This window comes from Serratia sp. 121840015-1 (assembly GCF_053627655.1).
In genome coordinates, this window is the sequence record NZ_JBSEYF010000001.1 from 1,517,786 (window position 1) to 1,573,552 (window position 55,767).

The 55,767-nt window shown below is 59.7% G+C and carries 55 protein-coding genes and 1 riboswitch (2 of these 56 only partly in view); of the genes, 30 read left to right on the top strand and 25 right to left on the bottom strand.

Features of this window, described 5'->3' with window-relative positions:
• Positions 1–147 carry the start of an MFS transporter gene (locus ACUXAC_RS07260; protein ID WP_236553317.1) on the bottom strand. 1,026 nt of this gene lie to the left of the window's left edge, so 147 of the gene's 1,173 nt are visible here — the first part of the coding sequence; it begins with the start codon at positions 145–147; the stop codon falls past the left edge of the window.
• 181 nt (positions 148–328) lie between these two features.
• Between ACUXAC_RS07260 and ACUXAC_RS07265 the strand changes: the two genes are divergently transcribed.
• Positions 329–1,198 (top strand): LysR substrate-binding domain-containing protein, encoded by an 870-nt coding sequence (locus ACUXAC_RS07265; protein ID WP_100395794.1) that lies wholly within the window; start codon positions 329–331, stop codon positions 1,196–1,198.
• A gap of 19 nt (positions 1,199–1,217) precedes the next feature.
• Here ACUXAC_RS07265 and ACUXAC_RS07270 read toward each other — a convergent pair whose 3' ends face one another.
• The 4 genes from ACUXAC_RS07270 to ACUXAC_RS07285 form a co-directional block, all read right to left on the bottom strand.
• Positions 1,218–1,901, bottom strand: coding sequence for a hypothetical protein (locus ACUXAC_RS07270; RefSeq protein ID WP_087762876.1), 684 nt, complete (start codon positions 1,899–1,901; stop codon positions 1,218–1,220).
• 239 nt (positions 1,902–2,140) lie between these two features.
• Positions 2,141–2,548 (bottom strand): DUF2000 domain-containing protein, encoded by a 408-nt coding sequence (locus tag ACUXAC_RS07275; RefSeq protein ID WP_019455349.1) that lies wholly within the window; start codon positions 2,546–2,548, stop codon positions 2,141–2,143.
• A gap of 52 nt (positions 2,549–2,600) precedes the next feature.
• On the bottom strand, positions 2,601–3,449 hold the full coding sequence (locus ACUXAC_RS07280) for an AraC family transcriptional regulator (RefSeq protein ID WP_060439948.1): 849 nt from the start codon (positions 3,447–3,449) through the stop codon (positions 2,601–2,603).
• Positions 3,450–3,519: 70 nt separating this feature from the next.
• On the bottom strand, positions 3,520–5,400 hold the full coding sequence (locus ACUXAC_RS07285; protein WP_084827804.1) for a diguanylate cyclase domain-containing protein: 1,881 nt from the start codon (positions 5,398–5,400) through the stop codon (positions 3,520–3,522).
• 181 nt (positions 5,401–5,581) lie between these two features.
• Positions 5,582–5,657, top strand: a riboswitch (Fluoride riboswitch).
• A 40-nt stretch (positions 5,658–5,697) separates the two neighbouring features.
• Here ACUXAC_RS07285 and ACUXAC_RS07290 point away from each other — a divergent pair.
• The 3 genes from ACUXAC_RS07290 to eno are packed head-to-tail and all read left to right on the top strand — an operon-like array spanning position 5,698 to position 8,395.
• A complete protein-coding gene (locus ACUXAC_RS07290; protein WP_197779318.1) occupies positions 5,698–6,663 on the top strand; it encodes a DHHA2 domain-containing protein in 966 nt (321 codons plus the stop codon).
• 3 nt (positions 6,664–6,666) lie between these two features.
• Positions 6,667–7,095 carry an adenine nucleotide alpha hydrolase family protein gene (locus ACUXAC_RS07295; protein WP_047730706.1) on the top strand — a complete coding sequence of 143 codons (429 nt, stop codon included), beginning with the start codon at positions 6,667–6,669 and terminating at the stop codon, positions 7,093–7,095.
• Between the two features lie 16 nt (positions 7,096–7,111).
• A complete protein-coding gene (eno, locus tag ACUXAC_RS07300; protein WP_421115040.1) occupies positions 7,112–8,395 on the top strand; it encodes a phosphopyruvate hydratase in 1,284 nt (427 codons plus the stop codon).
• On the opposite strand, the gene ACUXAC_RS07305 is transcribed toward eno, so the two are convergent.
• Positions 8,382–8,804 (bottom strand): MerR family transcriptional regulator, encoded by a 423-nt coding sequence (locus ACUXAC_RS07305; protein ID WP_060418915.1) that lies wholly within the window; start codon positions 8,802–8,804, stop codon positions 8,382–8,384. The two genes, eno and ACUXAC_RS07305, sit on opposite strands and share 14 nt — an antisense overlap.
• A 72-nt stretch (positions 8,805–8,876) precedes the next feature.
• Between ACUXAC_RS07305 and ACUXAC_RS07310 the strand changes: the two genes are divergently transcribed.
• From ACUXAC_RS07310 to ACUXAC_RS07320, 3 genes are all read left to right on the top strand, one after another.
• A complete protein-coding gene (locus ACUXAC_RS07310; protein ID WP_421115041.1) occupies positions 8,877–10,097 on the top strand; it encodes an NADH:flavin oxidoreductase/NADH oxidase family protein in 1,221 nt (406 codons plus the stop codon).
• A gap of 506 nt (positions 10,098–10,603) precedes the next feature.
• A complete protein-coding gene (locus tag ACUXAC_RS07315; RefSeq protein WP_141968876.1) occupies positions 10,604–11,986 on the top strand; it encodes a diaminobutyrate--2-oxoglutarate transaminase in 1,383 nt (460 codons plus the stop codon).
• Between the two features lie 18 nt (positions 11,987–12,004).
• Positions 12,005–13,474 carry a pyridoxal phosphate-dependent decarboxylase family protein gene (locus tag ACUXAC_RS07320; protein WP_047730945.1) on the top strand — a complete coding sequence of 490 codons (1,470 nt, stop codon included), beginning with the start codon at positions 12,005–12,007 and terminating at the stop codon, positions 13,472–13,474.
• Between the two features lie 78 nt (positions 13,475–13,552).
• On the opposite strand, the gene ACUXAC_RS07325 is transcribed toward ACUXAC_RS07320, so the two are convergent.
• A complete protein-coding gene (locus tag ACUXAC_RS07325) occupies positions 13,553–14,080 on the bottom strand; it encodes a carboxymuconolactone decarboxylase family protein (protein WP_225528793.1) in 528 nt (175 codons plus the stop codon).
• Positions 14,081–14,083: 3 nt separating this feature from the next.
• A complete protein-coding gene (locus ACUXAC_RS07330) occupies positions 14,084–15,121 on the bottom strand; it encodes a cyclase family protein (RefSeq protein WP_225528794.1) in 1,038 nt (345 codons plus the stop codon).
• Between ACUXAC_RS07330 and ACUXAC_RS07335 the strand changes: the two genes are divergently transcribed.
• Positions 15,111–15,806, top strand: coding sequence for a helix-turn-helix domain-containing protein (locus ACUXAC_RS07335; protein ID WP_225528795.1), 696 nt, complete (start codon positions 15,111–15,113; stop codon positions 15,804–15,806). The two genes, ACUXAC_RS07330 and ACUXAC_RS07335, sit on opposite strands and share 11 nt — an antisense overlap.
• 68 nt (positions 15,807–15,874) lie before the next feature.
• Positions 15,875–16,780, top strand: a complete 906-nt coding sequence (locus tag ACUXAC_RS07340; protein WP_225528796.1) for a LysR family transcriptional regulator — start codon at positions 15,875–15,877, stop codon at positions 16,778–16,780.
• A gap of 40 nt (positions 16,781–16,820) precedes the next feature.
• Here the strand turns inward: ACUXAC_RS07340 and ACUXAC_RS07345 are convergent, their stop codons facing one another.
• Positions 16,821–17,462, bottom strand: coding sequence for a TetR family transcriptional regulator (locus ACUXAC_RS07345; protein ID WP_225528797.1), 642 nt, complete (start codon positions 17,460–17,462; stop codon positions 16,821–16,823).
• 93 nt (positions 17,463–17,555) lie between these two features.
• Between ACUXAC_RS07345 and ACUXAC_RS07350 the strand changes: the two genes are divergently transcribed.
• From ACUXAC_RS07350 to pqqF, 8 genes are all read left to right on the top strand, one after another.
• Entirely contained in the window at positions 17,556–18,218 is a 663-nt protein-coding gene (locus ACUXAC_RS07350) for an O-methyltransferase (RefSeq protein ID WP_225528798.1), read from the top strand.
• A gap of 81 nt (positions 18,219–18,299) precedes the next feature.
• Positions 18,300–19,349, top strand: coding sequence for a dipeptidase (locus ACUXAC_RS07355; protein WP_087762829.1), 1,050 nt, complete (start codon positions 18,300–18,302; stop codon positions 19,347–19,349).
• Positions 19,350–19,466: 117 nt separating this feature from the next.
• Complete coding sequence (pqqA, locus tag ACUXAC_RS07360) at positions 19,467–19,544, top strand: pyrroloquinoline quinone precursor peptide PqqA (protein ID WP_004937827.1); 78 nt, start codon at positions 19,467–19,469, stop codon at positions 19,542–19,544.
• Positions 19,545–19,602: 58 nt separating this feature from the next.
• Positions 19,603–20,514, top strand: coding sequence for a pyrroloquinoline quinone biosynthesis protein PqqB (gene pqqB / locus ACUXAC_RS07365; protein WP_147839966.1), 912 nt, complete (start codon positions 19,603–19,605; stop codon positions 20,512–20,514).
• 9 nt (positions 20,515–20,523) lie between these two features.
• The gene (gene pqqC, locus ACUXAC_RS07370; RefSeq protein ID WP_060418926.1) at positions 20,524–21,279 is read left to right on the top strand and encodes a pyrroloquinoline-quinone synthase PqqC; all 756 of its coding nucleotides are present in this window, start codon (positions 20,524–20,526) and stop codon (positions 21,277–21,279) included.
• Positions 21,279–21,557 (top strand): pyrroloquinoline quinone biosynthesis peptide chaperone PqqD, encoded by a 279-nt coding sequence (gene pqqD, locus ACUXAC_RS07375; protein WP_016927749.1) that lies wholly within the window; start codon positions 21,279–21,281, stop codon positions 21,555–21,557. Before pqqC ends, pqqD begins: the two co-directional genes overlap by 1 nt.
• Positions 21,550–22,686: a pyrroloquinoline quinone biosynthesis protein PqqE gene (pqqE, locus tag ACUXAC_RS07380; RefSeq protein WP_060439955.1), complete on the top strand. Its 1,137-nt coding sequence runs from the start codon at positions 21,550–21,552 to the stop codon at positions 22,684–22,686. The genes pqqD and pqqE overlap by 8 nt, the downstream gene beginning before the upstream one ends.
• Before the next feature lie 2 nt (positions 22,687–22,688).
• Entirely contained in the window at positions 22,689–25,001 is a 2,313-nt protein-coding gene (gene pqqF / locus ACUXAC_RS07385; RefSeq protein WP_387441112.1) for a pyrroloquinoline quinone biosynthesis protein PqqF, read from the top strand.
• 406 nt (positions 25,002–25,407) lie between these two features.
• Here the strand turns inward: pqqF and ACUXAC_RS07390 are convergent, their stop codons facing one another.
• The 6 genes from ACUXAC_RS07390 to ACUXAC_RS07415 all read right to left on the bottom strand — a co-directional run bounded on the left by ACUXAC_RS07390 (position 25,408) and on the right by ACUXAC_RS07415 (position 31,808).
• On the bottom strand, positions 25,408–26,793 hold the full coding sequence (locus tag ACUXAC_RS07390) for a purine-cytosine permease family protein (protein WP_308344399.1): 1,386 nt from the start codon (positions 26,791–26,793) through the stop codon (positions 25,408–25,410).
• Positions 26,794–26,955: 162 nt separating this feature from the next.
• The gene (locus ACUXAC_RS07395; protein ID WP_049199554.1) at positions 26,956–28,422 is read right to left on the bottom strand and encodes an aldehyde dehydrogenase; all 1,467 of its coding nucleotides are present in this window, start codon (positions 28,420–28,422) and stop codon (positions 26,956–26,958) included.
• An 11-nt stretch (positions 28,423–28,433) separates the two neighbouring features.
• Complete coding sequence (locus ACUXAC_RS07400; protein WP_049199552.1) at positions 28,434–29,471, bottom strand: LLM class flavin-dependent oxidoreductase; 1,038 nt, start codon at positions 29,469–29,471, stop codon at positions 28,434–28,436.
• A gap of 19 nt (positions 29,472–29,490) precedes the next feature.
• Positions 29,491–30,420, bottom strand: a complete 930-nt coding sequence (locus tag ACUXAC_RS07405; RefSeq protein ID WP_060439958.1) for a flavin reductase family protein — start codon at positions 30,418–30,420, stop codon at positions 29,491–29,493.
• Positions 30,407–31,234 (bottom strand): alpha/beta fold hydrolase, encoded by an 828-nt coding sequence (locus tag ACUXAC_RS07410; RefSeq protein ID WP_421115042.1) that lies wholly within the window; start codon positions 31,232–31,234, stop codon positions 30,407–30,409. Before ACUXAC_RS07410 ends, ACUXAC_RS07405 begins: the two co-directional genes overlap by 14 nt.
• Entirely contained in the window at positions 31,206–31,808 is a 603-nt protein-coding gene (locus ACUXAC_RS07415; protein WP_033648297.1) for an amino acid synthesis family protein, read from the bottom strand. The genes ACUXAC_RS07410 and ACUXAC_RS07415 overlap by 29 nt, the downstream gene beginning before the upstream one ends.
• 338 nt (positions 31,809–32,146) lie before the next feature.
• Here ACUXAC_RS07415 and ACUXAC_RS07420 point away from each other — a divergent pair, with 338 nt between their 5' ends.
• Positions 32,147–32,941 (top strand): GntR family transcriptional regulator, encoded by a 795-nt coding sequence (locus ACUXAC_RS07420; RefSeq protein ID WP_204275777.1) that lies wholly within the window; start codon positions 32,147–32,149, stop codon positions 32,939–32,941.
• A 1-nt stretch (position 32,942) separates the two neighbouring features.
• Positions 32,943–33,239 carry a DUF1330 domain-containing protein gene (locus tag ACUXAC_RS07425; protein WP_060418938.1) on the top strand — a complete coding sequence of 99 codons (297 nt, stop codon included), beginning with the start codon at positions 32,943–32,945 and terminating at the stop codon, positions 33,237–33,239.
• A 74-nt stretch (positions 33,240–33,313) separates the two neighbouring features.
• On the opposite strand, the gene ACUXAC_RS07430 is transcribed toward ACUXAC_RS07425, so the two are convergent.
• Positions 33,314–33,628: an AprI/Inh family metalloprotease inhibitor gene (locus tag ACUXAC_RS07430; RefSeq protein ID WP_060418940.1), complete on the bottom strand. Its 315-nt coding sequence runs from the start codon at positions 33,626–33,628 to the stop codon at positions 33,314–33,316.
• 98 nt (positions 33,629–33,726) lie between these two features.
• Positions 33,727–35,112, bottom strand: a complete 1,386-nt coding sequence (locus ACUXAC_RS07435) for a serralysin family metalloprotease (RefSeq protein WP_454266706.1) — start codon at positions 35,110–35,112, stop codon at positions 33,727–33,729.
• Positions 35,113–36,098: 986 nt separating this feature from the next.
• On the opposite strand from ACUXAC_RS07435, the gene ACUXAC_RS07440 reads away from it, so the two are divergent.
• Positions 36,099–38,192, top strand: a complete 2,094-nt coding sequence (locus ACUXAC_RS07440) for a putative bifunctional diguanylate cyclase/phosphodiesterase (RefSeq protein ID WP_147839970.1) — start codon at positions 36,099–36,101, stop codon at positions 38,190–38,192.
• Here ACUXAC_RS07440 and ACUXAC_RS07445 read toward each other — a convergent pair.
• Positions 38,189–39,385, bottom strand: a complete 1,197-nt coding sequence (locus ACUXAC_RS07445) for an MFS transporter (RefSeq protein WP_387441109.1) — start codon at positions 39,383–39,385, stop codon at positions 38,189–38,191. The genes ACUXAC_RS07440 and ACUXAC_RS07445 overlap by 4 nt on opposite strands.
• Before the next feature lie 149 nt (positions 39,386–39,534).
• Between ACUXAC_RS07445 and ACUXAC_RS07450 the strand changes: the two genes are divergently transcribed.
• A complete protein-coding gene (locus tag ACUXAC_RS07450) occupies positions 39,535–40,452 on the top strand; it encodes an ABC transporter substrate-binding protein (RefSeq protein WP_102779662.1) in 918 nt (305 codons plus the stop codon).
• A 55-nt stretch (positions 40,453–40,507) separates the two neighbouring features.
• Here ACUXAC_RS07450 and ACUXAC_RS07455 read toward each other — a convergent pair whose 3' ends face one another.
• The gene (locus tag ACUXAC_RS07455) at positions 40,508–42,286 is read right to left on the bottom strand and encodes a sigma-54-dependent Fis family transcriptional regulator (RefSeq protein ID WP_387441107.1); all 1,779 of its coding nucleotides are present in this window, start codon (positions 42,284–42,286) and stop codon (positions 40,508–40,510) included.
• Positions 42,287–42,560: 274 nt separating this feature from the next.
• Here ACUXAC_RS07455 and exaC point away from each other — a divergent pair, with 274 nt between their 5' ends.
• The gene (exaC, locus tag ACUXAC_RS07460) at positions 42,561–44,081 is read left to right on the top strand and encodes an acetaldehyde dehydrogenase ExaC (RefSeq protein WP_102984708.1); all 1,521 of its coding nucleotides are present in this window, start codon (positions 42,561–42,563) and stop codon (positions 44,079–44,081) included.
• Positions 44,082–44,148: 67 nt separating this feature from the next.
• On the opposite strand, the gene adhP is transcribed toward exaC, so the two are convergent.
• The 3 genes from adhP to ACUXAC_RS07475 form a co-directional block, all read right to left on the bottom strand.
• Positions 44,149–45,165, bottom strand: a complete 1,017-nt coding sequence (adhP, locus tag ACUXAC_RS07465; RefSeq protein ID WP_387441105.1) for an alcohol dehydrogenase AdhP — start codon at positions 45,163–45,165, stop codon at positions 44,149–44,151.
• A gap of 196 nt (positions 45,166–45,361) precedes the next feature.
• Complete coding sequence (gene blh, locus ACUXAC_RS07470; RefSeq protein ID WP_060418973.1) at positions 45,362–46,651, bottom strand: bifunctional sulfur transferase/dioxygenase Blh; 1,290 nt, start codon at positions 46,649–46,651, stop codon at positions 45,362–45,364.
• Between the two features lie 17 nt (positions 46,652–46,668).
• Positions 46,669–47,454, bottom strand: a complete 786-nt coding sequence (locus ACUXAC_RS07475; protein ID WP_080440217.1) for a sulfite exporter TauE/SafE family protein — start codon at positions 47,452–47,454, stop codon at positions 46,669–46,671.
• Positions 47,455–47,645: 191 nt separating this feature from the next.
• On the opposite strand from ACUXAC_RS07475, the gene ACUXAC_RS07480 reads away from it, so the two are divergent.
• Positions 47,646–48,884 (top strand): NAD(P)/FAD-dependent oxidoreductase, encoded by a 1,239-nt coding sequence (locus tag ACUXAC_RS07480; protein ID WP_060439967.1) that lies wholly within the window; start codon positions 47,646–47,648, stop codon positions 48,882–48,884.
• Positions 48,885–49,011: 127 nt separating this feature from the next.
• Positions 49,012–49,305, top strand: coding sequence for a SelT/SelW/SelH family protein (locus tag ACUXAC_RS07485; protein WP_004928553.1), 294 nt, complete (start codon positions 49,012–49,014; stop codon positions 49,303–49,305).
• Positions 49,306–49,327: 22 nt separating this feature from the next.
• On the opposite strand, the gene ACUXAC_RS07490 is transcribed toward ACUXAC_RS07485, so the two are convergent.
• Positions 49,328–49,990 carry a CPBP family intramembrane glutamic endopeptidase gene (locus ACUXAC_RS07490; protein WP_048321554.1) on the bottom strand — a complete coding sequence of 221 codons (663 nt, stop codon included), beginning with the start codon at positions 49,988–49,990 and terminating at the stop codon, positions 49,328–49,330.
• A 215-nt stretch (positions 49,991–50,205) separates the two neighbouring features.
• Here ACUXAC_RS07490 and ACUXAC_RS07495 point away from each other — a divergent pair, with 215 nt between their 5' ends.
• The 6 genes from ACUXAC_RS07495 (at position 50,206) to ACUXAC_RS07520 (ending at position 53,523) form a co-directional block, all read left to right on the top strand.
• Positions 50,206–50,700 carry a TIGR00645 family protein gene (locus ACUXAC_RS07495; RefSeq protein WP_033648490.1) on the top strand — a complete coding sequence of 165 codons (495 nt, stop codon included), beginning with the start codon at positions 50,206–50,208 and terminating at the stop codon, positions 50,698–50,700.
• A 189-nt stretch (positions 50,701–50,889) separates the two neighbouring features.
• The gene (gene fabZ / locus ACUXAC_RS07500) at positions 50,890–51,345 is read left to right on the top strand and encodes a 3-hydroxyacyl-ACP dehydratase FabZ (RefSeq protein WP_038873003.1); all 456 of its coding nucleotides are present in this window, start codon (positions 50,890–50,892) and stop codon (positions 51,343–51,345) included.
• A 30-nt stretch (positions 51,346–51,375) separates the two neighbouring features.
• On the top strand, positions 51,376–52,164 hold the full coding sequence (locus ACUXAC_RS07505) for a spermidine synthase (RefSeq protein ID WP_048321552.1): 789 nt from the start codon (positions 51,376–51,378) through the stop codon (positions 52,162–52,164).
• 79 nt (positions 52,165–52,243) lie between these two features.
• The gene (locus tag ACUXAC_RS07510) at positions 52,244–52,438 is read left to right on the top strand and encodes a ribbon-helix-helix domain-containing protein (RefSeq protein ID WP_038872997.1); all 195 of its coding nucleotides are present in this window, start codon (positions 52,244–52,246) and stop codon (positions 52,436–52,438) included.
• Between the two features lie 144 nt (positions 52,439–52,582).
• Positions 52,583–52,984, top strand: a complete 402-nt coding sequence (locus ACUXAC_RS07515; protein ID WP_342121306.1) for a VOC family protein — start codon at positions 52,583–52,585, stop codon at positions 52,982–52,984.
• A complete protein-coding gene (locus ACUXAC_RS07520; protein WP_180548589.1) occupies positions 52,984–53,523 on the top strand; it encodes a dihydrofolate reductase family protein in 540 nt (179 codons plus the stop codon). The genes ACUXAC_RS07515 and ACUXAC_RS07520 overlap by 1 nt, the downstream gene beginning before the upstream one ends.
• Here the strand turns inward: ACUXAC_RS07520 and ACUXAC_RS07525 are convergent.
• Positions 53,508–54,902: an MFS transporter gene (locus ACUXAC_RS07525; protein WP_387441101.1), complete on the bottom strand. Its 1,395-nt coding sequence runs from the start codon at positions 54,900–54,902 to the stop codon at positions 53,508–53,510. The genes ACUXAC_RS07520 and ACUXAC_RS07525 overlap by 16 nt on opposite strands.
• A gap of 113 nt (positions 54,903–55,015) precedes the next feature.
• Positions 55,016–55,767, bottom strand: partial view of an oxidoreductase gene (locus ACUXAC_RS07530; protein ID WP_147839976.1) — the 3' portion only. The gene runs 316 nt beyond the window's last position; the window shows 752 of its 1,068 coding nt (coding positions 317–1,068); its start codon lies off the right edge, out of view — the gene reads right to left on this strand; its stop codon occupies positions 55,016–55,018.

The window sequence follows — 55,767 nt, forward strand, 5'->3', positions numbered from 1 at the left end:
GGTCAGGCTGAACACCGTCTGCACCGTACCGGCGGAGGCGGCGTCGAGCTGCCACTCGCTTCTGATGGTCGGCAGTGCACCGGCGAACATCATGGTGCCCAGGCAGAGGCCGGCCCGGCTCACGCAAAGCAGAAAGAAAGCTCGCATCTCAGCGCCGTCTCCCTGCCCATCGAAGGGTGAGGATAATTCGACTAACACGAACGACAGACGGGGAAAATCGCTGCATGACACACTCGGCAAACCGGGAAAGATGCGTGATAATAGTGAGAAAAATCAACGGCTGACAAACGATCTTTCCTCGCTCATTTGGTTGAGCTAGACTCAACCAATGAAAAAAATTCACTCCCTGCCGCACCTGTCCGCTTTCGAAGCCGCCGCCCGCCTTGGCAGCTTCAGCGCCGCTGCGGATGAGCTGTTTCTCACCACCGGCGCGGTCAGCCGCCACATTCGCAGCCTGGAAGAACAGCTGGGGATCACACTGTTTTATCGCGGACACAAGTCCGTGCGGCTGACGCAGGCCGGCGAGAATTTTTCCCGCACCGCGTCCCGGGTGATAAGCGAACTGTATGCCGCGGAAAGTGCACTGAAAGCGAGCGCCGGCCGGCAGCGGTTGGTGGTGCACAGCCTGCCGACGTTCACCATGCACTGGCTGATGCCGAAGCTGGCGGCGTTCAATGAGATTCATCCGGAGGTCGCGATTGATATCACCACCAGCACAGGGGCCGTCGATCGCAATACGCCGTTTGATCTGGCGATCCGGCGCGATCCTGCGCACTTCTCCGGGCTGAAAGCGATCCCTTTTCTGCAGGAAGAGAGCCTTTTGGTCTGCAGCCAGAGCTACTTGCGCGCCATGCCGGTCAGTGCGCCCGGCACGCTGGCCGGGCATACCGCCATCCGTATCCGCGCCCGTGAGGATTTATGGCACAGCTGGCTGAATACCTACCCGACGGCGTTGGACGCCTCGCCGGCGCCGCTCACGCTCGACCATACCTTCGCCGCCATTCAGGCGGCCGAGGACGGCCTGGGGCTGGCCGTCGTGCCTTACCTGTTCTGCGCCAAGCATCTGTCGTCCGGTCGACTGGTGTCGCCTTTCCCGGCGTTGACTATCCGAACCGGCGTTTATTCCCTGCTGCTGCGCGATCGGGACGATGAGGTCGTGAGAAAATTCGCCGCCTGGCTGCAGGCGTTTCAGGCGTAAGCGCCGGTTCGGGAACGCGTCAGCCCTCCCGGACATGCGCGAGCGTTTCGTGCGTCCACTCGGTAAACCAGGCAAAAACGTGGTCGACATGAGCGATGCAACGTCGCCTGATGCCATCCGTCAATGGGATCGCCGCCAGTTCCGCATGATCCTGCAGCTGGGCATGCCCGCTCTCCAGCGCCAGATGAAACTCGCCGCAGTAGCGCAGTTCGACGCCGGTCGCCTGATGAATGCGCGTGGCCAGCGGCGCCGTCAGCCCAAACAGCACGTTACCGGTAGCTTCGATGGCCTCGATCACCACGATCCGCTCCAGACCACCGAGACCGCTTACCCGCGCGCACAGCCGATAGGTCAATAACCGATTCGCCTGAGTGCTGTCGCTCCACAGCGTTTCCAGATGCGCCACCGTGTCGACGCAGCGGTTGTAACCGAGTTTGTCCAAATCCTCGAGATACCACGGCCAATGGTGATCATCTTCATGGGTATGCGCATTGACTTTCCGTTGGTAAATATCGGCCGCCGGCGTTTCATTGCGCAGCATCAGCTTATTCACATCGGCGAAAGCCATAATAAAAAACGCGATATGGGGCAGAAACGCCAGCCGCTCCTGAGGCGTGCGATTTTCATCACGCAGGAACTCAAACAGCGGAAGCTGGGCGTAACGTGCTTTATTGACCAAAATATGCTGCAGGACGGTTTTCATAAAAACCCCCTTGATATTGAAGTGATTTGATAGATTGCGTATCAGGCTGAACGGCTTGCGAGCCAAAAAGAAACGTTGGAGAAGTCTCCTGCAGTATAGCTGCTTTCGTTTTATTCACACTGAAGGATAAATAAGGCATTTAATATGAGTTAAATAATCATGCCGTTGATTATTTAACTCAGCTTCAAACTCCTTAACGCTTATTTCGAGGCAAAAAAAACATCGCGCTCACGGTATTCTCAGCCGTGAAGCGCCAGGCCTTTTATCGCCTTATCCACCGCTTTTTTCGGTCCGCGCAGCGCCAGACCGACCAAATCCAGATTGTCCGCGTCTTCAGCGAGAAAAACCTGCCGATTGGCTTCATCGTGCCCGGTCGAGAACATGGCGTGCACATAGGGGATCAACGTCAATTCCCGCTCCAACCCTTTGCGATGCACATTTTGCAGGCCCGGCAAATCTGCGGCGAAAATCAGCATCGGCTGCCCGGAAATACCGCCGTAGCGTCTGCCCTGCGCATCCACGTAACACTCGCCGATGATTTCCGGGGCGGCGGCGGCGATGCCCGTCGCCAGAAAGGCCACCACGTTCAGCCGCTGCCAGGTCTGCAGATCGTCGCGTACGATAAACGCTATCTTGGTATCAAACATCTTTCGCTCTACTCCGTAGTGCTGTTAAAAGCACATCATCGGAAATGGCAAATCAGCGGTATAGAACGTTTGTGCACTGGCGTTGATAGGCCGCCGGTGATAAACGGTAGGCACGCTGGAACCAGCGACCCAAATGGCTCTGATCGGCAAAGCCCACCTGCATGGCGACCTGCGCCGGTTCTTGCCCCTGCGCCAACAACAAGCGTGCGGCCCGCAGCCTCAACCGAACCAAATACGCATGCGGCGACTGGCCAAAAGCCCGAGTGAATTGGCGAGTCAGGCGGAAACGGTCCAGACCACACTGAAGCGCCAGGTCATCCAGACTGGGGTTATCCGCCATATGTGCATGCAGATAGTCCCGTAAGCGGTTCATCTCAACCAAAGCGTCGTCGTGTTGGGAATCCGGCCTGGCACGGATGTGCCGTGACAATAGCGTCAGCAGATGGTCCAGGCTTTGATCGCGCGCCAGTCGCCCCTCTCTATGATGCAACGAGAAAAAGGCCTGCTGTATCGCGGCCGCCAGCATAGGATCGTCGGTCAACGTGCTGTGGAAGGCACCTTCCAGCACGGAGGCGTCCCCCATTCCACGGCGGTGCATAGCGGCGGATACCCAATGCTGGGGCAAATAGAGCATCGCATAGGTAAATCCCTCGGCCTGCGGCGCATGGCCATCATGCACCGCCCCCGGTTCGATCAGCATGGCGCGTCCCGGCCGGCTGGTATGCAATGAGCGGTGGCAGTTGAAACGCTGTAAACCCTGCTGCGTGACACCCACCAGCATTTCATCATGATCGTGAGGATCGTAGGCATGCCCCTGAAAGTGGGCATTGACGCTCTCAATACCGGTTTCCTCATCGCGTCGCAGTTCAAGCCAATCTTTATGTTGATGATTTGACGCCATGCAATAAATCCGGAGTTCTGCTCATAGGAAAAGAAAAACAGCTTACCCTGAGACCGCCACCGTTGCACGCTCACAGCTCGCAGATGGCATAAGTGCCCTTTCCGGCCGATTTCGCCTGATACATCGCGCCGTCGGCGCGGGTCAGCAGCATCTCCTCCGTCACATCGCCGCGTGGGGAAATGGCCGCGCCGATGCTGGCGGAAAGCCGTACCTTCTGCGGCCCGATCTGCGTAATTTTGGCCAGATGCGCCAACACGTTTTCGCAAAACTCGCTGACTTCGCGCCGCGGATCCGTCAACGGCCACAGGATCACCGTGAACTCGTCACCGGCCAGACGCGAGACGCTGTGGCGCTCGCCGGCGCAGGTGCTGAGCAATGTGGCGAACGTCTTCAGGATCGCGTCGCCGAAGTCATGGCCATAGCTGTCGTTAAGGGTTTTGAACCCGTCGAGATCGATAAACAGCAGCGCCATCTGCCGCTGATGGCAACAGGCCTGCAGCGTGCCCGACAACCGGCGTAGAAACGCGCGGCGATTGGTCAATCCGGTCAACATGTCGTGGGTTGCGTCATATTCCAGCCGCTGCTGCAGCCGCTTCAGTTCGGTGATGTCCATGGCGAGAATGTAGAAGCCCTGCGCTTCGCACGGCACCAGCGTGGTGTGGATCATCAGCAGCCCTTGCCGGGTCTGCAGCTCATTCTCAAAACTCACCATTTCGCCCGCGAGGGCCCGCTCGATCATCGGTTTTGCTATTCGATAAACGCTTTCCCCCATGAAATCGCGCACCGTCATCCCCCTGAGGCTAGACTCCTCCAGACCGAACCAGGTTTTGTAGGCGCTGTTAGCGAACAGGTAGCGTTCATTACCGTCGATCTGGCTGATTAAGGCCGGCATATTGTCAGTAATGGCGCGCAGACGCTCCTTCTCCGCACTGAGCTGATATTCTGCGAGCACCCGGGTCTCAATCTCTTCGTTGAGCTTTTTAACCACCACGTTCAGCTCCTGCGTGCGGATTTCGACGCGTTGTTCCAGCTCGTGTTGCAGAGCGAACAGATCGGCCTCCGCCGCTTTGCGCTCGCTGATATCGACGATAACCGAGATGAAATGGTCCGGCTTGCCGTTCGGCAAACGATTGAGCGCCACCGTCAGCTGTACCCAAACGATCGAGCCGTCGGCGCGGAAATAGCGTTTTTCCATCGAATAGGTACTGATTTCATTTTTCAGCAGCTGCTGCAGCTTTTCCAGATCGGTGTTGAGATCGAGCGGATAGGTGATGTCCTGGAAGGTGCGATCCATCAGCTCACGCTCGGAATACTGAAGCATTTCGCAGATGCGCGGATTCACCCGCAGCCAATATCCTTGCAGCGAGACCAGCGCCATACCTACCGCCGCCTGGGAGAAGGTTTGTTCGAACAGCGCCTCCGTACGCTGCAGGTCGGATTTCAGGTTTTCGGTATAGACGAGGCGTTCAATGCTCTGCAGATATTCCTCCACCACGGCGGCGAAATCGTGCAGATCGGCCAGTTGAGCAGGAGAAAACGGCTGCGGGTGGCTGTCGATAATGCACAGCGTGCCTAGCGGCAAGCCATCGAGCGACAGCAGCGGCTGCCCGACGTAAAAACCGATCCTCGGCCCGCCGATCACCAGCGGATTATCGAAAAAGCGCGGATCCTTGGCGGTATCGGGCACCACCAGCGCTTCGCGTTGCAAGATGGCATGGCCGCAAAACGAGATATTGCGCGGCGTTTCTCGGGCATCCAGACCGTAGCGCGATAGAAACCATTGGCGATCCCGGTCGATCAGCGACACCAGCGCAATGGTCACGCCGAAGTATTTCGCCGCCAACCGCGTGATGCGATCCAGTTTTTCCACCGAGTTCGAATCCAGCACGTTCAGTGAGTTCAATACCGACAGGCGTTCGGCTTCGTTTTCGGGGAAGCAGGGTTCGAGCATGTTGTCTCCCATTGTGTCACCCACGGACCCGGCATAGCCGGCGTGAGTCCGTTCAGCCTATCCGTCGGTTAGCGGCAAATAATATCCTTGTCCATCATAGACTCACTCACAGTATCAATCCGATTATGTATTCTCGCCAACTTTGCCGGGCGTTGCGTTTCCCCCCGCGCTGCGCTACAGTCGTTCACAAGGTGATGGTGTTCCACCTTTCCCAACCGCCGCGTTCACTCGAACCGGATGATGACGCCTGATATACAACTTCGCTTTATTTTTTAGGCAGGTATGTCAGGAGTCGCTATGAATGAAATCTCAGGTTTTACCTCTTTTCCACTCCAGTCCGATGCCGTCGCGCGGGAAATGCCCCTGTGCGTTTTCGGCCATAAAAATCCCGACAGCGACAGCATCTGCAGCGCGCTGGTGGTTGCGGACTGGCTCAATCACCTCGGCAAACCGGCCGTCGCTTTCCGCCTAGGCGACCTCACGCCGGAAACCCGCTACATACTGGCTGCCGCCGGCATACAGGCGCCTGCGCTGCTGACAGACGATCTCCGTGACCGCAAAGTCTGGCTGGTCGACTTTACCGATATCGAACAAGGCCCGGCCTCATTGCCCGACAGCGACGTGGTCGGCGTTATCGACCATCACCGGCTGGGCACGTTAGTCACCCGCAACCCGCCCGATGTCTGGGTGCGCGCCGTCGGCTGTTGCGCCACCGTGATCCTGCAAATCCTGACGACAGAAAAGCCAATGCCACTTAACGCCGCGCAGGCCACGCTGCTGCTGGGCGCCATCTTGAGCGACACCGTCGCGCTCAGTGCGCCGACCACCACGGAACAGGATCGGCTGGCGGTCACCCGGTTGCGCGCAATCTCTCACGTCGACTATGACGCCTTCATCGCCGGGCTGCTGGCCGCCAAAACCGATCTCTCCGGGCAATCCGCCCCGCAGTTGCTGCAGCGCGACGCCAAGAATTACCGCATCCATACCGTTTCGCTGCTGCTGTCGCAGATAGAAGTGCGGGCCATGAGCGACATCGATCCGCTGTTGCCCGCGCTGCAACAGGCGCTCGAGCAGGCGAAGCAGGAAGCCGGGCTGGAGATGACCGCGCTGTTGGTTACCGATATCACCCACCGCCGTTCCACCCTGTATTTTTCGTCGAACCGGGTACTCGCCATTCAGCAGGTGTCGCTGCCCGGTATGACGAGCCGAAAAAAAGAGGTTTTACCGTGGTTAACCCTACAGATTGCTCACGCAGGGAGATAAGACATGCCGATCTACCAACACGCTTTACTGCTGGTACAGGATGAACGCGACGGCCGGCTGCTGTTGCGCCATGCCGAACGCCTCAATCAGCAGATGAATACGCGCATTACCGTGGCGCACATCAGCGCCGACTATGCCGAGCTGGACTACCTCAGCGATGCGCAAACCAAAGATCGCCAGTCCAGCGAGGTGATCGCCGCCAAAGCCATGCTCAGCCGCCTGGTGGACGACTGCTCAATCCCCCTGGAGGTGCGCGCAATGGTCAGCATCCATCGCTTCAAAGACGTCGAAGCCCTGATTGCCCGTGAAGGCGTCGATCTTTTGTTGCTCGGCCATCAGAACCGTCCGTTTGGCGTCTATGCCTCCTTCGGCTTCGAATTCATCAACCATTTATCCATCGATGTGCTGATAAAGCACGTTCCCACTCCCTAGAACGAGGTGACTACCCATGAGCTATGAGATTGAAAGCGTAACCGCCAGAGAGATCCTGGATTCGCGCGGCAACCCGACCGTCGAAGTCGAAATGAGCGCGGCGGGCGTCGTGGCCCGGGCTTCGGTGCCTTCGGGAGCCAGCACCGGGTCGCGCGAGGCGGTGGAGCACCGCGACGGCGATCCGCACCGTTTCGGCGGCAAAGGCGTACTGGAGGCGGTGCACAGCGTCAAAACGGCGATCAACGAGGCGCTGCGCGGAGTGGATGTGCGCCAACAAGAGGAGATAGACCGCCGGCTGATCGCGCTGGACGGCAGCGAGAACAAGAGCCGATTGGGGGCCAACGCCCTGCTCGGCGTTTCTCTGGCCGCCGCCCGCCTCGCGGCGCAATTGTCGCAGCTGCCGCTGTATCGTTATCTGGGCGGCATCGGCGCCAACCTGCTGCCGGTGCCCTGCATGAATATCATCAACGGCGGCGTGCACGCCCGGTGGCAAGGGGCGGACTTTCAGGAGTTTATGATAGCTCCCCTGGGCGCGCCGTCGCTGCGCGAGGCCGTGCGCTGGGGCAGTGAAGTTTATCAGACGCTGCGCCAAATCCTGTTGGAAAAAGGCCTGTCGGTCGGCGTCGGTGACGAAGGCGGTTTCGCGCCGGCGGTCGCCTCAAACCGCCAGCCGCTCGAGCTGATCGTGCAGGCGATAGAGAAAGCCGGCTACCGGCCGGGAGAAGATATCGCGATCTGCATGGATCCGGCCTCGAGCGAATTCTACACCGACGGCAAGTACCGCCTGCGCAGCGAGAATCTCGAGTTGGACGCAGCCCAGATGACGGCCTATTACCAACGGCTGGTGCAGGATTTCCCCATCGTGCTGATTGAAGACGGCTTGGCCGAGGACGACTGGGCCGGCTGGCGTATTCTGAGCGACGCCCTGGGCGACCAGGTGGAGCTGGTCGGCGACGATCTGTTCGTCACCAACGTGAAATACATCCAGCGCGGGATTGATGAACGGTTGGCCAATGCGGCGCTGATCAAGCTGAACCAGATCGGCACGCTAAGCGAAACCTTCGCCGCCGTACAGCTCTGCCAGGCGAACGGCTGGGGCACCTTTATCTCGCACCGCAGCGGTGAAACCGTCGACAGCTTTATCGCCGACATGACGGTCGCGATGCGAGCCGGCCATCTGAAAACCGGCGCGCCGAGCCGCGGCGAGCGAATCGAAAAATACAATCAGCTGATGCGCATCGAAGACCAGTTGGGCGACGCGGCGGTGTATGCCGGTCGTTCCGCCTTTAAACGCCGCTAAGCTTTGCCGGCCGGGCCGGCGATGCGTCGGCCTGTTTTTCGCCCTTGGCTTGGCACAGCCCGGCGACACCGGACTCCAATAAGGTCAGCCGGGTCGTCAACAAGGTTTCTCGTTGTTCATTCAGCGTGGCCATCATCAGCTCGATCTCCGCCAGCCGTTCATCGACGCCGCGTATCAACCCATCCTCATAAGCGCTGCCCTGCAGCGCCAGCACGCGTTGGATCGCCTGCAGCGAAAACCCCAGATTTTGGCCGATTTGGATCAGGTGCAATCGCTCCAGCGCGCTATCGCTGTAGACCCGATAGCCGTTGACGCCGCGCACCGGTTTCGGCAGCAACCCCAACTGCTCGTAGTAGCGTATCGCCGAGGCGGCCACGCCGGCGCGCTGCGCCAATTCTCCGATCTTCATGCCCTATTGACCTTAAAGTTAACTTTAAACCTAGTATAGCGCCATTCCCCTTACGACAGGAGCGCAAAACCGATGTTTACCCCACTGACGCTGCCCAACGGCAGCCGCCTGACCAACCGTCTGGCCAAGGCGGCGATGGAAGAAAATCTGGCCGCCCCAGGCCAACTGCCCGGCCCGGCGCTGTGGCGCTTATACCGCTATTGGGCCGAAGGCGGCGCCGGCTTGATCATCACCGGCAACGTGATGATCGACGGCCGCGCCATGACCGGCCCCGGCGGCGTGGTGCTGGAACAAGACACGCCGCTCGCCCCGTTCGAAATCTGGGCCAAGGCCGCGCGCCAGGGCGGCGCGCAGGTGTGGATGCAGCTTAACCACCCGGGCCGGCAGGTGATGGCGAACATGGGCGGCAACGCATGGGCGCCCTCCGCCATCCCGCTGGCGATGGGCAAGCACAGCAAGCTGTTCGCCCAGCCGCAGGCGATGGATGAAGCGCAGATCGCCGAGGTTATCGCGCGCTTCGCCGCCAGCGCGCACGCTGCCGAACGGGCCGGTTTTACCGGCGTGGAGATCCACGCGGCGCACGGCTATCTGATTTCCCAGTTTCTCTCGCCGCTGACCAACCAACGCAACGATCGCTGGGGCGGCGAGTTGGCGAACCGCGCCCGCCTGCTGCTGGAGGTGGTGCGTGCGGTGCGCGAGCGCGTCTCGCCGGGCTTTTGCGTGGCGGTCAAACTCAACTCCGCCGATTTTCAGCGCGGCGGTTTTTCTTCGGACGATGCGCGCCAGGTGGTGCTGATGCTGAACGATCTGCCGGTCGATCTGATCGAACTGTCGGGCGGCAGCTACGAAAGCCCGGCGATGCAAGGCGAAACGGCGGACGGCCGCACCCTGGCGCGAGAAGCCTATTTTCTGTCCTTCGCCCGCGATCTTGCCGCGGTGGCCCGCATACCGGTGATGACCACCGGCGGCATCGCCCGTCCTTCAGTAGCGCAGCAAGTGCTGGACAGCGGCGTCGCGGTTGCCGGCATCGCCACCGCCATGGCGGAAGTGCCCGATCTGCCGCGGCGCTGGCAAACCGGGGCGGCCCCCCATGCGCTGCCTGCCCCGGTCACCTGGCGCAGCAAAGCGATGGCGTCGCTCGCCCGCATGGCGTTGGTCAAGCGCCGGATGCGAGCGCTGAGTGACAATCGGCCACGCAGCGTGCGCTACTCCCCGCTGTTCACGCTGCTCGTCGATCGGTGGCGTACCCGCCGCATCCTGCAGCGCTACCACGCCTGGTTACGGCAACGTTAACGGCAACAGCGCCGGCGAACCCGGCCGGCGCTGCGTAAAAAACGCGCTTTTTTGATCGCGCTACGTGAAATCTGAGAGAAATCACCGATCTGGATGCTGCGCTTTTAACGGTTGGCCATTTATATTCATCACAAATTTTGTGTATATAAACGCTATAGGACTTAAGGTGGTGAATAGATAAAAATAAGCCGTTAATTCCTATTTATGTTATTAAACGGAAATTCACCTTATTAATAAGCGTATTAAAGCCGCCTGCAGGTTGGCGACGGAAAGGATTTTTGTGCCATGTTAACGATATGTTGTTTTTTACCGGCAAAACCAACGGTCAATAAATCAACAACATATTGATGAGCCTAAGAAAAAACTAAACAATTCAAAACAAAATCGGCTATTGAGTCCCAGGCGAAAAAGCCATATATTGGTCGCGCTTTTCACAAGGCAGTTACTTTTCTAATTCATTAATTCAATCGGAGCGTGTTGAGACCTTCGGTTGTAGGAGAGATATGATGACGGATAAAGTCCGTATTGATACTTTAGTTGCAAACTCATTAAACGGAAACAATGAAACCTATTTGGCGCGCCAAGCCGAATTTGAGTCGAATGTTAGGAGTTATCCGCGCAAATTGCCGTTGGCAATTGCGAAAGCCCAGGGCGTTTGGATCACTGATGTTGAGAATAATCAATATCTTGATTGCCTGGCCGGGGCGGGAACGTTGGCTCTTGGACATAATCACCCCGACGTCCTGCAAAGCATCCAAAATGTCATTACCAGCGGCTTGCCGTTACATACTCTCGATCTCACGACCCCGTTAAAAGATCGTTTCTCCGATTACCTGCTCTCTCTGTTGCCGGGCGAAGGCAAAGCCTATTGCCTGCAGTTCTGCGGCCCGTCCGGTGCCGATGCGGTGGAAGCCGCGCTGAAGCTGGCGAAAAAGCACACCGGCCGTTCCGGCGTGATCAGCTTCTCCGGCGGTTATCACGGCATGACCCACGGCGCGCTGTCGGTCACCGGCAACCTGTCGCCGAAGGCGGCGATCAACGGCATGATGCCTGAAGTGCAGTTCATGCCTTATCCGCATGAATACCGCTGCCCGCTGGGCATCGGCGGCGAAGCCGGCGTCAAGGCGCTGACCTACTACTTCGACAACCTGATCAACGACGTGGAAAGCGGCGTGCGTAAACCGGCGGCGGTGATCCTGGAAGCCGTTCAGGGCGAAGGCGGCGTTAACCCGGCACCGGCCGAGTGGCTGCAGCGCATCCGCAAAGTGACGCAGGAGCATGGCATTCTGCTGATCATCGACGAAGTTCAGGCCGGTTTCGCCCGTACGGGCAAGCTGTTCGCCTTCGAACACGCGGGCATCGAGCCGGACATCATCGTGATGTCGAAAGCGGTCGGCGGCGGCTTGCCGCTCGCGGTACTGGGCATCAAGAAAGAGTTTGACGCCTGGGAGCCGGGTCATCACACCGGCACCTTCCGCGGCAACCAGCTGGCGATGGCCACCGGCCTGACCACCCTGCAATACCTGAAAGAGCACAAGGTCGCCGACAAAGTGGCCGCTCAGGGCGAATGGCTGAAAGGCAAGCTGGCCGAGCTGCAGAAACGTTATCCGGTGATCGGTCACGTCCGCGGCCTGGGCCTGATGATCGGCATCGAGATCGTCAAGCCGAACGAAGCGCAGGATCACATGGGCTGCTACCCGGCCGATGGCGAACTGTCTGCGCTGCTGCAGAAGAAATGCTTCGAATCCGGTTTGATTCTGGAGCGTGGCGGGCGCAACGGCTGCGTGCTGCGTCTGCTGCCTTCCCTGCTGATCACCAACGATGAGCTGGGTATTTTCCTGGATAAATTTGAGCAGGCGCTATTGGCCGCCGGCATCAAGCCAGTCTGATTGGAGCGAATGACCGCGATGTCCAAGTTAAACCCGATTCTGGCTTCCTCGGCGCACAGCGCCGAGGCTTACCGCCAGGCGATCGCGCAGAGCAGTGAAGCCGTCGTGCAGTGGCTGCAACAGCCCGAGATGTATCAGGGCAAAAGCGTGGCCGAACTGCGCGAGCGCATCAAGCTCGACTTCACCCCGCAAGGCCTGGGCAACCAGGCGGCGATCGATCGCGCCATCGAGTACTTTTTGAAAGACAGCCTGTCGGTGCACCACCCGCAGTGCGTGGCGCACCTGCACTGCCCGAGCCTGGTAATTAGCCAGGCCGCCGAAGTGCTGATCAACGCCACCAACCAGAGCATGGACTCCTGGGACCAAAGCCCGTCGGCCACGCTGATCGAAATGAAGCTGATCGAGTGGCTGCGTGCCCAGGTCGGTTACCAGCCCGGCGACGCCGGGGTGTTCACCAGCGGCGGCACCCAGAGCAACCTGATGGGGCTGATGCTGGCGCGCGATGCGTTCTTCGCGCGTCAGGGCCACTCCGTGCAGCAGGACGGTCTGGTGGGCGATCTGCGCAAGCTGAAGGTGTTCTGTTCTGAAAACGCCCACTTCTCGGTGCAGAAGAACATGGCGCTGATGGGCCTCGGCTATCAGTCCGTCACCCTGGTGAAAACCGATCGCTTCGCCCGTATGGACGTGAACGACCTGGCGGAAAAACTGGCGCAGGCCAAGGCCAACGGCGAGCAGGTGATGGCGATTGTCGCCACCGCCGGCACCACCGACGCCGGTGCCATTGACCCGCTGCGCGACATCGCGCGGCTGGCGGCGGAGCAGCAGATTTGGGTGCACGTGGATGCGGCCTGGGGCGGCGCGCTGCTGCTTTCCGAGCAGTACCGCGACTACCTGGACGGCCTGGAACTGGTGGACTCCATTACCCTGGACTTCCACAAGCAGTTCTTCCAGACCATCAGCTGCGGCGCCTTCTTGCTGAAAGACGAGCGCCACTATGAGCTGATGCGCTATCAGGCGGCCTACCTGAACTCCGAGTTCGACGAAGCGCAAGGCGTGCCGAACCTGGTGTCCAAGTCGCTGCAGACCACCCGCCGCTTCGATGCGTTGAAGCTGTGGATGGGGCTGGAAGCGCTGGGGCAGAAGCAATACGCCGAGATCATCGATCATGGCGTGACGCTGGCGCAACAGGTGGCGCGTTACATCGCCGATCAGGAATCGCTGGAGCTGGTGATGCAGCCGCAGCTGGCCAGCGTGTTGTTCCGCTACCGTCCGGCGCAACTGGCGGCGAACGGCGACGCGGCCGTCGCGCTGTTCAACCAGCGTATCGGTGACGCCCTGCTGGAGTCAGGCCGCGCCAACGTCGGCGTGACCGAGTTCGATGGCGTGACTTGCCTGAAGATGACGCTGCTGAACCCGATCGTGACGCTGGAAGACATCAAGCTGTTGCTGGCGCTGGTCGAGAAAACCGCCCAGCAGCTGCCGGCGTAACCCTCTGCCATTGCACATTAAAAGCCGATAACCCCAGGTTATCGGCTTTTTTATCGCGCTCACGCCGGGCGTGCGCACTCAATCCGTTGACATGTTTTCCCAGGACGTCGCTTGATCGTCCAGATCGATTTCCAGCGTTTCCAAAAAGCGTGCCGTCATCATGTAGTGCCCAATCATTAATGACAGCTCAGCCAGTTGAACCTCATCATAATAGTGCCTGACCGCGTGAAATGTGTCGGCAGAGACCTTCACCTGTTTCACGCATTCATCGACAAAATGCAAGATGGCGACCCCTCTGGCGTCGATGCCCACACCCTGCTCTATTTTTTCTATGTCGTCATCGTGCCACCCCGCAAGGATCGCCAGTGGGTAGTGTTGCATGCGTTCATAAGCGCTGCCGCTCAACGCGCCAACCCTTAATATGATCATTTCCCGATCTTTATCGCACAGTCGCCCGGCAGGAAAGGAAGCCCCCAGGGACAGATATCCCTGCGCCGAACAGCTGGTTTTCAACAGCCCCAGCGTAAGGTTGGCGGGGAAACGGGCATATTGCTGCTGCTGTTCAGCCGTTAATTCACTCACCGTCGGCAGTTTTATTCTGGCCATCGTTTATTCTCCTGCGCGTTCATCGATAATTGCAACCGGCCGTGCCCAGCCGGCGGATGCCTTATAAACCTTGACCGGCAGGCTGATCACGTTAAATCCACAGGGCGGCAGCAATTCAAGATTGCACAGTTTTTCAATCTGGCAATAAGGATATTGACTGCCGGCATAATGCCCTTCCCAAATAAGCGAAACATCGCCGCTTTGTTCAAATTTGGTGCGCGTATGGCTGAATGGCGCGTCCCAGCTCCAGGCATCGGTGCCGACCACCCTGACGCCGCGCTCGGTAAGATACAGCGTCGCTTCACGGCCCATGCCGCAACCGCGATGAATGAAATCTTCGCTGCCGTAACGCCCGCCGGCCGCCGTGTTGACCAGGACGATATCGCCGGCGGTGATATGATGGCCGATCTTCGCTAATTCACGCTCAATATCATGCGCAGTGGCCACATAACCGTCGGGAAAATGGCGAAAATCCAATTTGACGCCAGGGCCGATACACCATTCCAACGGTATTTCATCAATGGTTTTTGACGCCGATCCGTCATCCATATGTGAATGGTAGTGATAAGGGGCGTCCATATGCGTCCCCGCATGGGTGCTCATGCGGACAAACTCCACCGCCCAGCCCTCCTGACGCGGCAGCTCCCGGGGATCCAGGCCGGGAAATGATTCCGCCAGCTGCAACGCTCCGCGCTTGTTATCAACATACTCGATTTCCGGCAGAAAACTTTCCGGATCGGAGGCGATCCCGCTCATCAGCGGCACCGAAAGATCAATGATTTTGCCGTACATAAGGTTACCTTTATCCAGGGGAATGACCTGCCCAGAGTAAGCTTTCCCCATAGAATAGAAATGCCGATTATCAGACAACTTATTGTTATAATAGGAAGGCTCAGCCATGAGCGGACAGGAAGGCGTCATGAAACCGTCAGAATTGACCGGGGAAGCCCCAATATCGATTTGGTTCAGAAATAAATCCTGGCCGGCAGGAGCGCAATTCCCTTTACAGGCGTTGCCCTGGGGAAAACTGATGTATTCCATGAAAGGGCTGGTGGAAATAAATATTGAGAGCAATATTTATTTATCCACGCCGGAATATGCCATTTGGCTCCCCGTTAATACCGAGCATGAATCCGTCGCAAAGAGTGCAATTGATTATGTCATTCTTCATGTTAGTCCCCCACTATGCCAATTCTTACCGAACAAACCGCAAACCCTGCGGCTGAATAAGGTCGTCAAAGCGGTGCTGGCCGATTTTTCAGAAAGGCGTATTGGCTATCCGCGCACGCCTCAGGACCAGACGTTGGTTACCGCGTTGCTTGAGCAGCTGGCGCTGTCGGAGCGTTTTGACAGCTATCTGCCGCTCGGCAGCGACGACGTTATCAAGATCATGACCGAAAAGATGAGCGCCGCGCCGCACGATCTCAACACGCTGGCACAATGGTCGGGCATGCTGGGCTTGAGTGAGCGTACGCTGTCGCGGCGATTTCTCGCCGCTACCGGCATCTCTTTCAATGAATGGAAGCTGAGAAGCAAAACCCTCATGGCGATGGGGCTGTTGCAGGAAGGGAAAGCCGTCAAATATGTCGCCTCTACCCTGGGGTATAACGATCCTTCCGCCTTTATCGCCATGTTCAGACGACAAACGGGCCAGTCTCCCTCCGGTTTTTTAGCGGTAAGTCATGGCACATCGAAAACAGGCTCAGGCATAATGCATGGCGACTGATGCAGCATTAGCACGCACAAACTGCATCGAACGCCTTCCCCCTATTCAGCACGACAGGATGCGCACGCATGACAGACCCTGATTTCAACCTGCTGATCGCGCTCGACGCGCTGCTGACGGCGGGCAGCGTTGCCGGCGCGGCGCGACGTCTCGGTTTAAGCGCCTCGGCGATGAGCCGTACCCTCAGCCGACTGCGCACGGCGACCGGCGATCCCCTGCTGGTGCGTGCCGGCCGTCATATGGTGCTGACGCCCTACGCCGAAACGCTGCGCGAGCGGGCGCGGCATGCGACGTTCGAAGCGCGCGCTGTGTTGCGTCCGGCGCAGGGAGCATTGGATCCCGCCGCGCTGGATCGTACCTTCACGCTGCGCGCCAACGACGGCTTTGTCGAGGCCTTCGGCCCGGCGCTGATCGCCGCCGCCGCCGAACAGGCGCCGCGAGTGCGGCTGCGCTTTGCGCCCAAACCGGAGAAAAGCGACCGCCCCCTGCGTGAAGGTCTGGTCGATCTGGAGATAGGCGTGCTGGGTGACATGGGCCCGGAAATCCGCCTGCAGGCGCTGTTTCGCGATCGCTTCGTCGGCGTGATGAGAACCACGCACCCGCTGGCGCAACAGCCAGAGATTAGCGCCGCCGACTACGCCGCCTGCGGCCACGTGGTGGCCTCGCGCAGCGGGCGCATTCTCGGGCCTGTAGACGCCGCGCTGGCGGAGCTGGGGCTGACTCGCCAGATTGCCGCCGTGGTGCCGAGCTTTCCGGCCGCGCTGGCGGTGGCGCAGGCCTCGAACCTGCTGGCGCTGTTGCCCGCCTCCTTCCTGCAGGCTCAACCGGCCGACGGCCCGCTGCGCGTCTTCGAGCTGCCGGTGAAAACGCCGCCCATTACCGTCTCGCAAATGTGGCACCCGCGTCTGGACGCCGAGGCGGATCACCGTTGGCTGCGGCAGTTGGTGTTGGCCGTTTGTCGCCAATGGGTGTAGACACCGCGCGCAGCAGGTGACAATGTCACCCAATATTCTCTTATGGTGCCGCGCGCGCGTTTAAATCGGCCAGATAAGTGCAGAACATGTCCGCCATCGCATCGGCATAAGCCGCGATCTCGGTCGCGGTTCGCGGCGTTTCGGAGAATTGCTTGCCCGCCGCCCCCAACGTGCCGACGATCAGATCGCCCGCCAACCGACGAGTGAACGGCGGCACATCAGGCAACGCTTCGCACATGAAAACCTGCACGATACCCTTGCCGGTCGCCTTCACCGCCTGTGCCTCCGGCGCATCTCGGTAAAGCGGCGCCGCATCATTCAACGCTACGCGCATCTGCGCTTCTTCACATTCCGAACGGATAAATGCCTGCGCCAGCAACCGCAGGCGCTCGTACGGCGTTTTCTCGTGGTCGGCCAAAATACGGCTCAGCATATCGGTGGTCTGTCGCCATTCGTCGCTCTGCAAACGAAACAGGATTGCCGCCTTGTTGGGGAAATACTGATAAAGCGACCCGACGCTGACGCCGGCACGTTCAGCCACTCTGGCGGTAGTGAAACGTGCCGCCCCCTCCTGCGCCAAAACCTGAATAGCGGCGGTCAGAATGGCGGAAACCAGTTCGGCAGATCGCGCCTGTTGTGGTTGTTTTCTCGAGGAAATTTGCTTACTGCGGCGTTCAGTCATAGCGGACGGCCAATGCGAATAGAGGAATACGAATAGTTCGTCATATTATAGCGGCATGCGCTAACGCGCTCCATTTACGACAGGAAATTAGCCATGAGTACCCTGACCACTGCCCCCTTAGCGCCGCTGCTAAGCCGCCTGTTTCAACAGGCATCCCGCCGCTCGCCGGCGCTTGCCGCCCTGTTCCGCGACGTGCCGGACGCAGAGCAAAGCCGGCTGATGCAGAGCAAAACCGAGTATCGCGAACTCTACCACCGCCTGAAGGATTTCCCGCTGGCCGTGTCGCCGGCAACCGGCGCATTGCTGTATATGTTGGCGCGCGGTTGCCGGGCGCAAAACATCGTCGAATTCGGCACGTCGTTCGGCATTTCTACTCTGCACCTAGCCGCCGCACTGCGCGATAATGGCGGCGGCCGATTGATTACCTGCGAGTTTGAACCGAGCAAAGCGGTGCAGGCGCGCAACAACCTGACTGAAGGCGGCGTCATCGACCTGGTGGAGATCCGCGTCGGCGACGCCCTGGAAACGCTGCGCGACGATCTGCCGGCCACGGTCGATCTGCTGTTGCTCGACGGCGCCAAGGGACTTTACCCCGATATACTCGACCTGCTTGAGAACCGTCTGCGGCCCGGCGCGCTGATCGTCGCCGATAACGCCGATGACAGCCCGGATTACCTGGCGCGGGTTCGCGCTCCAGCGTCGGGCTATCTCTCCACGCCGTTCGCGGATGACGTCGAGCTGTCGATTCGGCTTTAAAATCCCCATTGAGCGAGGGTTGTTCCCCCTCGCTCAATGCGAGAACATAGCGTTCACGATGCCTGACTCAGTGAAGCGCCCATGACACTTCCCCCTCTCTGGCCGGTGTTCGACGGCCATAACGACCTGCTGCTCAACCTGTGGCTGCAGCATGACGACGATCCGGCCACCGCCTTCTATTCCCGCGTCACGCCGGGCCACCTCGATTTCGCCCGCATGCGGCGCGGCGGATTTTTCGGCGGGCTGTTCGCGGTATTTATTCCCCCGGTCAGCTATATCGCCCAGATGCGCCACCAAACGCAGGACGAGGCGCAGGCCACCTTCGATCCGCTGGCGATCGCCGAACGGCAAATCGCCATCCTGCAGCAGCTGGAGCAGGCTTCTCAGGGGCAGCTGCGCATCTGTCGCACCGCCACCGAGATAGAACAGTGTCGTCTCAACCGACAAATCGCCGCGGTGCTGCATATTGAAGGCGCCGGCATGATCGATGCGGAGCTGACGCAGCTGGAGGCCTTCTACCGGCTGGGCGTGCGCAGCATCGGGCCCTTCTGGAATCTGCCGAACGCCTTCGGTACCGGCGTCAGCGGGCCGTTCCCCGGCTCACCCGATACCGGCCCCGGCCTGACGCCGGCCGGCGAGGCGCTGATCCGCGCCTGCAACCGCCGCCGCATCATGATAGACGTCTCGCACATGAACGAGAAAACCTTCTGGCAAACCGCCGAGCTGAGCCGCGCGCCGCTGGTCGCCACTCACTCCAACGCCCACGCCCTCTGCCCGCAACCGCGTAACCTGACCGACGCACAGCTGGACGCCATCGCTCAGAGCGGCGGGATGGTCGGCGTCAATTTCGGTACCGCCTTCCTGCGTGCGGACGGCAAACGTGACAGTGCAACGACTGGCTTAACAGAAATTGTTAAACACGTTGAGTATTTGATCGCTAAACTTGGTGAAGATCGCGTGGGATTTGGCTCTGATTTTGACGGGGTCAACGTACCGCACCCGTTGGCAGATGTCGGCGGCCTGCCGCTGCTGACGCAAGCGCTGGCACAGGCCGGGTTCGATAACCGGCTGCTGGAGAAGCTGACCTGGCGCAACTGGCTGAACGTGCTCGCCACCACCTGGGGCGAATAACCCGGTTACGCTTTAAAGGTTGCGATCTCCGTCACATTTCGCCAACATTGGGCCGGCCGAATGCGAATGTTTCTCATTGGGCTCGAACTATTACGATGCATGCTAAGGAGCACCGCTATGACTACCTGGACTAAACCTGAATTTGTTGACCTGCGTCTGGGTCTGGAAGTGACGCTGTACATTTCCAACCGTTAATCGCCCGTCTGCCCGCCTTTCGCGCGGGCATTTCTTTCCCTCTCTTTCTGGTTTAGACATGCAGATAAAAGTTCTCGGCTCAGCAGCAGGCGGCGGCTTTCCCCAGTGGAATTGCAACTGCGACAACTGCCGGGGCGTTCGCGACCACAGCATCAACGCCACGCGCCGCACCCAGTCTTCCATCGCCGTCAGCGACGACGGTAAAAACTGGGTACTGTGCAACGTTTCCCCGGACATTTGCCATCAGCTGCTGGCCTCGCCCGAATTGAATAATCCCGATGTGCTGCGCGGCACCGGTATCGGCGCGATCGTGTTGACCGACAGCCAGATCGATCACAGCGCGGGCTTGCTCAATTTGCGCGAGGGCTGCCCGCATCACGTCTGGTGCACGCCTGAAGTGCATGACGATCTCAGCACCGGCTTCCCGGTGTTTCCCATGCTCTCCCACTGGAACGGCGGGCTGATTCACCACCCGGTGACGCCCGGGGAGCCGTTCCACACGGCGGTCTGCCCGACCGTGCGCTTTACCGCCATTCCGCTACTCAGCAACGCGCCGCCCTATTCGCCGTACCGCGATCGCCCGCTGCCGGGCCACAACGTGGCGCTGTTTATCGAAGATACCGCGCGCGGGGTCGGGCTGCTGTACGCACCGGGCCTGGGTGAGCCGGACGAGGCGCTGATGCCGTGGCTGCGCCGCGCGGGCTGCCTGCTGATCGACGGCACGCTGTGGCGCGACAACGAGCTGGCCAACGCCGGCGTGGGCCGCAATACCGGCAAAGACATGGGGCATCTGGCGTTGGCGGAAGAACACGGGCTGGCGGCCCTGCTCGCCACCTTGCCCGCCAGGCGCAAAATCCTGATCCACATTAACAATACCAACCCAATCCTCAATGAAGACTCGGCAGAGCGGCAAAGCCTGACCGCCGCCGGCATTGAAGTGAGCTGGGACGGCATGAATATCGAACTGTAGGGAATCGCCATGACGCAACCACTGCCCCTGACTCCGCCGGCATTTGAAGCGGCGCTGCGCGCCAAAGGCGCTTATTACCATATCCACCACCCGTACCACATCGCGATGCACAACGGTGAAGCAACCCGCGAGCAGATCCAGGGCTGGGTGGCCAACCGGTTCTACTACCAGACCAGCATTCCGATCAAAGACGCGGCGATCATGGCTAACTGCCCGCAGCCGGAAACCCGCCGCAAATGGGTGCAGCGCATCCTGGATCACGATGGCTACGGCGGCAGCGAAGGCGGCATCGAAGCCTGGCTGCGCCTGGGCGAAGCCGTCGGGCTGCAGCGCGACACCCTGCTCTCTGAAGCGTTGGTGCTGCCGGGCGTGCGCTTTGCGGTGGACGCCTACGTCAATTTCGCGCGCCGCGCCTGCTGGCAAGAAGCGGCCTGCAGCTCGCTGACCGAACTGTTCGCGCCGCAAATCCACCAGTCGCGCCTCGACAGCTGGCCGCAGCACTATCCGTGGATCGACGCCGCCGGCTACGACTATTTCCGCAGCCGCCTCGGCCAGGCCAACCGCGATGTGGAGCACGGCCTGGCGTTGGCGCTGGACTATTGCGACACCGTTGAAAAGCAGCAGCGCATGCTGGAGATCCTGCAGTTCAAACTGGATATTCTGTGGAGCATGCTGGACGCCATGAGCATGGCCTATACCCTGAACCGCCCGCCTTTTCACAGCGTGACCGCCGCGCGGGTCTGGCACAACCAGAGGCTGGTGTAATGACGCTGAACCCTGAACACACCCCGGTCTTCCGCCGCGGCTACCGCCTGCAATGGGAGCAAGTGCAAAATAGCCACGTGATCCTCTACCCGGAAGGCATGGCCAAGCTGAACGACAGCGCCGCCGCCATCTTGCAGCTGGTCGACGGCCACACCACGCTGAACGGCATCATCGCGCAGCTGAACGCCCGCTTTCCCGGCGCCGAGGGGTTGGCGGATGACGTGCTGGAGTTTTTCCAGCGCGCCTACGAACAAAAATGGGTGACCTTCCGTGACTGAAGCACGCGCGCCGGCGGTGAACCCGCCGCTCTGGCTGCTGGCGGAGCTGACCTACCGCTGCCCGCTGCAGTGCCCCTATTGCTCCAACCCGCTCGATTTTGCCGCGCAGGAAAAAGAGCTGACCACCGCGCAGTGGATTGAGGTGTTTCGCCAGGCGCGGGCGATGGGCAGCGTGCAGCTCGGTTTTTCCGGCGGCGAGCCGCTGGTGCGTAAAGACCTGCCCGAGCTGATCGCCGCCGCGCGCGATCTCGGCTTTTACACCAACCTGATCACTTCCGGCATCGGCCTGACCGAGAAGAAGCTGCAGACCTTCGCCGACGCCGGGCTGGACCATATCCAGATCAGTTTTCAGGCCAGCGACGAAACGCTGAACGCCGCACTGGCGGGCTCCGCCAAGGCGTTTCAGCAGAAGCTGGCCATGGCCAGGGCGGTCAAGGCGCTCGGCTATCCGATGGTGCTCAACTTCGTGTTGCATCGCCACAATATCGGTCAGATCGACCGCATTATCGAACTGGCGATCCAGCTGGACGCCGACGACGTCGAGCTGGCGACCTGCCAGTTCTACGGCTGGGCACACCTCAACCGCGAGGGCCTGCTGCCGACCCGCGAGCAGATCGCCGACGCGGAAGCGGTGGTAAAACGCTACCGCGAACGCATGGCCGCCGACGGCAAGCTGGCCAACCTGCTGTTCGTCACGCCGGACTACTACGAGGAGCGCCCCAAAGGCTGCATGGGCGGCTGGGGTGCGATCTTCATGAGCGTAACGCCGGAAGGCATGGCGTTACCCTGTCATAGCGCCCGTCAGTTGCCAATCGCCTTCCCGTCGGTGCTGGAGCACGATCTGCAGCATATCTGGTACCACTCGTTCGGTTTTAACCGCTATCGCGGCTATGACTGGATGCCGGAGCCCTGCCGTTCCTGCTCGGAGAAAGAGAAAGACTACGGTGGCTGCCGCTGCCAGGCGTTCATGCTGACCGGCAACGCCGACAACGCCGACCCGGTATGCGGCAAATCGCCGCACCACGGCACCATTCTGGCGGCGCGGGAAGCGGCGAACCGTTCGCAGATCGGTATCGATCAGCTGCGTTTTCGCAATCAAACCAACTCTCGTCTGATTTTCAAGGGTTGACGATGGCACTCGCCGGCGCCTCCTGGCAACTCGACAACGGTTTGGCCGTCAAGGCGATAAGCGATCCTGCCGCCGCTAGCGCCGCCGCGCTGGTGCGCATTGAGGCAGGCAGTTTTCAGGCGCCCACCGCCTGGCCGGGCCTGGCGCATCTGCTGGAGCATATGTTGTTTCGCGGCAGCGCGAACTTCAGCGCGCAAGATAGTCTGATGGGCTGGGTACCGTCGGTGGGCGGCCGCCTGAATGCCACCACTCAGGCGACGCAAACCGCGTTTTTCTTCGAGGTGGGCGCCGATCATTTGGCGCAGGGGCTGGCGCGGCTGAGCGATATGCTCGCCGCCCCACAGCTGGCGGCAGAGGCGATCGCACAGGAGGTTGAGGTCATCGACGCCGAATATCGCCTGCTGCGCGCCGAGGTGGAAACCCGCTGCGAAGCCGCACAGCGGCAGATGTTCGCCGGCCTGGACGCCATGCACCGCTTTCATATCGGCAGCCGCGCCGCTTTCGGCAACGACATTTCCGCCCTGCAGCAGGCGCTGCGGCAGTTTCACCGGCGCTATTTTCGCGCGCCAAACCTGACGCTGTGGCTGCAAGGCCCACAATCGCTGGCGCAGCTGCATGTTCTGGCCCAGCGTTACGGCAGCCGCTTGCCATCGGGCAGCGCCATACCGCACAAAGCCTCACCGCCGCTGACCGCTGCGAAAGATTACACTCTGTCTCTTCCCGGCACGCCGCAGCTGAGAATGGTGTTTGCCCTGTCGCGCTCCCATGCGCGCGGTTGGCTGCGGCGGCTGGAGCGCCTGCTGCTGGACGAAGCCCCCGGCGGGCTGCTGGCGCGGCTGCGCGCTCAGGCGTGGTGCGATGCGGTTCGGCTTGATTATTCGCGCTGCAGCGAGAACAACGCCCTGCTGAGTTTTATCTTTACCGTCAATCACGGTTCAGCCACTGAAGCTGCCCACATCGAAAGCGCGTTGTTGGCGTGGCTGCAGGCGCTGCAGGTGCTGGCACCGGCTCAGCTTGCGCATTACGAACGGCTGGCCAATCGCGATCTCCACCGTTTGGCGCCGCTCGATCAACTACGCGCCAGAGCGTTTGGGTTGCCGCCGGCGGAGCCGAACGACGAGTGGCCACGGCATATTGCGGCGCTGATTAGCGCGCCGCGCCGCCGCCTGGCCGTGCGGCCCGATGGCGGCGGCGAAACCCGTGAAATTCAAGGGCTGCCGCTGGCGCTTGGCCCCTTCGTCGGCGCCGCGCTGACGCCCGCAGCGGAATCTTTTCGCTTTTTCACCGCCTCGGCGGCGCTGCCGAGTCCGACTTTGCCTTCCGGCCTGGCGCCGCTGCGGCATCTGCTCCCTGGCGAAGCGCAGCCGGTGCTGTTGCTGCGGCCGGCGCCGTCCAGCCCCTTCAGCGATGAACAGGCCTGCGGCATACAGGCGGCGCTGCGCGCCGGGGCGGCCGAACTGGCGCATCAGGAGGGACATTTAAGCTTCGAACGCCACCAGGGCGTGTGGCTGCTGCAGTTGGCGGGCAGCCACTCGCTGATCTGCCATGGGCTGAGCGTAGTAAACCGCGCGCTGGCGGTGTTGTCGCCGGCCGTGCTCAACGAGGCGGCGAGAAACCTGCGCCATACGCAGCGGAAAGCGCAAAACGATATCGCCATTCGCCGTCTGTTAGCCCAATTGCCGGCGGCGCTCAGCGCGCCAACCGCAGCGGCGCAATGGCATGCCACCTTGATCGGCGGCGATGGCGAGTTAAAACGGCAGCTGTCGCACCTGCTGTACGGTTTCCCCTATTCCGTGGCCGCGGAGCCGCCGCTGCCGACACATCACCATCATCGCCCCGTCACGCTGACGGAAAGCGGCGCCGAAAGCGCCTTACTGCAGTTTTACCCGCTGCCGAACGGCGAAGCCGAAGGCCGTTGGGCGCTGCGCGTGCTGGCTCAGCTTTACGCCCCGCGTTATTTTCAGCGGTTGCGCGTGGATCGCAACGTGGGCTATGTGGTGCAATGCGCCTTCCACCGCTGTGCCGATGCCGAGGGCCTGCTGTTCGCGCTGCAATCCCCGACGTTCAACGTTGAACAGCTGCGGCAGTTAACCGACGAATTCTTACTGCAGATGCACCATGAGCTGGCGCACGTTGGCGCTGGCGAGATGGCGCAAATACAACAGGCGCTGCGGCAAAGCCTGCAGCGCCTCAGCACCGAATCGTTGCAGCGCGCCCGAGAAATTGCCTTGGAAAATCGCGCACTCATTGCCGCCAAGCCCATGACACTGACGCAACTGACGGATTGGCAGCAGCGGCTGTTCCCCGCAGGCTGATATTGCAGCGGTGCCAATCCGATGCGATATCAACGCAGCAAGACAAACAATCATCAGGGAAAGAGATCTCTCAGAGCATCGTGCTATCCCTGTAAAGATTGCTCCGGAAAATTATTTAAATAAGAGCATGTTGATTAATCGCTTAACCGACTTCTTTCTTTTCCTTTTATGCCAGGCATATATTCTCCGCTTTTTCATTCTTCTAAACTCATAAGCTAGAGATATATAAAACACCATGAGCAGCAACATTAATATAACAATCATAAGTTAGCACAAATCCATTTAGCCATTTCATATGATTATTATCTAATTTAATAAATTAAAAAATTAGAAACATCCTGTTCTAAATATTACTTTATCACATCCCTCAAACCGGCCTTTTATGCTGGCCGGCGAGGCACGAGAGTTATAATTGCACTGCCCAGTTAGCCCGTCGTGAACAACACAGTGGGTAAGCGATGCCGGTCAGCACCATGCTGATCACCCAGGAAATGTCTGCGCCCGGGATCAGATTGGCGTAAGGGCCGGAGAAGAACGCGTTCTCAACAAAAGGCACCTGCACCGCAATACCGCCGAAATAAACGCCGAGCGCGCGGGTGTTAAGCAGGCCGTAGCGCCCGCCGTCGGCGCTGAAAATAGCCGAAATGTCATAGCGTTGGCGGTTAATCAGGTAAAAATCGATCAGGTTGATCATGCACCACGGGATCAGCACCGAGATCAAGGCAAAGATCAGGTTCAGGAACAGATGTACAAAGTTGGCCGAGGCAACCAACGCCACCCATACCGAACCCAGCAAAATCAATGCCGAGAACAGCGTACGTATCCGCGCATTCGGCATCCACTGCGGCAAGAAGGTTTGTACGGCGGTAATCAACGAGAGCACCGCACCGTACAAATTCATCGAGTTATGGCAGATGATGTTGATCAGAAACAGCACCATCAGCACCGGCCCCAACCCTCCCGTCGCCTGGCGTACCGCCTCCATGGCATCGTCGCTGCCGGCGACCAGATTGACCGCCACCATACCGAACACGAAAGCTAAAATAGTACCGCTGCAGGCGCCCAGATAGGTATACAGGAAGGGTTTGGCAATACCGACTTCCGCCGGCAGGTAACGCGAATAGTCTGACGTGTAGGGCGAGAAACTGATTTGCCAGACGGCGCCGATGCAGAATGTGGCGAACCAACCGGCAATGCTGAACGATCCCCGCTGCCAAAAATCCGCCGGCAGCGGTTGAGAAAACATCAATACCAACCCGAGAATCAGCGCGCTGCCCATCACCCAGGCGCCGATTTTGTTGATCTTGTGGATGAAACGGTAGCCCACCACCCCGATCAGCGTCGCCAGCACCGCGCCAATCACCGTCGCCACGCCCATGCTCAATGACGGGATGACGTTATGGATGACCTTGCCAGAAAGCGTGATGTTGGAAATAAAGAACCCCAGATAGATCACCGTGGTGAACACGATCACCAACAGCGAACCATAGCGGCCGAACTGCGCCCGGCTCTGCACCATTTGCGGTATCCCGACCTGCGGCCCCTGGGCCGAGGTCAGCGCCAGAAAAATGCCCCCGAACAGGTGGCCGGCGACAATCGCGCTCAGCGCCGAGAGAATATCGAGATGAAACGTCTGCGTGGAGATGGCCCCGGTCACCACCGCCAGCGGCGCAATGTTGGTGCAAAACCACAGGGTAAACAGGCTGCGGGCATGGCCGTGACGCTCCGCGGCGGGAACAAAATCGATCGACTTGTCTTCAATAAACGCGGTCTGCTCTGGCTGAGAATTCATATATCCCCCGGTTAACGTGGATTCTTATTTTTTTACAGCGTGTAGGGTGCGAATACGTCGAAAAAAGCGTGCGTTTGCCCCGGCGACATTGCGGTCGCCTGTATCAACGCGATGAAAACAGAGCTGCCGGCGCGACCTGAGATCGCGCCTGATTACGCTGACTCAGCGCATGACGAAGGGATCGTCTATCGGATCGTCACTGGTGCGCAGCCACACCGTCTTGCTGGTGGTGTATTCCAGCGCGGCGTCAATCCCGCCCTCGCGGCCAAACCCCGACTTGCCGTAACCGCCGAACGGCGCCAGCGGCGATACCGCCCGATAGGTATTCAGCCACACCACGCCCACCCGCAGGCGTCGGGTCACCCGATGCGCACGCGTCAGGTTCTGCGTGAAAATGCCGGCCGCCAGGCCATAGGCTGAATCATTGGCAAGCTGAATCGCCTCCGCTTCGTCCCTGAAGGTCAACACCGACAGCACCGGGCCGAACAGCTCTTGCTTTACGCACTCGGCGTCGGGTTGCGCACTGCAGTCGACGATCGTCGGCGGGTAATAAAAGCCCGGTGAATCGATCGCCGCGTGGCCAACCACCAGTTTCGCCCCCTGCTCCAGCGAGCGGCTGACGATGGCGGCGATCCGCTCTTGCTGCTGCCGGGTACAAAGCGGCCCGAACTGGGTGTCCGGGCGATCCGGCGGCCCGATGCGAATACTGCGCACCTTCTCCGTCAGCCGGGCCAAAAACGCGTCTTTGATGCTTTCTGCCACCAACAGGCGCGAACCGGCTACGCAGCTCTGGCCCGACGCGGCGAAAATGGCCGCCACCTGCGCATTCGCCGCGCTGGTCAGATCCGCATCGTCGAAGACGATAAACGGCGATTTCCCGCCCAGCTCCAGCGAGGTGCTGGCGAGGTTTTCCGCACTGCCGCGAACGATGTGCTTCGCGGTTTCCGCGCCGCCGGTAAAGGCGATGTGGTCTACCTGTGGATGCGCCGTCAGCACCGCGCCGCAGTCGGCGGCAAAGCCGGTGATCACATTGCATACGCCGCGTGGAAAACCGGCCTCGTCTATCAGCCTGGCGAACGCCAGCAGCGGCGCCGGCGCGGTTTCCGCCGCTTTGACCACCAGCGTGCAGCCGGCGGCGATTGCCGGGCCGATTTTCACCGCCGCAAGAAACAGCTGGCTATTCCAGGGCACGATCGCCGCCACCACCCCGATCGGTTCGCGACGCACCCAGGTTTCCATGTCAGGTTTGTCGATCGCCAGCACGCTGCCTTCCATCTTGTCGGCCAGGCCGGCGTAGTACCGGTAGTATTCCGCCACATAAGCGATCTGCGCCTGGGTTTCACGGATGATCTTGCCGGTATCCAGCGTCTCCAGCCGCGCCAGCTCGGGAGCGTGTTGCTCCAGCAAATCGGCCAGCCGCAACAACAGCTTGCCGCGCGCGCCGGCGGTCATGTCGCGCCATTCGGCTCCCTGAAACGCCCGATGCGCCGCCGCAACGGCGCGATCCACATCCTGGGCTCGGGCTTCCGCCACCTGCGCCCAGGGTTCACCGGTCGCCGGGTTGAGCGAGGCGAAGGTCGCCGAACCGGCGTCAAACCGGCCGTCGATGTAGAGTTTGAATGATTCCATCAGCGCCTCCGTCAGTGAAATTCCGGCATCACGCAGCGAATGAACCGCTCCAGAGAGGCCTTTTTACGTGCAAAGCTCATGCCGCTGTCGATCCACAACGCAAACTCGTCATAACCCAGCGCCTCATATTTTTTCAGCCGCGTAATGACCTCATTGGCGGTACCGATAGCTAGGTTAGTGCGCATCATCTCGGCGGAATAATAGGTATTGGCGGCGATCTCTTCATCGCTCAGCGGCTGAATCAGCCCTTGCCGCACCGGCCGCTGGTTCTTGAACCAGGCGCCGAAGTAGTGGTAGAAACGGTTGAGCTCTTCCGCCGCCAGGCGGGCGTCCGCCTCGTCTTCCGCCACATAGCCATGCTGCAACAGCATGATCTTCAGCGGCTGCTCGGCGGCGAAGCGTGCACGCGCCTCGTTGAAACAGGTCACCAGCCGCACGATCTCCTCTTCCCCCTGATGCAGCGGCGTCACCTGAACGTTGCAGCCGTTTTGCACCGCAAATTCGTGGCTGTTGGGATCGCGCGCCGCCACCCAAATCGGCGGATGCGGCTGCTGTTTCGGCAGCGGCGAGGAGGTGGTCGCCGGGAACGACCAGTATTCCCCCTGATGGGCATAGTCGCCCTGCCAGAGTTTTTTTACCGCCGGGATCAGCTCGCGCATGCGCTGCCCCGCATCCCAGGCGGTCAAACCGGGCATCAGCCGTTCGTATTCATAGGAATAGGCGCCACGCGCGATACCCAGCTCCAGCCTGCCGCCGGTGATGATGTCGGTCATCGCCGCCTCGCCCGCCAGACGGATCGGGTGGTTGAACGGCGCAATGATGGTGCCGGTGCCGAGCCGCACCCTGGAGGTGCGCCGGGCAATGTCCGCCAAATTGATGAATGGATTCGGCGCGATGGTGAAATTCATGCCGTGGTGCTCACCGGTCCAGATGGCGTGCATGCCGCCGCGATCGGCGATTTCGCAGAGTTCGATCATCTCCTGGTAGAGCTTTTCCTGCGACTCTTCGGGTAACGTTCGTTCCATATGCACGAATAAAGACAGTTTCATCACACTCTCCCGTTCAGCCTCAACCGGCGAATTGCTTGATGGCACCGCTGTGCTCATCGCCATAATAGATACCGTAATTGCCCACGGCGTTTTCTTTGACGAACCGGCCCAGCATCGACCGCAGCGCCGGATCCTTGATCGGCAGCCGCGCCAGCGTCGGCATATCGAACCATTCCGCCGCGCTCAGCTGCGGCGTCAGGCTGCCGGCGTCGGTCGGCAGCGCACACAGAAAAACGATGTGCTGCTGGTGCTTCTGCCGGTCGTCATAGACGGAATAGACGAAACCCGGATGGGCGTTGATGCCCAACTGCTGCAGTAAATCTCCCAACGTTTCGCTGACGCTGCGTTTCTCCACCGCGCTGGACGGCAGCTGATAGCCGCCGTCGTTTTGCCGTACCATCACGGCATGCCCTTCAAACTCGATCAGCGCGCTCACCACCACCTGCGGCCCGCCAATCAGCGACTGCGCGTTTTGATACGGCGTGAAATAGGCACCACGGTAATACCCCAGACCGGCGGTGGCGTTGGACTCGAACCCTTCGACCTGGCCGATCAGAATGGCATGGTCGCCGGCATCCACCACCTGATGCAGCGAGCAGTCGAACCACGCCGAACTGTTCTCGATCAGCGGCACCCGCGACGCGCTCCAGCGCCAATCGATCAGCGCAAAGCGGTCTTCGTTCTTTTGCGCAAAAATGGTTGAAGCCTCTTTTTGCTGTTCCGCCAGAATATTGATGGCGAAGTGGCTGCACTGGGTAAAGTGCGCCAGGTTCGCCGAACGTTTATCGATGCTCACCAACAGCAGCGCCGGATCCAGCGACACCGATGAAAACGAATTGGCGGTGAAGCCAATCGGCCGCCCCTGCTTGTCCACCGAGGTCACAATGGTGACGCCGGTCATAAAGGCGCCGAAAGCGTCGCGCAACTGCCTGCGTTTATCCGCGTCCATTTGCCGCTCCTAAAGTCAAAGGTTGCTCTGCGGTCAGAAAATCGAGCATCAGCGCGTTGACGCGTTGCGCATCGGTCAGACTGACCATGTGTTTGGCGTTCTCAATGATCACCGCGCGCCCGTTCGGTGCGGCCTGCGCCATTTGCCGCGCCATCTCTGGGCTGGAGTTGGCGTCGTGCTCGCCGGTCAATACCAACACCGGGCAGCGGATAAGGTGCCAACGCTGGGCATACACCCGATCGCCGGTAGCAAACGCCTGATACGCGCGGGCGTAGCCCGTGACGTCCACCTGTTGCAACCAGCCGCCCACCTGCAGGCGCAGACGCTGTTCGGCGGGATCGGCGCCAAACCACCGGCTCAGCGGCGAGTCGAGCTGCGTCTGGCCGCTGGCCAACGCGCTGGCGCGTTGCGCGACCGCGGCGCTGGCCTGCGCAGAACGCTGGAACACGCCGCTCATCACCACGGCGCGTTTGACCCGCTCCGGATAATCGATCGCCAAACCGGCGGTGATCAACGCCCCCATCGAGTGCCCCGCCACCGCAACGCTCGGCGTATCCAGGGTGTTTAAGAAGGCCGACATCCAGCGCACGTAATCCTCCAGCGTCGCGGCATGGGCGAAGCCTTCGCTTTCGCCGTGGCCCGGCATATCGACGGCGATGACCCGAAAGTGCGCGCTAAGCGCATCGAGCTGGGGATACCAGGCCTCCGCGTTCATGCCTACACCGTGGATCAACACCAGCGGCTCGCCACGCCCGGCCTCCAGATACCCTACCCGCAGAGCGGGCTCAGACAGCTGCCGGATTGTTCTGATCATGGCCCAGCTCTTTCAGATCCAAATAACGGTTGCCGATACGGTGATGCGGCCGCCCCCCCAGCGCCGCGCCCAATGCGATGACGATTTCGTCGTCGAAAGGCGCGTCGTTGATGTTGAACTGGAATGTCAGGTAGTGCTCGCGGCTGCCTTCGTCGTTTTTCCCCATCATCGGGATCAGGATCGGCGCGTTGGCCGGCCCGCGGGTATTGTTGAACGCCAGATAGCTTTTACCGTTGACCGCCGAGCGGTAGTGGTTGCCGAAATGCAGCGTGTGAATCAGCGCCGAGGCGTGTTCCAACTCACCGCCCAGCCCCACCACCGCGCTTTTGCCGAAGGCTTCCACCCGCTCGCCAGAGCCGGCCTCTTTGAGGATCAAACCGGTCAGCAGCTCACCCAGCACCGGCGCCATTTCTCGAATCTTTGGCGCCAGATCCTCAACAAAGCCTTGCCCGGCCCAGGGGTTTTTGATCACCGCCGCCGCCGCGATCATCACCAGCGGTTTGCCCGCCGATTTGCCACCGTCGGCGTAGAGGGTTTCTGTGGAAACCAGAGTCTTACGGATGTCTTGATGCATAAGGGACCTCGAAAAGTAAACCAAATGTTAATCAGATGTCACGAGCCGAGGGTATAACATCGGGCAGATTGGCATGTCAAAATTTGGTATACCATAATACGGTATTCTTATTTTCATCTAAGAAGGTAAAGGGAAATTGAAAATAACCTATATTAATCAAAGTATTAATAAATCTGCGTGGACTTTGGCCGGGGGCGAAACGCCGGCCACGACCGCTTCCGCTCAGCGGCCGGTGCCCGTGCCGAACCCGTTGAGCCAGCGGGTATCGGCAACGAAAAGCGGTTTTTTTAGGCTATCTTTCGATTTTGTGAGCTGCTGCAACATTCGCCGTTTTAGCGATGCGGCGCGAAATCGGCCGCCGTTGCTTTGCGGGTTGGAAAGATGTTAATAGTACCGGGCAAACGGGAATACGCGTCGTTATCCGGATTAATGATGATCCACAAAAAATAGAGACAATTATGGTTCAGGCGTCATTGAAGATTGAGAATGCACCGGTCACCTTGCGCGAATTGGCATTGGCGAAAATTAGGCAGGCGATTATCTCAGGGTATTTTCAGGCCGGCGATCGTTTGGTGGAACGCAGCCTGTGCGAGGAGCTGGGCGTCAGCCGCAGCGTGGTGCGCGAGGTGATCCGTTATCTCGAAGCGGAGGGGCTCATTGAAACACTCGGCAAGAAAGGGCCGATTGTCGCTATTCTGACCTGGGAAATTGCCGAGCAGATTTATACTATTCGTCTGCTGCTTGAACAGGATGCCGCTCACGACTGCGCTTTGAAAGCCGGGCCGGAAGATAAAAAGAAACTGCATGAAAAATTAATTGCAATTAATCAGGCTTCGGCCGGGCAGGACGATATTCAGCGCGTTGAGGCGTCGCAGGCCTTTTATGAAACCATTTTCCAGGTGGCCCATCACGCCATCGCCTGGGAAATCGTTCAACGCCTGAATAGCCGCATCAGCCGCCTGCGCGCCCTGACCCTGAAAACCCCGGAGCGCCAGCTGGCCGGTTTCGAGCGCATGACGCGGATCTATCACGCCATCGAACAAAACAATCCGACACAGGCCAGGCAAGAAGTCATCGATCACCTGACCGAGGCCGCCGCGCTGGCCAAGCGCATTCTGCAACAGGAGCCCTGAGATGCCCGCTTACTGGATTGCCCATGTCACCGTGAAAGATCCGCAGCAATATCAGCATTATATGGATTTGGCGCCTCAGGCGTTTCGCCAGTTCAACGCCCGTTTTCTCGCCCGCGGCGAACAGGCGCAAACGCTGGAAGGCCCGGCGTTTGTGAAACATGTGCTGATCGAATTCGACGACTACGCCACCGCCCTGGCCTGCTACCATTCACCGGCCTATCAGCTGGCGAAACAACAGCGGCGCCACGTAGCGGAAGCCATGATTACCATCGTCGACGGCTTGCCGACCTCCCCATAAAAGCCCCCCACCGTTACGGCGGAGGCTGGGTGGCGTGAGGTGGGATAACCGCCGGGTCAGGCCGGCGTTTTCCGCTAGTTATTTCTCTTCAGGATCTTTCCCGTCTCGGCCCAGATTTGACTGCGGTAATGATCGTCTTCCTGAGAGAAGAAAAGTACAGTCAGCCCTTCCTTGTCTAACAATGCAATGCCATCGGGTGCAGGACGCCACGCCACTGGCTCTTGCGGCAAGACGTCGGGCGTGCAATCAGACAAAAATTTTAGGCTATAGCCGCCGGCCGATTCCACACCCTCCGTGTTGAGCTGTACAACACAGGACTTTGATTTATCGCTGACCGTCCACTGCCCGGATAGCGTTTCGGCAGAAGGTAAAACCAGACTGCTTGCCATAGAGGCTCCTGAAAACAAGAATATTATTCCGACAAGAATAGATTTACACATAGCTGGCCCATGCAAAACGGTGGGCATCATCGCCCACCGTTGCCGTTTTATACGATAAAGTCAACAGCGACGTCAGCCTGCCCGACGATGTGCACCAGGAAGTCTGGATTTGCACCGCCATGGATGTTGAAGGCCAGTTCGCTCAGATTGCTTTGGGTATCATAGGACACCAGCGCCTCACCGGCCTGCCCGCTGAAATGATCGACAAACTGAATAAAATCACTGCCTTTATCGCCTTGGTTGAAGAAGGACAGATCGATCTTGTCCTTGCCTGACTCAAAGTCCCAAATTGTATCAGGAGCCCGAACAGGCGAGTCATTCAGGTCAGAGAAGACAAAAATGTCGTTACCTTGCCCTCCCCACAATTGATCCTGGCCCGCCCCACCGTAAATAACATCGTTACCGGCGCCGCCTTTGAGCACATTGTCTGCGTGATTTCCAACAATGACGTCATTACCTGCTCCCCCTATCGCGTTTTCGATGGTGGCGCCGGCAGCGATGGAAACATTCCCTTTTAATCCACCGACGTCGGAGAAAGCGCCTTCGTTCAAATTGATACGTTGATTTTGGCTATACCCCGAAAAATCGAGGGTATCATTGCCACCTGCATCCCAAACAGACATCACCAGCTTGTCGTGGCTGTCCTTGAGCGTATAGAAGTCTCGGCCTGTATTTGAATTAAACCCGTAAACGGTGTCGCCGGTTCGGGTAGTCATGTTGGCGCCGTAAAGATGCTGGATGGCCGCGATATCATCAACCAGCGGTGCAGCGGCATAGTAATGGCCATGATCCGCGTTGGTAATGGATTCATTCCAGTAACTCATTACGCTAAACTGCCGGGTATCTTCGGCGTAAACTGCCTTGGTATAATTTGGGCTGCCTTGCCCCGCATTATAAGTGCCCGGGTGATCTAACCCGAGAGTATGGCCAACTTCATGGGTAATGGTTAAGCGGCCGTAATTACCTAGCTCAGGATGCAAATTTTCGGAGTGATTCTTAATGTTGTACCAACTTTGCCCATCAGAATTGTACCCTCTGTAATCATTGCCATTATATGAGTAAGGTTTCAAGGCATACGCTTGTCCCGTCCCCTCATAATTCCCAAAGGTAATATTGGAAGGTTGACCTGAAGCAACTTCGACAAATTTGATGTTGGCAACATCGGCCCAGGATTGTAAAGACAGCTTCGCCTGTTCTTGCTGCTGTTGCGTGAACGCACTCAGCCCCGTATCACGTTCCGGGGAGCGGTGGCCCAGGTTCAGTTCGTTATAATCCCAATCCGGGAAGGAATAGGTCACCGTCGCCTCTTTTCCCGTGACGTGAACGCCATTCCAGGTTTTATCGCCGCGCGCTATCTGCAACCCCGCCTCATTTATGTCATAAGACGGTTTATTATTTATCGTCAGGCCATTCCCGCGTTCATGGTAGTGAATAAAATCGTTAACACTGTCCCAACCCGTTTCGTTTCATTCATGGTATTACCCATAACTTTCTCCACAAAGTAGCTAGTATTAATATGACATCCGAAATGTCTCTTAGGGATAATCAAAATCCGGAGAATAGCGATAACCCGATACGCCCACTCTTTTTCCTATCCCTTTACACCCAGAGAGTAAATTTACTTTTAACTACCCGAGCCTCCTTACCCATGATTGATAACTGATGCAACTGCATGAGATCGCGATGTGTCCGTGCAAAATGCGCGAAAGTAACAGGCCGCATTGATCCGGCAAGGGTGTGATTCCAGTGTCTGCGCGTTGAGGCTAAGTTGAGATGTCGCTCAAGAGGTCTAATGACAACGGCCGTCCGATGCATTGCCTCGTTGCCAGAGACCACATCAGACAGGCTCTTGTGCTGTGAATCTGGTCTGTTATCCGAACGGTTACCCGGAGATAATTGCGTGAATGCATTTGCGCCACCATCCAGTTTTGCTAATGATTATCATTCGCGAGGCTATCTCACGCGTAAGCAAAGTGTCAACAGATGAAACAAAACATTTCTTGATTTGCATCATGATTTTTCCGCTAAGCCCCAGTAAACGGGCGCTGCAGAGTGCATAAAATGGCGTTCACCCCCGGCTGGACTGCGGTTTTTGTCAGTATTACCGCATAGAGCGGGCAGAATAGCGCCAGGGAGTACATCATGGCGACTGAACATTTAGCCATAGAGAAACATCAAGAATGATTAATTTTCACGGCAATAACGCGGCGTGGTCCGATCACTTATTTTTCGCTGCAATATAAGGGATGCTTATAAATAACAGGAGTATTCCTAATGCGTTCACGCTGGATGTATTCCATGCTAGCGGGCCGATTTTTAGCCGCGCCCGCTGGCTATTCCCATTTTCATTGGCAAGACTATATTGAAAGAAGCTCTGCTCTAGAGCGAGAATATGGGTAATTTTCCGAGGAAATACCGCATGACCCTGTTGCCCAAGCAGAGCAATAACAAAAATCCGATTGATCTCTATGGCGAAATCGTAGACGACTTGCCCGGCCTGATTTGCTTCGGCAACCGCCTTGGCGGTTACTTCAATAAACAGTGGCGCGACTATACCGGCGCTATCGCCGGTGAACACGGCGCCGCCGACTGGCTCGATGCCCTGCACCCCGACGATCGCGAGCGGCTGGCCGCGCAGTGGCGCCAGGCGATCGTGGCCCTCTCCTCGTTCGCCGGCGAGGCCCGCCTGCGCGATCGCAGCGGCGCCTACCGTTGGTTTATGCTGGCGTTTAACGCCCGGCAGGACGGCATGGCGCTGGAGCCCAGCTGGTACCTGACGGCGACCGACATTCATCCGCAAATGCTGCAGCGCCAGCAAAACGTTCAGGCGCTGTCTATCCAGCAAGACATGCTGGACGCCAGCGTGGACTGCATTAAAGTGATCAATCACGATGGCACGCTGCGCCACATGAACCGCTCCGGCAGCCTGGCGCTCGGCCTTGATCCGGGGCAAAAAGAGTTTGGCATGCCCTGGCTGGGGCTGCTGTCGCCCGAGATCCGGCGCCGCGGCCGCAAGGCGCTGCGCAGCGTCAGAGCCGGAAAAAATGCGCGCTTCACGGGATTGAGCGTGACGCCGCAGGGCAAAAAACAGCACTGGGACAACATTCTCACGCCGGTCAGCGACGAACACGGCACCGTGGCCGAGATCTTGTGCGTGTCACGCGACGTGACTTCGCAACGCGTGATGGAACAACGCCTGTTGCTCGCCAGCGAATATGACGAATTGACCGGCCTGCCCAACCGGCGCCTGTTCAAGAAGAAACTGAAGCAAGAGATGAAGCGGGCCCTGCACGGCAACAAGTCGCTTGGGCTGATGCTGCTGGATCTTGACCACTTCAAGCTGGTGAATGACACGCTGGGCCACGCGGCGGGCGACCATCTGCTGCGGGTTTTGGGCAAAAGGCTCAGCGCCTGCATGAATACGCACTCGTTCGTCTCTCGCCTCGGCGGCGATGAGTTCGCCGTGGTGATCAGCGACGTCGAAAACGAGCAGGATATTTTCCGCATCGCCAACAAGTTTCTGCTGCAGCTGGAGACGCCGATCACCCACGGCGGCAAGACGCTGCACTGCGGCATGAGCATCGGCGGCGCCATCTACCCCAAAGACGCCCGCGACGCTTCGGAACTGATGAAATGCGCCGACACTGCGCTGTATGAGCTGAAAGACGGCGGCCGCGGCGGCGTCTATATGTTCGACCGCAAAATGATGGACAAGGCGCGCGCCCGCGCCAGCCAGCTCAACTACGCGCGCCAGATCGTGCGCGACAACTGCATCCGCCCCAGCTACCAACCGAAGGTCAGCCTGACCGACGGCAGCATCGTCGGCTTTGAAGCCTTACTGCGCTGGCACTGCCCGATCAACGGCGTGCAGCTGCCGGCGACGGTGAGCGAGGCGTTCAACGACTACGAGCTGGCGACCAAGATCAGCGAAGCCATGCAGCTGAAGGTCTTCGCCGATATCGCCCGCTGGCGCGCGGCCGGCGTGGCGGTGCAGCCCATCTCGCTGAACGTGTCGCCGATCGAGTTTTTACGCGACAACTACGCCGAAACTTTCCTGCAGCGCCTGCTGAAGTTCCACATTCCCCACCACCTGATCGAACTGGAGGTGACCGAACACGCGTTCAACAAGCACGGTTCGAAGTACGTGCTGCGCGCGTTGCAAATGCTCAAGGAGATGGGCATCCGCATCGCGTTGGACGACTTTGGCACCGGTCACTCCTCGTTCAGCCATATCATGGATTACCCGCTGGACTGCATTAAGCTGGACTGCGACTTCGTTCAACGTATGAATACCGAACCGGCGATCCTGGCGATCGTGGAAAGCATCGGCATTCTCGGTCAAAAACTGTCGATCGATATCATCGCCGAGGGGGTGGAAACCGAGCAGCAGCGGCAAACGCTGTGCGAAGCCGGTTTCCATATCGGCCAGGGTTTTCTGTTCAGCCGGGCGGTGGAATCTCAGCGGGTACCCGAGCTGCTGCAGGCAGCACCGCAGCCTGTCGATGGCCGTTAAACGCCCTGCCGGTTGTCGAACGGCGCCAGCTGCATGCCGATAAGCGTCACCACGCAGACGATCGCGCCGGCGTAAAAGGTGGAGGCGGAACCGACCAGCTCCCACAGCATGCCGGCCCCGAGACTCGCCAGCAGCAGCGCCACGCCGCTGACCAGGTTGAACATGCCGAACGCGGTGCCGCGCAGGTGCGCCGGCGCGGTATGCGCCACCATCGCCGCCAACAGCCCCTGCGTCATGCCCATGTGCACGCCCCACAGCGCCACGCCAAACAGCACACCCGCCCAATGATCGCTCAACGCCAGCACCACATCGGCGGCGATCAGCACCAGCAAACCGGCTTTTAACATTCCTTTATGGCTCATGCGGTCGGACAGTTTACCGAACGGATAGGCCGAGCAGGCGTAGACCAGGTTCATGGCGACCATCACCAGCGGGATCAACGCCAGCGGCGTGCCGCCCTGCTGCGCCTTCAGCACCAGAAACGCCTCGCTGAAGCGCGCCAACGTGAAGACGGCGCCGATGCCCACCACCCACCAATAGCCGCGCCCCAGCAGCCGCAGATTGGCGCGGGTAATCGGGTGGGTTCGCTTGTCGGTTATCATGGCGGCCGGCTCTTTCAGGCCGAAGAACAGCAGCGCGATCGCCAGCGCCGCCGGGATCGCCGCCACCCAAAAGATGGCGCGAAAATCGTTGTGCCACAGCAGCATCAGGCCGACGGCCAGCAGAGGCCCTAAAAAGGCGCCGACGGTATCCAGCGATTGGCGCAGCCCAAAGGCCGCGCCGCGAATTTCCGGCGGCGTCACATCGGCCACCAGGGCGTCGCGCGGCGCGCCGCGGATGCCTTTGCCCACGCGATCCAACAGGCGCGCGCTCATCACCATGCCGGACGACGACGCGACGGCAAAAAACGGTTTGCTGATGGCGCCCAGCCCGTAGCCCAGCAGCGCCAGCCCTTTACGCTTGCCGAGGTAATCGCTGAGCACCCCGGAGAACACCTTGACGATCAATGCCGTCGCCTCCGCCAGCCCTTCGATCAGCCCGATGACGATCACGCTGACGCCGAGCGTCGTCGCCATAAACAGCGGCAGCAGGCTGTGGATCATTTCCGAGGAAACGTCCATCAGCAGGCTCACCCCACCCAAGATCCACACGCCGCGCGGTATGCGGCCCAACGTAGCGAAGCGCGACGACATGGTTCATCCTCGAAAGATTCAGCGCCACCGGCGGCGCATCATGACTTTTCCAAGATTGGATAGTTGATTTTGTTCGTTCACAGACCTTTAGCCTTCAGAGATAGTGCAACGACCCTGTGACAATCCTAATAATGAAGGTAATTAACATAATGATAGATAGCAAAAAGATGATAGTGATGGCGGCGTTGCTGAGCTTTTCCGCCGCGGCCGCGCCAGGGGTGGACATCGTCGCCAACGAAACGCCGATCCATACGGTGAAGAACGCCGAGGCGGTCGCCAAAATCCCCGCCGGTTTCAAGTTCGTGGAGCCCGGCACGCTGACGGTGGCCATTTCCCTGCTGGGCAGCGGCCCGCCGTTCGGCCTGTACGCCCGCGACAACAAAACGGTGATCGGCAGCGAGGCGGACATCGCGCGCCTGGTGGCCGACGGTTTGGGGTTGAAACTCAAGCTGGTGCCCACCTCGTGGGAAGACTGGCCGCTGGGGGTGGCCTCCGGCAAATATGACGCCGCGGTTTACAACATCACCGTGACCAACGAACGCAAGACCAAATTCGATTTCGCCACCTATCGCCAGGATACGCTGGGCTTCTACGTCAAATCCGACAGCAAGATCACCCAGATCAACACCGCGCCGGATATCGCCGGTAAAAAGATCATCGTCGATTCCGGCACCAACCAGGAAGCGGTGCTGCTGGCCTGGGACAAGGAGAACCGCGCCAAGGGGCTGGCGCCGCTGCAGCCGGTGTACGTCACCGACAAGGCCGCCTCCACGCTGGCCATTCAGTCCGGCCGCGCCGACGCCACCTTCGGGCCCAACGTCTCCGGCGCTTACCAGGCTCGGCTGACCGGCAAAACCCGGCTGGTAGGCATCGTGCCCGGCGGCTGGCCGAAAACCGCCAACATCGCCGTCACGCTGAAGAAAGGCAACGGCCTGGTGGACGCGGTGCAGGCATCGCTCAACGGCGCCATCGCCAACGGCAGCTATCTGCAGGTGCTGGATCGCTGGGCGGAGAGCGACGAGAAGATCGCCCATTCCGAGATTAACCCGCCGGGACTGGGAGACTAAGGCGTGAACCGGCCCCGCATCGAGGGGCCGGCTATTGATGGTCAATCATGATGTTTCATTCCGCCGCCGCTTTCTGCCTTCCCAGCTTGCGGTACAGCGTGCTGCGCGAAACGCCGAGCGCCTTCGCCGCCCGGCTGAGGTTGCCGCCCGCCCTACCGATCGCCGCCTGCAGATCCTCCAGGCCGGTATCGGCGTTCTCCTGGCGCGGCGCCAGCACCGCGATGGACTGCGGCAGATCGTCCAGAGTGAGCACCGCATGATCGTCCGCCAGCGCCAGCAACACCTTGAGCGTACTCAACAGCTGCCGCACGTTGCCGGGCCACGGGTAGCGCGCCAGCATCGCCAGCGCCTCCGGCAGCAGGCGAATGTCGCGCCGCTCGCCGCCCAGCTCTCGCCACAGCTGCAGAATGAAGGCTTCCAGCTGCGCCCGCTCTCTGAGCGGCGGAATGCGCAGGCTGTATTCCTGGATGCGGTACAGCAAATCCTCGCGAAATGCCCCCGCCTGTACCTGCCGATGCAGATCGTGGTGCGTGGCGCAGACCAACGCGAAATCGACCGGATAAGCGCTGCGGCTGCCGAGCGGCGTGACCGTTTTTTCCTGTAACACCCGCAGCAGCCGCGTCTGCAGGCCCGCCGGCATGTCGCCGATTTCATCGAGGAACAGCACGCCGCCGTCCGCCTCGCGGATCTTGCCGATATAGCCTTTCGGGTTGGCGCCGGTAAACGCACCCGGGGCATAGCCGAACAGCTCGGACTCGATCAGCGGCTCAGGCAGCGCCGCGCAGTTGATCGCCACGAAGTTGCCGTTGCGCCAGCGGCTCTCTTGAAACAGGCGTCGGCTGAAGTGCTCCTTGCCGCAGCCGGTTTCGCCGGTCACGCACAGGGAAAGACCGGCATTGAGAATGCGCAGCGCCTTCTGATGCTGTTCGTCATGCCTTTCCGCCGGCGGCGGAACCGAACGCAGGGCGCTGACGCGGCGCTGCGGCGCCTCGAGCAGCGAATAATAATGCCGTTGATTGCCGGCCAGCGTCTGGTGCGGTGCGCCGTAGGGCTGCCGCAGCAGATCGGGGAACAGCTGGGCGAACTCAACCGAGCCGAATGCGGCCGGTGAAAGCTGGAACTCCAGCATCGCCAGCCGATTGGCGGCGACCAACACTTCGTCGTGAAACACCAGCAGCAGCTCCTGCGCGCTGCCCAAGCTACCGGCGTCGGCGTGCAGGCGCAGCGTCCAGTGACGATCGGCGATCGCGCTTCTGACCCAGCGGTGTTCGATATGTCGCACCGCCTGCATGATCAGGCGCTGTGCATCGCGATACGGCCGCTGCGCGGGGGCGGAAAGATCCAATATCCCGGCAATGTGGCCATCCGGCCGGTAGATCGGCGCGGCGGTGCAGTTCAATCCGGCATTTTGGTTGAGGTAATGCTGGTCGCCGCGCACTTCGCAGAACGCGCCCAGCGCCAGCGCGGTGCCGATGGCGTTGGTGCCCCGCTCCGCTTCTCCCCACGGGTTGCCCGGCGCCAGCGCAAAGCGCGATGCCTTATGCAGAAAATCGGTATTGCCGCGGGTTTCCAGCACCAGCCCGTCGGCGTCGGCAATGACCACAATGGCGGGCTGGCGCGTAATTTGCGCGCCCAGCTGCTCGATCAGCGGCTGCACCCGTTGCGGCACCCAGTCGTTGCGGCTGCGCCGCTCTTCGAGCAACCCGGCTTTGATGAACGAGATGTGCTGATCGGCGCGCGCCAGGCCGTAGCCCCGGCTGCGCTGCCAGGATTCCGCCAGCGGATGGATCAACAAACTGGCGCCCTCAGTGGGCAAGCGGTCGTCAGGCAACATGCGTTTCTCCCCCGTTCGCGAGTGTTGCAAATATGTATCACAGATGTGTATCAGGCGTTGCGACACGGGACACAAAAAATCATCGCCGGCGGCGGCACCGCTCGATTCCCTAAGCCATATCCGTTTTTAACACGCTAATAAATAAGCTCTTTTAACGAGCATCTTCGCCATTCATCAATCTGGCACGGGGCGTGCTTCTCCTGCTGCGGCGGCATGCCGCACTCACAGGCGCAGCGCAATAGCGCCGGTTATCATCTGCAGAGAGGTGCTTCACATGAAATATGTCCACCCCGGTTTGCCTGGCTCGCTGGTTTCGTTCCGCAAACGCTATGGCAACTACATTGGCGGCAAATTCGTCGAACCGGTATCCGGCAACTACTTCACCAACACCTCGCCGGTGACCGGCCAGCCGATCGCCGAATTCCCGCGTTCCGACGCCAAGGACATCGAGCTGGCGCTCGACGCGGCGCATGCGGCGGCGGACGCCTGGGGCAAAACCAGCGTGCAGGAGCGCTCCAACGTGCTGCTGGCGATCGCCGATCGCATCGAAGCGCGGCTGGAGATGCTGGCGCTGACCGAAACCTGGGACAACGGCAAACCGATCCGCGAAACCCTGAATGCCGATCTGCCGCTGGCGGTCGACCATTTCCGCTACTTCGCCGGCTGCCTGCGCGCGCAGGAAGGCACCGCGGCGGAGATCGACCAAAACACCGTGGCCTACCATATCTATGAGCCGCTGGGCGTAGTCGGCCAGATCATTCCGTGGAACTTCCCGCTGCTGATGGCCGCCTGGAAACTGGCGCCGGCGCTGGCGGGCGGTAACTGCGTGGTGCTGAAACCGGCGGAACAGACCCCGCTTGGCATCAGCGTGCTGATGGAAGAGATCGGCGATCTGCTGCCGCCGGGCGTGCTCAACGTGGTGCAAGGCTTCGGCGCCGAGGCCGGCGAAGCGCTGGCGCGCAGCAAACGCATCGAGAAGATCGCGTTCACCGGCTCCACACCGGTCGGCCGCCATATCCTCGCCTGTGCGGCGGAGAACATCATCCCCAGCACCGTCGAGCTGGGCGGCAAATCGCCGAACATCTATTTTGAAGACATCATGCAGGCGGAGCCGGAGTTTATCGACAAGGCGGTTGAGGGGCTGGTGCTCGGCTTCTTCAACCAGGGCGAGGTCTGCACCTGCCCTTCACGCGCATTGATCCAGGAATCCATCTACCCGCAGTTTATGGAGAAAGTGCTGGCACGCATCGCCACCATCCGTCAGGGCGACCCCTTCGACACCGACACCATGCTCGGCGCACAGGCGTCACAGGAGCAATACGATAAGATCCTGTCCTACATCGACATCGCCAAGAATGAAGGCGGCGACATCCTCGCCGGCGGCAAACGCACGCAGCACGGGGATGAATTGCAAAACGGTTTCTACCTGCAGCCGACGTTGATTACCGGCAACAACAGCATGCGCTTCTTCCGCGAGGAGATCTTCGGGCCGGTGATTGGCGTCACCACCTTCAAGGATGAGGCCGAAGCCTTGGCGCTGGCCAACGACACCGAGTTCGGTCTGGGCGCCGGGCTGTGGACCCGCGACATCAACCGCGCCTACCGCATGGGGCGCGCCATCAAGGCGGGCCGCGTGTGGACCAACTGCTACCACCTGTACCCGGCGCACGCCGCGTTCGGCGGCTACAAGAACTCCGGCATCGGGCGCGAAACCCACAAGGCGGCGCTGTCGCACTATCAGCAGGTGAAAAACCTGCTGGTCAGCTACGACGCCAAACCGCTGGGCCTGTTCTGATCCGGGCGTAACAACAAGAAGGCCACCCGCAGGTGGCCTTCTTCTTTGGCATGGTTGATGGCGTGATTTATTTCGCCATGCCGAGATCGATCACCATGCGACCGCGAATGGTGCCCGCCTTCATCTCGTCGAAGATGGCGTTGATATCGCCCAGTGGCCGTTTGGTCACTTTCGGCGTCACTTTTCCTTCGGCGGCGAACTGGAACGCCTCTTTCAGATCTTCACGCGTGCCCACCAGCGAGCCCACCACCTGAATGCCGTCCAGCACCAGGCGCGGAATGCTCAGATCCATGCTCTCCGGCGGCAGCCCCACAGCCACCACTTTACCGCCGGCGCGCACCGCATTCACCGCCGAGTTGAAGGCCGCTTTCGCCACCGCCGTCACCACCGCCGCGTGAGCGCCGCCGGTTTGCTGCTGAATGAGCTCCTCCGCGTTTTGCGTTTTGGAGTTAATGGTCAGATCGGCGCCGATCTGTTTGGCGAACTCCAGCTGGCCGTCGTTGACGTCGATGGCGATCACCTTGGCGTTAAACACGTTCTTGGCATACTGCAGCGCCAGGTTGCCCAGCCCGCCCAGGCCGTAGATGGCGATCCACTGCCCCGGCTTGATATCGGAAATCTTCACCGCCTTGTAGGTGGTGACGCCGGCGCAGGTAATGCTGCTGGCGGCAAAAGAATCGAGCCCGTCCGGCACTTTCACCGCGTAGTCCGCCACCACGATGCACTCTTCCGCCATGCCGCCGTCAACGCTGTAGCCGGCGTTTTTCACCGAACGGCACAGGGTTTCGTTGCCGCTGACGCAGTATTCGCAATGGCCGCAACCCTGGTAAAACCAGGCGACGCTGGCGCGGTCACCCACTTTTAACGAGGTGACGCCCTCACCGACGGCGGAGACCACGCCGATGCCCTCATGCCCCAACGTAATGCCCGGCACCTCGCCGAAATCGCCGTTTTTCACGTGCAAATCGGTGTGGCACACCCCGCAACACTCCATTTTCAACGCCGCCTCGCCGTGCTTCAGCGGGCGCAGCACTTTATCCTGAATGTCTACGGTATGGTTTTTCGTCACTACGGCAGCTTTCATGGTGTTTTCCTTAGCAGAATGGGAAGTACAGTTGTTAATGTAGTGACTGTATTCGGTGAGGGCAAGCGCCGCGTGTTTTGTGTAAAAACAAATAATTAAATATGAATCAGCATGATTATTTCATAAAAAACAATTAACAGACGTCGCGATCCCAGGCGAATGATTTGCCTGTTCGCTGGCGCCACCATGACCTGATTCAGCCCTTAAATCGATTCACGGGGATTTTCAGATAGTGTTGCCCATCGTCTTCACAGTCAGGCAAAACGCCGCCGCGAATATTGACCTGCAGCGCCATCAGCATGAGTTCCGGGTGCGGCAGCGTGGCGTCCCGCTGTTTTCTTTGCGCAACGAACCGGGATTTATCCATGTTGACCACCCAGGGATTGTTCTCGCGCTGCTCTCTCACGGTGCTTTCCCAACGGGCCTCACGCCCCGCCGGGCGGTAATCATGGCCGGTAAACAGGCGGGTATCCGCCGGCAGGCTCAGGATCCGCTGCAATGAGTCCCACAAGGCTTCCGCATTGCCGCCAGGAAAGTCGGCCCTTGCGGTACCGCTGTCCGGCATGAAGAACGTATCGTGGATAAACGCCGCATCCGCAATGTGGTAAGTGACGGACGCCAGCGTGTGCCCGGGAGACAGCAAGACTTCAGCGCGCAGGTTACCGATAAAAAAGACGTCCCCGTCCGCGAACAGTACATCCCAGACGGTCTTGGCCGCAGGCAGGTCTTTTAAATTATAGATCTCTTCCCACAGCCCCTGAACGGCGGTAATTTTTTCACCGATACCGGTGAAGGCGCCGGTTTTCTGCGCCAGCCAGGTGGCAGCCGAAAAATGATCGGCGTGCGGGTGCGTATCCAACACCCAGGCCACTCCCCATCCCCGTTGATGGATAAAATTCAGAATGTCGTTGGCCTGTTGATGCGAGACCGTGCCCGATCGGCGGTCAAAATCCAGCACCGGGTCGATAATCGCACAGCGGCGCGCCTCGGGATCGGCAACCACATACTGCAGGCTGCCGCTTTCCGGCTCATAAAACGCGTGAACTTCCGCCGTGGCCCGCACGGACCGATGCTTGCCATACCAACTGAGCGCCTTATCGGCGTCCGCGCCGTATTCGTCGCATTGGCGGCGAAACTGCGCTTCATCTATCTGACCTTCGCGCAGCGCATACAGCAGGGAAAGGCAGGCAGATCGAGCCCCGCTTCTGCAGTGCGCCAGGGTCTTCCGGCCTTGCCGCAGCAGAAACTGGAAGGTGTAAACGGTCTCCCAGGTCAGCGTATCGAACGTGTAAGGGAGATAGACGTAACGCATCCCCCCTTGTTCAGCCAACGCTTTCTCTTGCTGATGATCAAGATACTCCCCCGGCTCCTCGTCCGGCCGATTATTGACGATAAGGCGGTAGCCCTGTTGAGACAGCGCCTTGAAATCACTCGCTTCAGGCGCGCCCGAAAAGGAGAGCTGAGGGTGGTAAGTGCGGATGCGCATGTTTTTTTCCTTCCGTTTCATAGGCTTTTAAATAACATATACAGGGCCAGCGCCAGGAGCATGACGGCATAGAGCACATTGATAATGTCCTCGCGTTTTTTCAGGCGCTCGGCGAGCGCCACCCCCACCACGCCCCCCAGGACGCCGCCGACGATGAGCCAGCACGTAATCGCGATCGAGACCTTTCCCGACATGGCGTAGCTGGCGCTGGTCGACAGCCCCATGGCCGCCACGACCACCAGTGAGGTTGCCACCGCTTCAACCATCGAGAAGCGGAAAAACCAGACCAGCACCGGCACAACCAAAAATCCGCCGCCGATGCCCAGAAAGCCCGCCAGCCCGCCCAGGGCCAGCACGCTAGGCCATACGATGGCGGGATGAACGGCAGCATGGGGGGACGGCAAGGGGGTGCCGGCAAGGCGATTTCTTTTCAGCGTCAATCCGGCGACAACCAGCATCAACAGGGAAAAAGGCAGGGTTAAGTAGTGCCCGTCCGTGATTTTTCCCATCTGAGATCCCGCCAGAGCGCCCATAACAGCGACCAGCGAAACGACAACCCCGGTCTGCCACCTGACGTTGCCTTTGGCAGCGTGCGCGGCCAGATTGATCAGCGCGTTAATGGCCACGGACATGGCGCTGGTTCCTATAATCAAATGCGTATCCGGCACTTTCACCATATACAGCAATAACGGCACGCAGACGATTGACCCGCCGCCGCCGGTCAGGGCCAGGAGGAATCCCACAATTCCCCCGGTGACCACTAACAGCATCACGATATAAAAACTGAAATGGAAAAAATCCACTGCACTAATCCCTTAATGATGCTCATGCCATTTATTAACGATCAGTTCACTGGCAATGTCAAATAACTTATTTCGATTTGTTATTACATATATCAAAATGGAATATGTGAATTTTTATATAACCACAAGTTCTATGAATTCGCTTTTAATCTGGCCAGCAACCCCCTACTTTCTTATGAAAGGAGGCCTGCATGAAACCAGAAAAAATAAATACCCAGAAAAGCGTCGTTGTTATTGGCGGCGGCTCATCCGGAATAGGTATCGCGGCAAGCATAAGGAAGCGAATTAAAGACATCGATATAACGGTCGTGGAACCTAACGACTGTCATTATTATCAACCGGCATGGACCCTGGTGGGCGGCGGGCTCTTTGATATCAATAAAACACGGCGTTCCCTGCGCGCTGTCCTGCCCGCAGGAACCGCATGGGTACAGGATAGCGTTGTCAGGGTCGAGCCCAGTCAAAAATACATCGAGACTCGCCAAGGGCAGAAAATAAACTATGACTTTCTTATTGTTGCGTGCGGCCTCGTTTTACGCTGGGATAAAATAGAAGGCCTTGAAGACACCCTGGGATTAAACGGCGTCACCTCTAATTATCGATTTGATCTTGCCGAATACACCTGGCAACTGGTTCAGGAAATGAAAGGCGGCCAGGCGATATTTTCTCAACCGGCACTACCCATAAAATGCGCCGGCGCACCGCAAAAAGCCCTGTATCTTTCATGCGACCACTGGCGCCGCCAAGGCATCCTGAATAATATTAACGTCAATTTCTGCCTTGCGGGCACGGCGATTTTCGGCATTCCGCAATTTGTCCCCCCGCTGAGCGAGTATTTGCAAAAATACCGTGCAAAGGTCAATTTCAATCATCATTTAATTCGTGTTGATGGCCCGAATCGGCAAGCAACATTTGCCGTAGAGACAAATGAAGAGGGAAAACGCGAGTTAACCCTGCCCTTCGATATGCTCCACGTGGTGCCGCCTCAATCGGCCCCGGCGTTTATTTCGCAAAGTGGGCTCGCAGAGGGATCCGGCTGGTGCGATGTGGATAAATTGACGCTGCAGCATAAGCATTGGCCGGATATTTTTGCGGTAGGCGACTGTTGCTCAACGCCAAACGCCAAAACCCTGGCGGCAGCCCGAAAGCAGGTGGTGGTGGTGGCGGAAAACGTCGCGGCGCTGATTCATGGCGCGCCTCTCACGGCCCATTATGATGGCTATGGTTCCTGTCCGTTGACGGTCGAGAAAGGCAAAGTTGTGCTGGCGGAGTTTGGCTATGACGGTAAGTTACTGCCCACGTTTCCCCTGCTCGACGCAACCCAGCCCAGCCGTCTGGCCTGGTGGCTGAAAGCCTGGTTTTTACCCCGGTTTTATTGGGCGGGCATGCTGCGTGGGGTTGAATGGTTTGCCGGCAGCAAGCGGCCGTGACGCACACTCGGCCCCCCTTGCCGCTCTGGCCGCAGCAGACGCTTGACTATTTGGCGAGACAAAGCCACCATCGCTTGCAGGTCCATCAGGCTGATTGCAAGCCGTTACCACTACCGGTCGATCATCGATGAAAAATGCCCCCGCAGTGACGATCCACTACTGTTCACAATGCAACTGGCTGCTGCGCGCCGGCTGGATGGCGCAAGAGCTGCTCAATACCTTCGGCGACGATCTCGCCTCCGTCACGCTGATGCCGGGCACCGGCGGGGTCTATCAAATCAGCGTCGATGGCGTGATGATTTGGGATCGCAAAATTGACGGCGGCTTCCCCGATGCGGCGCAGCTGAAGCAGCGGCTGCGCGATCACAGCTTCCCCGATCGTTCTCTCGGCCACAGCGACGGGAAGAAAGCCAGGCACTGAACATCCGGCGGCAAGCACAGCTTCAATTTAACGCATAGCTGGCCGCCATCACGACGCCATTCATGGTCATATGCAGCCCAATGGGCAAATAGATCCCTTTGGATCTTACTCGGGCGGCCGTTAACACCAGCGAGATGAGCACCAGGGCTGCCAATGTGCGCCAATCGGTGTACTGGGTATGCAAAACGGCAAAGATGACAGACACCGTTAACGCGGCCCAAATCACCTTATCGTTAAACCAATACATCAGTGCGTTAAACAGACAGCCGCGAAATACGATCTCTTCATAGACGGGGACGACGAAAACCAACAAAGCGGCATTGAGCGCCAAAATCTCGCCGGGCAATGCCACCTGCTCCGTCACCCAGGTTTCCGTTTTTTCCACGCCCATCAAACGCGGGAAAATAAACTGAATCACCAACAGCGCGAACAGCAGCAGCGCAAAATCGTTGCGTTTAACCTCGCCTTTGCCCAATCCTTCTCTACGGCGGAAAAAGAGCAGGTATAACGAAAAGATAGCGACAAATTCCATTCCGTACAGCAACGGCAGCAATAGCCCTTGTCGCATCAAGGCGGCTCTGTTCTCAATGAACAACGGAATAAATGTAATCAGGAACATCAGCAAAAACATGGAAAAGCAGCCATTAACGGCTCGCGTTCTCGCGATAAACGCATTGTCGACCATATAACCATCCTTAGTTTTGAGCAGCGATTGACGAAACGGTAGCAAGGCAAGAGACCGCGGCAGTTTATCCCCATGCGATATCATTGTCATGAACCCGTTCGCAGCGAACGTCCATTCGCAAATTTCTCCAAGCCATTGGCACGCGGTTGATTTCGCCCGGGTCTCCTGCGTTATACTGAGCGCTCTTTTAGCCACGTAATTAATAAAATTTTATGATTGAACGCTTGCTCGAAAACACGATGTACGCCTCCCGTTGGCTGCTCGCACCGGTTTATGTCGGCCTTTCACTGGCTCTGGTCGCCCTGTCGATCAAGTTTTTTCAGGAGATCCTGCACGTCCTGCCCAATATTTTTTCTATCGCCGAAGCCGATCTGATCCTGACCCTGCTGTCGCTGGTCGACATGGCGCTGGTGGGCGGGCTGTTGGTCATGGTGATGTTCTCCGGGTATGAAAACTTCGTCTCGCAGCTGGATATCACCGAAGGGAAAGAAAAGCTGAGCTGGCTGGGCAAAATGGACGCCACCTCGCTGAAAAACAAAGTCGCCGCCTCCATCGTCGCCATCTCTTCCATTCACCTGCTGCGGGTGTTTATGGACGCCAAGAACGTGCCGGACAACAAGCTGATGTGGTATGTGATCATCCATCTCACCTTCGTGCTGTCCGCTTTCGTGATGGGCTATCTGGACAAGGTCACCCGTTCCAAGCACTAACCACGCGCTACCACACCCGATCGCCAGCATCGGGTGCCTCCTTACTCTCCGTTCTGCGCCTGTTTCTCCGCCATCATGTCTTTCATCTGGCACATCTGATGATAATTTTATTATAATGCTATTACACTCACCATGGACTGAACGCCGGCCATCGCACCGGTTTCGCCGCAGACAGGATCACGCGCCCCCATGCCATTGAATGGTCATCCCCTGCAATTCAACGATATTCAGGCGATTTTGCCTCATCGCTATCCCTGCCTGTTGGTCGATCGCGTGCTGCCCGCCGGCACCTGCATTGCCGAAGGGCGGCTGAGCGCCATCAAGAACATCACCGCCAATGAGCCGACGTTCTGGAGCGGCCACGCTCACTTCGCCGGTTTTCCCGGCGTGCTGTTGGTAGAAGCGCTGGCGCAAAGCACCGGCCTGCTGGCCCATTACTATCTCGGGGCGCTGAACGAAGGGGAACACTACTATTTCGCCGCCATCCAGCGGGCGCGTTTTTATCGCGCCGCCCGCCCCGGCGATCAGGTGCTGATGGAGGTCGCCTTTGTGCGCCGGCGCGGGGCGATCGCCCGCTTTACCGGCCGTGCCAGCATCGACGGCCAACGCATTTGCACCGCCGATTTCATGTGCGCCCGTAAATAGGCCGCTTGCCAAAGGAGCCCTGCGAATACCATGTCTCTGGTTGACAGCTTACTCAGAACCCTCGATTTCTCTCCGCGCGGCCAGGTGATCGCCCGCGAAGCCGACGCCTGGGGCGAAATCATCGTTTCCGATCACAAGGACTACCGCACGCTGCGGTTTGACGGCATCTGCGAGCAGAGCAAGATGAGCCTCAGCAACCCCGCGCAGCCGATCCACAACTACATCAAAGCGATGCTGATGGCGGTGGCCTGGCAGCCGCCGACGTCGGCGTTGATCCTGGGGTTGGGCGGCGGCAGCCTACTGCGTGCGCTGCACGCCCTCGATCCGACGATGCGCCTGGACGTGGTCGAGCTGCGCGCCGCGGTGATCGCCATCGCACGCCGTTATTTTACGCTGCCGGCCACCGACACCATCAGCCTGCGCACCGCCGATGCCATGGACTTCGTGCGCCCGCCCGCCGAGACGCGCTACGATCTGATTTTCTCCGATCTCTATTCGGCGTTTGCCATGGATCCGCAGCAAGGCAGCCAGACCTTCCTGGAAAACTGCGCCGCGCGGCTGAACGACGGGGGCTGGCTGGTGCTGAATTACCACGATCTGCCCGACGAAAATAGCCTGCTGTACCACAGCCTGCACCGGGTATTCAACACCGTGCTGTTTTGCGTCGCCCCCAGCGGCAACGTCATTATTTACGCCACGCTAGCCCGGGTGACGCTGCCGCTGAGCGCGCTACGCAATCTGGCCGCCGGCAGCGGCGAACTGTTCAACTGCGAGCTCGGCTATCTGTCGCGCAAAATAGAGCGGCTGCATTTCCGCTAAAGGCGGGGGCGACGCGGTCTGGCTGGCCGCTTCGCCCACGTGGTATTATCATTCAGTTATCATTCTCTGGAGGATCCTGATGGAAAAGAAAACGGCGCGGCTAACGGTGCTGATTGACCCGGACAAGAAAAAAGCCCTGGAAGACCTGTGCCTGCAGCAGGACGTCACCCCTTCCCAGGTGGTGCGCCAGCTGATCCGCGATTACCTGCATAAGCATCAGGTGGACTATCCCAGCCAGCCGACTCACGCCAACCCGCGCGTAGAGAGCAATTGAGCGGCGGCCTGCTGCCCCGCACACCATGAAGCGCGCTATCCCCCTGCGCGCGTCCCTAATCCGAATCCTCTGTTGCGCTCTGTCCATTCGGCAGCATCGCTGCTACTGTTTGATGCGTTCATCCCTCTTCGGAAAGGAAGCGCCATGTTCAGCCATATTACCGTCGGCGTCAGCGATCTGGACGCCGCCGCCGCATTCTACGACGCCATTCTGTTGCCGCTGGGATTACAGCGGCGGGAAGTGACGCCGGACGGCGGCCCCGCCGCCCGCTGCTGGGTGATGCCGGGGCAAACGCTGCCGCGTTTCTATGCTTACCAACCCCTCGACAGACAGCCCGCCAGCGCCGGCAACGGCAGCATGCTGGCCTTTCTCGCCGCCGATGAGCTGGAGGTCAAGCGCGCCTACGCCGCCGGCCTGCTGGCGGGCGGCAGCAGCGAAGGCGAACCCGGCGAACGCGCGCACTACGGCAAAGGCTATTTCGGTGCTTACCTGCGCGATCCCGACGGCAACAAGGTGCATGTGGTTTACCGGGGAGATCTCGCCTGATGAAATGCTCGGTTTACATCGCCACCAGCGTGGACGGCTTCATCGCCGGAGCGGACGGCGACATCGACTGGCTGCTGCGGCCCGAGTACGCGGTTTCATTGCTCAACGGGCTAAGCTATGAGGCGTTTATCGCCGACATCGACGCGCTGGTGATGGGGCGTCATACCTATGAAAAAGTTCGCGCCTTTCCCGAGTGGCCCTATGGCGAACTGCCGGTGGTGGTGCTGTCGACGCAGCCGCCCGCACAACAAGATACCGGGCACGTTCGCTGGATGACTGGCGAACCGGCGGCCATCGTGGCGCAGTTGGCCGATCAAGGCTGCCGTCACCTCTATATCGACGGCGGCCAGACCGTCCAGCGCTTCCTGCAGGCCGGGTTGATCGACGAGCTGACTATCACGCGCGTGCCGCTGTTGTTGGGCGGCGGCATTCCCTTGTTCGGCACCGATGGCCCGGAGCAGCGCCTGCGCCTGCTCGCCGTCACTCCCTCGGACAACGGCTTCGTGCAAGAACGCTACGCGGTTCAGCGCGCGTCGTAACGCAGCATCAGCCGGCGGCCGCCGAAGGCGATGAGCAACGCCGCCAGCGCCAACAGCGCCGCCGTCCCGTAGGTCACACGCATACCGTAAGCCGCGGCGGCGGCGGTTCCCGCCACCCGCTGCGAGGCCAGATAAAACAGCGCCCCCATCGCCGAGGCGCCGGTGATCGCCCCGAGATTGCGCGCCAGGTTCACCATTCCGGCGATCAAACCGCGCCGTTCAGGAAACAGATCCTTCATCAGCATGGTGTTGTTGGCCACCTGAAACAGCGCATAGCCGGCGGTCAGCAGCGCGATGGGTGCCACATAGCCGAGCACGCCGGCGCGGCTAAACAGCGACAGCAACGCCGCACCGGCGGCCACCGCCGCCAGCCCAAGCTGTGCGATGCGCTGCGATCCAAAACGATCCACCAGATAACCGGCCGGAATGCCGGTCAGGATCGCCACCGCCGGCCCCGCCGACATCACCAGCCCGACCTGCGCAGCGCTTAACCCCAGCGCGCGTGACAGATAGAACGGCCCGACGACCAGCGTGGCGGTCATGACCGTCATCACCAGCGCGCTGGCCGCCAGCCCCGCCGTCAGGGCCGGATGGCGGAACATCGTCGGCGCCAACAGCGGCGATGCGGCGCGGCGCTCCACGCCGATGAACAGCGCCCCCGCCAACAGGGCCCCCAGCATCAACGCCAGGTTGAGCGCGCCGAAATTGCCGCGCCCCAGGGTCATCGCCAGCGAATAGCAGAGCAATGCGCCGCCCAGCAGCAGCGTACCGGCGCGATCGAACGGTTCCTGGCGCGCGGCCGGGCGCGCGCCCTCCGGCAAGTACCGCCAGGCGAGCCACAGCGCCAGCAGGCCCAGCGGCAGATTGATCAGAAACATCGCCCGCCAGCCGAAACCGGCGATCAGCGTGCCGCCCAACGACGGCCCCAACGCGGTGCCCACTGCCGACATGGTACCGAGCAGCCCCATCGCGCGGCCGATTTTTTCCGTGCCCAGCGCCTCGCCCGCCAGCGCCATGGCGATCGACATCATGACCGCGCCCCCCAGCCCCTGCGCCATGCGCGCCGCCAGCAGCAGCCAAAGCTGCGGGGCCAGCGCACAAGCCAGCGAAGCGGCGGTAAACAGCGCGATACCCGCCAGCAGCAGGCGGCGGCGATTAAGGCTGTCGCCCAAGCGACCGATGCCGATGATGCAGGTGGTGACGGCCAGCAAATAACAGAGCAATACCCACTGTACCGCCTGGAACGAAGCATGGAACGCGGTGGCGAGCGCCGGCAGCCCGACGTTGGCGATGCTGATGCCGAGCGATGACAGCAGCATGCTCAGAGACAGTGCGGCCAGTATGCCGCGGACGCCCTGCGGCGTAGGATGGGATAACATGATAAACACTCCTGACATAGACTGAGGGTTAGCCTATGCCAGGGGTTGGGATGGCGGAAGACGCACGACATGCACTGTATCCATGCGTCTGACGCCTTATCTGACGCGAGCCGTTACCAGGCGGCGATCTCCGCCTCGGTGAGCGGCAGGGTTTGGGTGACGCCGGTTTCCGCCGCCAGGGTGGCCGCCTCCAGCACCGCCATCACCGCCAGCGCCTGCGCAGCGGTAACCGGGTTGGCGCCGGCGCCGCGCAGCGCGTCGCGCACCTGGACATAATACTGACGTTGGTCGCCATCCGGCGTCGGCAGCGTGCGCACCGGCTCCGTGCCGATAAACAGGCTCATCGCGTCGTCGTCTTTGCCCCACTCCGCCGAGCCCGGCGTCACACCGGCCAGCAGCTGGCTTTCCTGCCCGTCGGCGCGCGCTTTGACTACGCTGCCTTTCTCGCCGTGCACGGTAAAGCGCGCTACGCCCCCCGCCACCAGCATGCTGCCGTGCAGGATCACGCGGTGCGTCGGGTAGTTGAGCACCACGTGGGCCCAGTCGTTAACCTCCGCGTTGGGGCGCAGCGTGGCGATGTTGGCCTGCACGCTGTGCGGCAAACCGAACAGCTGCAGCGCCTGATCGACCATGTGCGGCCCCAGATCAAACCACAGCCCGCTGCCCGGCAGATTCTGTTCGCGCCAGCGCACCCGCACTTCAGGGCGGTAGCGATCGATGTGCGACTCAAAGTGCGTCACCTTGCCGATCAGCCCCTGTTCGATCACCTGCTTCACGCCCAGGTAGTCGCTGTCCCAGCGGCGGTTCTGGAACACCGACAGCAGGCGGTCGTGTTTTTCCGCCGCCGCAATCAGCGTACGCGCCT

What these genes read in the sequence shown, in the direction of transcription:
- ACUXAC_RS07290 (WP_197779318.1), top strand. Translation starts at nt 5,698, where the DNA reads ATGAATGAAATCTCAGGTTTTACCTCTTTTCCACTCCAGTCCGATGCC.
- ACUXAC_RS07345 (WP_225528797.1), bottom strand. Translation starts at nt 17,462, where the DNA reads ATGACTGAACGCCGCAGTAAGCAAATTTCCTCGAGAAAACAACCACAA.
- pqqF (WP_387441112.1), top strand. Translation starts at nt 22,689, where the DNA reads ATGGCACTCGCCGGCGCCTCCTGGCAACTCGACAACGGTTTGGCCGTC.
- pqqA (WP_004937827.1), top strand. Translation starts at nt 19,467, where the DNA reads ATGACTACCTGGACTAAACCTGAATTTGTTGACCTGCGTCTGGGTCTG.
- ACUXAC_RS07390 (WP_308344399.1), bottom strand. Translation starts at nt 26,793, where the DNA reads ATGAATTCTCAGCCAGAGCAGACCGCGTTTATTGAAGACAAGTCGATC.
- ACUXAC_RS07455 (WP_387441107.1), bottom strand. Translation starts at nt 42,286, where the DNA reads ATGTTGCCTGACGACCGCTTGCCCACTGAGGGCGCCAGTTTGTTGATC.
- ACUXAC_RS07440 (WP_147839970.1), top strand. Translation starts at nt 36,099, where the DNA reads ATGACCCTGTTGCCCAAGCAGAGCAATAACAAAAATCCGATTGATCTC.
- ACUXAC_RS07410 (WP_421115042.1), bottom strand. Translation starts at nt 31,234, where the DNA reads ATGATCAGAACAATCCGGCAGCTGTCTGAGCCCGCTCTGCGGGTAGGG.
- ACUXAC_RS07425 (WP_060418938.1), top strand. Translation starts at nt 32,943, where the DNA reads ATGCCCGCTTACTGGATTGCCCATGTCACCGTGAAAGATCCGCAGCAA.
- ACUXAC_RS07400 (WP_049199552.1), bottom strand. Translation starts at nt 29,471, where the DNA reads ATGAAACTGTCTTTATTCGTGCATATGGAACGAACGTTACCCGAAGAG.
- pqqD (WP_016927749.1), top strand. Translation starts at nt 21,279, where the DNA reads ATGACGCTGAACCCTGAACACACCCCGGTCTTCCGCCGCGGCTACCGC.
- adhP (WP_387441105.1), bottom strand. Translation starts at nt 45,165, where the DNA reads ATGAAAGCTGCCGTAGTGACGAAAAACCATACCGTAGACATTCAGGAT.
- pqqC (WP_060418926.1), top strand. Translation starts at nt 20,524, where the DNA reads ATGACGCAACCACTGCCCCTGACTCCGCCGGCATTTGAAGCGGCGCTG.
- ACUXAC_RS07490 (WP_048321554.1), bottom strand. Translation starts at nt 49,990, where the DNA reads ATGGTCGACAATGCGTTTATCGCGAGAACGCGAGCCGTTAATGGCTGC.
- ACUXAC_RS07405 (WP_060439958.1), bottom strand. Translation starts at nt 30,420, where the DNA reads ATGGACGCGGATAAACGCAGGCAGTTGCGCGACGCTTTCGGCGCCTTT.
- ACUXAC_RS07280 (WP_060439948.1), bottom strand. Translation starts at nt 3,449, where the DNA reads ATGGCGTCAAATCATCAACATAAAGATTGGCTTGAACTGCGACGCGAT.
- ACUXAC_RS07295 (WP_047730706.1), top strand. Translation starts at nt 6,667, where the DNA reads ATGCCGATCTACCAACACGCTTTACTGCTGGTACAGGATGAACGCGAC.
- ACUXAC_RS07325 (WP_225528793.1), bottom strand. Translation starts at nt 14,080, where the DNA reads ATGGCCAGAATAAAACTGCCGACGGTGAGTGAATTAACGGCTGAACAG.
- ACUXAC_RS07445 (WP_387441109.1), bottom strand. Translation starts at nt 39,385, where the DNA reads ATGTCGTCGCGCTTCGCTACGTTGGGCCGCATACCGCGCGGCGTGTGG.
- ACUXAC_RS07480 (WP_060439967.1), top strand. Translation starts at nt 47,646, where the DNA reads ATGAAACCAGAAAAAATAAATACCCAGAAAAGCGTCGTTGTTATTGGC.
- ACUXAC_RS07335 (WP_225528795.1), top strand. Translation starts at nt 15,111, where the DNA reads ATGTATTCCATGAAAGGGCTGGTGGAAATAAATATTGAGAGCAATATT.
- ACUXAC_RS07285 (WP_084827804.1), bottom strand. Translation starts at nt 5,400, where the DNA reads ATGCTCGAACCCTGCTTCCCCGAAAACGAAGCCGAACGCCTGTCGGTA.
- exaC (WP_102984708.1), top strand. Translation starts at nt 42,561, where the DNA reads ATGAAATATGTCCACCCCGGTTTGCCTGGCTCGCTGGTTTCGTTCCGC.
- ACUXAC_RS07350 (WP_225528798.1), top strand. Translation starts at nt 17,556, where the DNA reads ATGAGTACCCTGACCACTGCCCCCTTAGCGCCGCTGCTAAGCCGCCTG.
- ACUXAC_RS07450 (WP_102779662.1), top strand. Translation starts at nt 39,535, where the DNA reads ATGATAGATAGCAAAAAGATGATAGTGATGGCGGCGTTGCTGAGCTTT.
- ACUXAC_RS07505 (WP_048321552.1), top strand. Translation starts at nt 51,376, where the DNA reads ATGTCTCTGGTTGACAGCTTACTCAGAACCCTCGATTTCTCTCCGCGC.
- ACUXAC_RS07420 (WP_204275777.1), top strand. Translation starts at nt 32,147, where the DNA reads ATGCGGCGCGAAATCGGCCGCCGTTGCTTTGCGGGTTGGAAAGATGTT.
- ACUXAC_RS07415 (WP_033648297.1), bottom strand. Translation starts at nt 31,808, where the DNA reads ATGCATCAAGACATCCGTAAGACTCTGGTTTCCACAGAAACCCTCTAC.
- ACUXAC_RS07305 (WP_060418915.1), bottom strand. Translation starts at nt 8,804, where the DNA reads ATGAAGATCGGAGAATTGGCGCAGCGCGCCGGCGTGGCCGCCTCGGCG.
- fabZ (WP_038873003.1), top strand. Translation starts at nt 50,890, where the DNA reads ATGCCATTGAATGGTCATCCCCTGCAATTCAACGATATTCAGGCGATT.
- ACUXAC_RS07330 (WP_225528794.1), bottom strand. Translation starts at nt 15,121, where the DNA reads ATGGAATACATCAGTTTTCCCCAGGGCAACGCCTGTAAAGGGAATTGC.
- pqqB (WP_147839966.1), top strand. Translation starts at nt 19,603, where the DNA reads ATGCAGATAAAAGTTCTCGGCTCAGCAGCAGGCGGCGGCTTTCCCCAG.
- ACUXAC_RS07310 (WP_421115041.1), top strand. Translation starts at nt 8,877, where the DNA reads ATGTTTACCCCACTGACGCTGCCCAACGGCAGCCGCCTGACCAACCGT.
- ACUXAC_RS07270 (WP_087762876.1), bottom strand. Translation starts at nt 1,901, where the DNA reads ATGAAAACCGTCCTGCAGCATATTTTGGTCAATAAAGCACGTTACGCC.
- eno (WP_421115040.1), top strand. Translation starts at nt 7,112, where the DNA reads ATGAGCTATGAGATTGAAAGCGTAACCGCCAGAGAGATCCTGGATTCG.
- ACUXAC_RS07395 (WP_049199554.1), bottom strand. Translation starts at nt 28,422, where the DNA reads ATGGAATCATTCAAACTCTACATCGACGGCCGGTTTGACGCCGGTTCG.
- ACUXAC_RS07340 (WP_225528796.1), top strand. Translation starts at nt 15,875, where the DNA reads ATGACAGACCCTGATTTCAACCTGCTGATCGCGCTCGACGCGCTGCTG.
- ACUXAC_RS07430 (WP_060418940.1), bottom strand. Translation starts at nt 33,628, where the DNA reads ATGGCAAGCAGTCTGGTTTTACCTTCTGCCGAAACGCTATCCGGGCAG.
- ACUXAC_RS07510 (WP_038872997.1), top strand. Translation starts at nt 52,244, where the DNA reads ATGGAAAAGAAAACGGCGCGGCTAACGGTGCTGATTGACCCGGACAAG.
- ACUXAC_RS07520 (WP_180548589.1), top strand. Translation starts at nt 52,984, where the DNA reads ATGAAATGCTCGGTTTACATCGCCACCAGCGTGGACGGCTTCATCGCC.
- ACUXAC_RS07320 (WP_047730945.1), top strand. Translation starts at nt 12,005, where the DNA reads ATGTCCAAGTTAAACCCGATTCTGGCTTCCTCGGCGCACAGCGCCGAG.
- ACUXAC_RS07525 (WP_387441101.1), bottom strand. Translation starts at nt 54,902, where the DNA reads ATGTTATCCCATCCTACGCCGCAGGGCGTCCGCGGCATACTGGCCGCA.
- ACUXAC_RS07485 (WP_004928553.1), top strand. Translation starts at nt 49,012, where the DNA reads ATGAAAAATGCCCCCGCAGTGACGATCCACTACTGTTCACAATGCAAC.
- ACUXAC_RS07315 (WP_141968876.1), top strand. Translation starts at nt 10,604, where the DNA reads ATGACGGATAAAGTCCGTATTGATACTTTAGTTGCAAACTCATTAAAC.
- ACUXAC_RS07275 (WP_019455349.1), bottom strand. Translation starts at nt 2,548, where the DNA reads ATGTTTGATACCAAGATAGCGTTTATCGTACGCGACGATCTGCAGACC.
- blh (WP_060418973.1), bottom strand. Translation starts at nt 46,651, where the DNA reads ATGCGCATCCGCACTTACCACCCTCAGCTCTCCTTTTCGGGCGCGCCT.
- ACUXAC_RS07515 (WP_342121306.1), top strand. Translation starts at nt 52,583, where the DNA reads ATGTTCAGCCATATTACCGTCGGCGTCAGCGATCTGGACGCCGCCGCC.
- ACUXAC_RS07265 (WP_100395794.1), top strand. Translation starts at nt 329, where the DNA reads ATGAAAAAAATTCACTCCCTGCCGCACCTGTCCGCTTTCGAAGCCGCC.
- ACUXAC_RS07355 (WP_087762829.1), top strand. Translation starts at nt 18,300, where the DNA reads ATGACACTTCCCCCTCTCTGGCCGGTGTTCGACGGCCATAACGACCTG.